Here is a 57671-nt window from a genome sequence, read left to right as displayed (position 1 = left end):
CACGTGCCTCCCTTCGATAGAGCCGTCCTGTACGTGCAAGCCTTGCACCGCGCCTTTGACCAGCTTCGCGGAAGTGACCGTGCCGTCCTTCAGATGAGCGGTATGAACCGCTTCATCAACCAAGTGAATCGCTTCGATCTGTTTCGAAGCGACGTTGACGCCGCGAATAAGACCGGATGTCAAATGCTCGTTCAAGACGGCCCTCGGCTTCAATTGTTCCGCGCCGATACTCCAAGGCGCCATTTTCTCCTCCGTCACGGAACCGTCAGCCAGCTTATCGGTGCCTATCTCGCCGTCCACCAGCTTGGCCGCCGTCACGGACAAATCGCGCAGCTTCTCAGTGGTAACCGCGCCGTCCGAAAGCTTGGAAGTGTTGACGGCGCCGTTTGCCAAATTGCCCGAGAGAATCGCGCCGCTTTTGATTTTATCCGAGGTAATCGATTGATTTTGCAGCAGCTCTCCGGTAATGGCCTCATCCGCCAAATGATACGTATGGATCGATTGTTCGGCGATTTTGATCGCATCGATCGTTTTATCGGCCAGTTTCTCGGACGTGATGCTGTTATCGAGCAGCTTGCTGCCTGTGATCGCCCGGTCCTGAATTTTATCGGTCGTTATCGAATTCGTCGCCAAATGCTCCTGCGTCACCGCACCCCAAGCCAGCTTTTGCTGGTTTACGCTGCGGTCCGCCAGCTTGGAGGTATCAACGGCGTAGTCCGCCAACGTATCCTTGCCCAGGCTGCCTCGTTTAATTTTGCTTCCGTCAATCGCATAGCGCGCAATTTTCTCCGAGGTGACGGCTTCATCAGCCAAATCGTCCGTGTATACAGAAGCTTCCGCCTCAAGAGTCACATTCGAGGTCGATGCCCTCAACGAGCTCTCATCCGACGAGGAAATATTCGGTTCTTCCTTTGTAAGATTCGCGGCGGGCGTCCAGCTCATCGCATCTCCGTCGTTCCGCTTCTCCCGATCCTCATTCAACCAGCGTAATTCGTCATATAACGAATCGACCCGCTTTTGAGGGGGCTTTATTACATTGCCGGAATTCCGGCGGTTCACCTTTTTCATCCGGGATCCTCCTACTATGCCTTGTTCCTGCAGTACATCGCTGATGATGGTTAAGCAATCACTGCTAACATATGCATGCCCCTATACGGTGGTCATTCGCCCTGTGAAAAATAGGCGGTCGCGTACCAGCGCGGCGGTACGCCGGGATTCTACGCAGCGCCAGGTTCAAGCGATTCGCCTCATCCAGTTGTAATTCCGCGCTGAAATCCGCATAATGAGGGGGAACGACGGAACGTCACTTGCGGCCGTTAGCCGTCCCGTTCGAAGTTAACCAAGCGAAAGGATGATGGAAGGTGATTTCGCTGCAAACCGCCATCGAACGATATGCCGGGTTGGCTGTGCAGGTGGGCATTAACGTGCAGCCGGGCCAGACGCTGGTCGTTCACGCGCCGCTGTACAACGCCGATTTTGTTCGATTGATCGCGAAGAAAGCTTATGAGGCAGGCGCCAAACACGTGCATGTGGAATGGGACGACGACGAGCTGAAACGAATGAAATATTTGCTGGCGCCGGATGAGGCGTTTCATGAATATCCGCAGTGGAAGGCAAACGGGTACCTGGAAATGGCGGAGGCGGACGCCGCATTCTTAACGGTGTACTCGCCGACGCCCGACTTATTGAAGGACGTCAAGCCCGAGCGGCTGTCCGCTGCCAGCAAGGCGTACGGCTCGGCCATGCGCGAATACCGCGCTCTGATGCAAGCCGGTAAGATCAGCTGGGCGATTGTGTCGGCGCCTTCGCCGGGATGGGCGCAGAAAGTGTTCCCGGGCTCCGGCGAGGAAGAGGCCATCCGCAAGCTGTGGGAATATCTCGTTCAGGCGGCGCGGGCCGACCGGGACGATCCGGTGCAAGCTTGGCACGACCATCTGCTGCAGTTGAAGGGGCATGCGGACCGCATGAACGCCAAGCGGTACGCGCGGTTGAAATACAAGGCTCCCGGAACCGAGTTGACGATCGATTTGCCCCCTGAGCACCAATGGGTGGCGGGAGGCATTCGCAATGCGAAAGGCACATTCTTCGTCCCTAACATTCCGACCGAAGAATTGTTCACCCTGCCGCACCGTGACCGCGTGAACGGCACCGTGGCGAGCACGAAGCCGCTGAACTGGAACGGCCAGTTGATCGACAAGTTCAGCATCACGTTCGAGAACGGCGTTGCCGTGGCCTGCACCGCGGAAACCGGGCTGGACACGCTGCAGCGTCTCATCGCGACGGATGCAGGCGCCGCACGGCTCGGCGAGGTGGCGCTCGTGCCGCAGCATTCGCCGATCGCAAGTATGAACGTGTTGTTCTACAACACGGGGCTCGACGAGAACGCTTCGTGCCACTTGGCGTTCGGCAACGCCTATCCGCTCTGCGTGCAGAACGGCACATCCATGAATCCCGAAGAGCTCGAGGGGCTCGGGGCAAACCTGAGCCTGCTGCATGTCGACTTCATGATCGGCTCGGACGAGCTCGACATCGACGGCATCACCGCAGACGGCGTGACCGAACCTGTTTTTCGCCGCGGCAATTGGGCGTAATATCCAAAAACCCTGACGACAGAAAGCTCCACCAGGGTCTTTGGCCAGATGTGCGGTAGGCTTGCTCAACCTTCCATCGATTCCTTATACCGGTAACAATCGGTCGTATGATCCATCACCATGCCGGTGGCCTGCATATACGCGTAACAGATCGTCGAGCCGACGAACGAAAAGCCGCGCTTCTTCAAATCTTTGCTCATCGCATCCGACTCCGGCGTGCTCGCCGGCACCTCGCGCAGCGACGCCCACCGGTTCCGTTTCGGCGCGCCGCCCACGAAGCGCCAGATGTACGCGTCGAAGCTGCCGAATTCCTGCTGTACCCGCAAGAACGCCTTAGCGTTCGTGACGGCGGAGCGGATTTTCAGCCGGTTCCGGATCAAGCCGGGATCGGCGAGCAGCTCCGACAGTTTCGCCTCGTCGTAATTTGCGACGACGGACGGCTCGAACCCGTCGAACGCTTCGACGTAACGGGCTCTTTTGCGCAGCACGGTGTACCAGCTTAAGCCCGCCTGCGCGCCTTCCAACACCAGCATCTCGAACAGCTTGCGATCGTCGTGAACGGGGACGCCCCATTCGTGGTCGTGATAGTTTATATATAACGGATCTTCATTCACCCATTCGCAGCGGTGTGTCATCTCTCCAACCTCCTGTATCCTCGCGGTTATTCCTACCTGTTATAGAACGTACGTTCCCGTATCATACCACAATTTCAGCCCGGAGCAAATATGCCTTTTGTTTCCGGTCCGCATACTTTTTCTTTGCCATGCGTATCAACTATGGAGAACCCAGTATACGATCCGGTAGGTGAAGATCATGATGAACGGCAAATATACCGTGTACGAGCAGCAAACCGCCAAAGCGCTGATCCGTTGGGAGAAGGAGCTGCTGAGGACGCCCGGCCTCTTCGAAAAAACGTCCAAAGCGGTGCAAACCCGGATTAACCAGGTGATTCCCGAGAAAGTGCATACGGCCATTACCGCCGCCGTCAAAGGCATCGTACGATCCGCCCTCTTCACGATGGACTATATCCCGAAGAACGAGCCGCTGGCCGCCGCTTCTCTTGCCGAACGGGATCACAAGGCGGCGGAACTGCTCGCTTTCTACAAAAAGCTGGCCGCGGCCGAGGGCGCCGGCACCGGAGCGGGCGGACTGCTGCTCGGTTTGGCCGATTTTCCGATCCTGATCGGCATTAAGATGAAGTTTCTGTTCGAGCTGGCCCACGTATACGGACATTCCACGCTCGACTACCGGGAGCGGTTGTACATCCTGCACATCTTTCAGCTCGCCTTCTCCAGCCAGGCGATCAAGCCGGCCCTGCTTCGCACGCTTGCCGAATGGCCCGAGACGTCGAAATCGCTGCCGCCGGCCGATTCCTTCGAATCGCACATCGACTGGAGGCAGCTGCAGCAAGAATACCGCGATACGATCGATTTCCGTAAAATGCTGCAGCTCGTCCCCGGCATCGGCGCCGTCGTCGGCGCCTGGGCCAATTACGGCCTGCTCGAGGAACTCGGCCAAACCGGCATGAACGTGTACCGGATGCGCTGGCTGGCTGCGCGGTCTTAGCCGGGACCGGACGCCCGGAGGAGCCGCCGCGGCGCGAATCGGAAGGCGGCGGCTCGCTTTCCCCGCCAAGCCTTCCAGCCGGGCGCTGCCTCGAGGGCAGGCAGGAAGGTTCGTTCGTGGCCGGACTGGCTGCAGCTTGACTTTTACATGCCATTGAATTATCTTAATATTAAGATTATTGCTTCCTTCAAATTGCAGAAAGGACGATACTTATGCCGAATGAACGCGATGAATCTTTACACTTATTTGTCGTCCTCTCCCGGGCTTGCGAATGGGTCACGGCGCACGCGCATCGGGACATCCGGCGGCATGGGCTGAATCCGACGGAATACGGCGTGCTTGAGCTGCTGTACCACAAGGGACCGCAGCCGCTGCAGCAGATCGGCGAGAAAATATTGATGACCAGCGGCAACATCACCTACGTCATCGATAAGCTGGAGCAGAAACAGCTTGTCGTCCGCAAGCCTTGTCCCGAAGACCGGCGGGTCAGTTTTGCCGAGATTACGGAACGAGGGGTTGCCTTCCTGAACGATGCCTTCCCTGCGCACCAGCAAGTCGTTGCGAATGCGGTGGCCGGACTCACATCGGAAGAGAAGCGGCAAGCGATCGCGCTGCTTAAGAAGCTGGGTATCAGCGCTAAAGAAAGTTTCAAGCTCCCCGCCGACTAACGCTCCGCGTGTCCGGCCGCACACTTATCTCAATATTAAGATATTAAGGAGACGATTGTTATGCAAATCATGGTATATCCCCCAAGCATGCAGGGTACCGGCGCTTTCGACGGAGGCAAAATCACCGAGCGGAAGCCGGTCGGATTTCCCGGCGAAGGCTCGGTCGTGAAAGGAGTCGGACCGCTTTTTTACTGGTCTTGGGCATTCTCCAAGCATGAAGGCTACATCGGGCTGCATCCGCATCAAGGGTTCGAGATCATGACGTACGTCATCCAGGGCAAAGCCGAGCATGGCGATACGCTCGGCACCCGCAGCGTCGTCGGCCCCGGCGGTGCGCAGGTGATGCAAACCGGCTCGGGCGTCTCGCACGAGGAACGGTTCATCGGCCCCGATATGGAGGGCTTCCAGATTTGGTTCGAGCCTGAGCTGCGCGCTGCCATGCAGCGGAAGCCGACGTACAAGCAGTTCGAGCATGAGGAGTTCCCGATCCGCCAAGCGAACGGCGCCGTGCTCAAAACGGTGATCGGCGAAGGCTCGCCCATCGAGCTCGTCGCCGACGTGCACGTCTGGGACATCGAGCTCGAGCCGGGCGCTTCCTATACGCATACCATCCCCGGCGGACGTACGCTGACGGCGCTGGCCATTCGCGGCCAAGGCGCGTGGACGCAAGCGAACGGCTCCGATACGGCGTTCAACCACCAAGACTTCATGACGATGCGAGCCGACCAACCAACCGAAGTGACATTGAAAGCGGGCGACAACGACAAGTTGCGCATGATCTGGATCGAGGTGCCGACCCAAGTGGCGTACCCGTTATATCCGAAACGTTGATAACCGCGTCCGGCTTGAGCAAAAGGGGCAGCCCTCAAGGTCAGGAATTGACCTTCTTGAGGGGCTGCCCCTTCGCCGCTTTCCGGAAGATCTGCTTGTTCAGCTCGACCCTCTGTACCCTATCAACGATTTAATCGATCGGCCACGCTTCCTTGTCGTAAGCCATTTCCCAGAACATGTACTCGTACCGGCTGCTGATCACGAAATGGCGCTTCATCCGTTCGCGATCGGCTTCGGACGCCTGCTCCGCGAGCTCGTCAAGCCGCGCAATCTGCTCCTCCACCAGCTCACGGAACCATTCACCGCCATAAGCTGCGATCCATTCGCGGTAAATCGGTTCGTCAGGCGTGCAGGACTGCAGCCGCTCACCGATTTCGTAGTACAGCCAATAACAAGGCAGGATGGCTGCCACGATGTCGCCGAGCGAGCCGGAATAAGCCGCGCGCAGCATATGCGAGGTGTAGGCGTAGGCCGTAGGCGCCGGCTCGAACGCCGCGTGTTCTTCCTCGGTGATGCCGAGCAGCTTGGCGAACTTCTCATGCAGGGAAAGCTCCGCGCCTGTGTGCCTTGGGCGTGAACCGCCATCCGGTTGACCGTGTACAGATCGCCGGCCTTTGCGGCACCAAGCGCCTGCACGCGGGCGAATTGCGACAAATAGTAAGCGTCGTTCAACACGTAATGGCGGAAGCAATCGAGAGGCAGCGTACCGTCGCCGATGCCGCGAACGAATGGATGTTCGAAGCTTGCGTTCCAGCTTGTATCGACCGCAGCCCGAAGTTGCTCTGAAAATTTCATAAAAAGACCAGCCTCCTCCAAATTTTCCGATGAAATCGACTTCGCAAGACATGCGGTTAACGCACGTCTGTCATGCTAAAGTGCGGCAGCTGCGTGGCAAACACGAGCGCGGCACACCAGATGCACGCCATGAGCGCAACCAGCGCCGCATCGTTCCCCGACCAGCCGATGCGGTAATAAAACGTGCGCGCTCCGCTGCCGGAGAAGCGCTTCGCTTCCATGGCGACGGCAATTCGCTGGGCGCGGCGGATACTTTGCGCCAGCAGCGGAATCGCATACCGCTTGACCGAATCGAGCACGCCGCGCAAGCCCCGCGGCATTCGCACGCCGCGCACCAGGAAGGCCGAACGCAGCGTGCGATATTCGGCTGCAGCAATCGGGATAAGCCGGATCGCGGCCATGAAGCTGTACGCATAGCGGGGCGGCAGCCGCAGCTGCTGCATCAAGGAATAAAACAGGAATACCGGATTCGTCGTCAACCCGAACAGCAGCCCGATCAGCGCCATGTCGATCGTTTTAAAGCCGATGTGCATGCCTCGGAAGAAGCTCTCTTCCGTAATATGCACGAGGCCATAGCGGAACCACGTCGTCTCGCCTTGACCGAAAAATACCATCGAGGTGGCGGACGAAACGAACATGATCCCGAACGGAAGCATAATCAGCATAAGCCTGCACACCGGCTGACCGGAAGCGAGAAACAGCAGCAGCACGTACATCCATGTGACATGAATCAGTACGTTAATGTTATGCGTTAACAGCACGATCACGAAAATCACGACGGACAGCAGCAGTTTAAAACTCGGATTCACCCGGTGCAGCCACGTTTCGCGGCCTGCCTTCATCAGTGGCATGGACGTTCAACTCCTCACCTTAACCGTTTGCGGCTCAGACCCAGTGCCGGACGCTCTGCCGGTCGCTTCGTACGCAGCCGGAAGCATGTCCGCAGCCAGCTTGCCGTCCCGCACTTCCCAGACGCGGGTGGCAAACGTGCGCACGATGCCCGGATCGTGCGTCACCATCACGATCGCGATGCCTTCCGCGCGCCACGCTTCCAGCTTCTCCAGGAGCGCGAACGTGCTGGCCGCATCCTGTCCGAACGTCGGTTCGTCCAGCAGCAGCAAGGCTTGCGCCTTAACCGTGGCGGCGGCTACCGAGAGCCGGCGCTTTTGGCCGAGCGACAGCTGGTAAGGATGCTGGTTCCGCTGCGGCAGCAGTCCGAACTCGTCCAGCAGCGCCTCCGTTCTCGCGGCAACGCCGATTTCCGGTTCGCCATCCCTCCGGAAATTAAAAGCGACTTCGTCGAACACGCTGTTCGCGATGAACTGCAGCTCCGGATTTTGAAAGACGAATGCGGCCGAATCGACGACGTCAGTCAGCCCCTTCACCGCCGACCCGTTCATCCAATAACCGCCCTCTGTCGGAATGAGCTGCATCAGGGCGGACAGCAGCGTGCTTTTGCCCGCCCCGTTCTTGCCGACGACGGTCACCCATTCGCCCGGATGCAGCTCGGCCAAGTCCACCTCAATCTTCTTCGCCTTGCCGTGGTATCCGGCAAATTGACGGAGCCGGATCAAGGGCTCGCCTGTTCCGCCCGGCTTGCATGCAGCGCAGCGTTCGGCGGAAAGCTTACGCTTGCAGCTGTAGTCGTCCCATATGCCGGGGTACCAGATGCCGAAGGTCTGCAGCTCTTGTCGATGCTCGCGGAAAATACGCGAAGGCTCCCCATCCGCCAGCATCCGGCCGTCCGTGTCAAACAATACGACCCGATCGACGAAATCGACGATATCGTCAATCTTGTGCTCGACGATCAGTACGGTTTTGTTCGCCGTCACCCGTTTGACGGTTTCCCATACTTCGCGCGTGCCCTCCGGATCGAGCAGCGACGAAGGCTCGTCGAGAAACCAGACGGCCGGATCGAGCGCCAGCAGCGAGGCGATCGCCAGCCGCTGCTTCATACCGCCAGACAGCGAGGCGATCGGAAAGTGCGGATCTTCAAGCTCTAGCCCGACCTCTTCCAAATAAAAGCGGATCAGCTCCGGCATCCTCTCCCGAGGCACCTGCAAGTTTTCCAGAACAAACGCCAGCTCCTCATCCACATAGGGCATACAAAACTGGGCGTCCGGGTCTTGGAACAAATATCCCCAAGATGTCGGCCGGCTGATCCCGTCGAACTTCATCGGCACCTCGATCACGTCCGGTATCAAGCCGCTTAACACCTGCAGCAGCGTCGATTTGCCGCAGCCGCTCGGTCCGAGCAGCAGCACCTTCTCGCCGGGCCGGACATGCAGCGACAAGTCATCGAACAGCAGCGACGCGCTGCCGGGAAATTTCAAACGAAGCTGCGATACCCATAGACCCGGAGTTGTCGTTCCTGTATCGAATGCGCTCATCATGGCTTATTTACGTTCCAGGGCGTTATAATCGCTTTTGTTGACCGGACGCACCAACTGGGTCACGCCCGTCTTCTCCAGCGCGCTCACAAGCGCATAAGCGAGAGGACCGCAAATGACGAAAGCGCCGACGAAGCGGAATACGATATACAGCGTCAAGTTCCAGGTTGTCAGTTCCAGCAAATAGCCTTTGAAATAATCGAACACCACGGCGCCGAAGCCCGAAGCCATACCCGCCAGGCCGGCCGCTGCCCAAGAGAAGTTCCGGTACAGGAACGCAGCGAAAATCAGCTCTGCGCACAACCCTTGTGCAATGCCGTACGTCAAAGCTTCGACCCCGTACTGCGAACCGGCCAATAGCTCACCGGATGCAGCCGCAATTTCAGCGAGCAGCGCCACGCCGGGTTTCCGAATAATAAGGAACGCAACCGTGGCAGCGATAAACCACATTCCGTACGTGAGCTGTTCCAACTGCAAGCCTGGTACTTTAAGTACGTTGTATACGTCGCCCCACAAGCGATAAATAATAGCAAACACGACCGCAATCACGATAGTGACCAAAATATCGGTCAATTTCAAACCTTTTGACATGGACGATCCCTCTCTTCTTATAAATAATTGTCCTTACAAGACGTCCCAAGGCTCGCCTGTCTCCCCTGTGCGGATTACGCCAAAAAAGCCGCCCCCGATCGATTCGGAAGCGGCCTTGTGAGCACTATTGAACCAGCGTGCTTACGCTCTCCACTTCCCTACGCTGGTATCATCCAGATCAGGTTCAGAGGGTCTAGGATCTATTGATCCAATCTCAGCCGATGCGGCTCCCCTAGTGACATAAACATATTAACACGATTGAAATAAATGTCAATGGCTTTCCTTGCTTATCTTTTTAAAAAAATCTTTGCAGAAACGGCCTAGTCAATCGTTTTGAATTCTGTTAATATTACTTTGATTTGTCATATTCCATAATTTGGTCGATACGTTCTAAGGGGGTTTCTCGGTAGCTGGCAAAAGCGGTGGACAGAAGTCGATAAGAAAAGGCGTCAGATCATATTGGAAGCGCTATCTTTTTTATTAACGGAAAGGAAGCGAGACCATGGAAAACATAATTCATCGTGAATTCGAAGCGGTTGAACCGGTGTTCGTCACCATCGAGATGGTGTCGCATTGTGGATATTGCACGCAGGTGCATGGCGATCCGTATTGCCGGACGCCAGTACATTGCACCAAATTTTCCGGTTCCTGCAGCCCGATTCATGTTAATTTGGCGACCTGCATGACTTGCGGTGAATACAAGAAAAGCACCTAGGCGTGAAAATCGACCGGACCGCGCAAGTAGAAGGCCCTTTCGGGGGCCTTCGTGCTTTTTTTACGGCTGTTTGCAGGTTGCTTTGTCTACGGTTCTGTGTCAAGATATCGATAGATTCAAACTACGTTAACGAAGGAAACAGGTGACGCATAAACCCCATGAAGATAACGTTTTTTCGGCTCTTAACGGAACTTTCATCGCGCAAGACCGTATCCCGCCTCACAGGAGCCTTCGCCAAATCGCGTGCCAGCCGCAAGTTCATTGCGCAGTTCGCCAAGACGTACGGCATCCGCGTTGAAGATGCGGAGAAAGCGCTGCACGAATATGCGTCGTTAAACGACTTCTTCACGCGACGGTTGAAACCCGGCTTGCGTCCGGTTCACACCGCCGATAACAGCGTTGTCAGTCCGGTAGACGCTTTGATCACCGGGATGGGCGACATACGCGAAGGAACGATGCTGAGCGTCAAGGGGCAGGATTACACCGTCGAAGAGCTGCTGGCGCATAGCCCGCGGCGCATCAATTATACGAACGGCTATTTCTACGTGCTTTACTTAAGCCCGACCGACTATCATCGCATTCATGCGCCGATCTCGGGAACGATTATCGAGAAGGAGCACATCCCCGGCAAAGTGTACCCCGTCAACGATTTCGGGTTAAAGCATATGCGCCGCGTACTCAGCCGTAACGAGCGGCTTATTACGTACATGCAGCACGGTACCGGCGAAGTCGCCGTCGTCAAGGTCGGCGCGTTGAACGTCAGCTCCATCCAATACGTATCGCCGCTGCCGGAGAAATTGTCCGCCGGTGACGAGCTCGCGTATTTCGAGTTCGGCTCTACAGTCGTGCTGCTCATGGAAAGCGGCACGTACGAAGCCCGATCCGATCTCACAGTCGGCAGCAAAGTCAAAATGGGCGAGGCTCTCGGCACCTTAAAACCGGCCCAGTCCTCGCGTTAGAATGAGTCGGTACGTGCTTGCCAGCCTGCACGTACCGACTTTTATGTTCCCTCCGGGAAAGGAGCGCTTCACATGTCTTTACAAACCCGAACGGCCGCCGACGGTCCGGCTTTGCGTCAACCGCCGAAAGCCGACGTCAAGCCGACTGTCTTTCGCATTTTGCTTGCCATCAGTCTGGTTCATCTGTTTAACGACACGATTCAATCCGTCATTCCCGCCATCCTGCCGATATTGAAAGAAACGATGCAATTGAATTATACGCAATCCGGTATCATCGTCTTTGCGCTGAACATGACCGCTTCCGTCATGCAGCCCGTGGTCGGTCTGTATTCGGACCGCAAGCCGCGCCCTTATATGCTGCCGATCGGCATGGGATTTACGTTCCTCGGCGTGCTCGGTCTGGCGATCGCGCCGAACTACACGCTCGTGCTGTTGTCCGTGCTGCTGATCGGCGTCGGCTCGGCCATTTTCCATCCGGAAGGCTCGCGCGTCGCCTACATGGCCGGAGGCTCCCGGCGCGGACTCGCCCAGTCGATCTTCCAAGTGGGCGGCAACTCCGGCCAATCGCTGGCTTCCGTGATGACCGCCCTCGTGTTCGCCCCGCTGGGCCAGATTGGCGCTATCTGGTTTACGGCGGTCGCAGGCATCGGCATCGCCGTGCAGCTGTTCATTTCACGCTGGTATAGCGGTTATGTAGCCGCAAATCCGCCGGCCGCCCGGAGGAACGGCGTCCGTGTGATGGATCGAAAGCGGAAGAAGCACATTCAATTTGCTGTCGTTATGCTGATCTTCCTCGTCTTTGCCCGTTCGTGGTACCATGCCGGGGTTACGATTTACTACCCGTTTTATTTAATGGAAAAGTTTTCTATCAGCTTGGAGCAAGCCCAGCTGTATATCTTTTTGTTCGCCGCCGCGGGGGCGGTCGGGACGTTCATGGGCGGTCCGCTGTCAGATAAATTCGGCCGGCGCAACGTCATCTTTTTCTCCATGTTCGGCGCCGCTCCGCTTGCACTAATTCTGCCTTACGCCGACGCCTTCTGGGCTTACGTGATTTTACTGATCAACGGCTTCATTATCTTATCCAGCTTCTCCGTCTCGGTCGTCTATGCCCAAGAACTGATTCCCGGCAAAATCGGCACGGTCTCCGGCCTGATCACAGGCCTGGCCTTCGGCCTTGGTGCGCTTGGCGCCGTTGCGCTGGGCGGTTTGATCGATAAGTATCACCTGCAAAGCGTCATGAGCTGGGTCAGCTTTTTGCCGATCATCGGGCTGCTTACGTTCTTCCTTCCGGGAGACCGGAAGCTTCAGGAATGGGCGAAGGAGGAAGCTTAAACGATCAAGCGGTCCATCCTTTGGCATGCGGATGTATGGTCCGGGCCAACAGGCCCGCTCTCTTTGCCTAGCAGGGCGGTGTGTGTCAGCGACGCTTTGAGCGGCTATCCCTTTCACTCAGGAACATGCGCGACGGGCCTACGCAATTGGTCTTTCCTTGTGTAAACCGCGTCGCAGCTTCCAAAAACAGGCGTAAACGGGTATGCTAGAGAAAAACCCGGAGCAACATCCGCCAAGGAGGCTTACAATGAAAACGGAGACCGAATGGGCCGAGTTATGCGGCTTGCTGCCGTCCTGGCTGGAAGCCAGCCGGCAGCAAGCCGCATACGGAAAGCCTGCCAGCTACATCCCCGAGCTTGCACACGCCCCGGCCGATGCGCTAGGCGTAACGATTATGGCCCCCGACGGGCAGAAAATCTCTGCAGGCGAGTGCGGGCATGCATTTACGCTGCAGAGCATTTCCAAAGTATTTACGCTGCTGCTCGCTCTGATGGATCAAGGCGAAGAAGGCGTGTTCCGCAAAGTCGGCATGGAGCCGACCGGGGACGACTTCAATTCCATGCTGAAGCTGGAGCTCGTGGAACCCGGTATCCCCTTCAACCCGTTGATTAATGCGGGGGCGATCGTCATTTCCTCGTTGATTCGCGGCAGGACGCCGGAGGAGAAGACGGAACGGATCCTGACGTTCTTTCGTACGATAGCCGGCGATGCGTCGCTGACGTACAATCAAGCGGTGTACGCTTCCGAATCGGCGACCGCGCACCGGAACCGCTCCCTCGCTTATTTTCTGAAGGACAACCGCGTACTGGAGGAAGATGTTGAGGAGGTGCTGGACGTCTACTTCAAGCACTGCTCCATTGAGGTCAACTGCCATCATATTGCCCGGATGGCGCTGGTGCTCGCCTTGAACGGCAAAGAGCCCGATACGGGGTGCGAGCTCATTCCGCGGCGCTACGTGCAGATCGCCAAGTCATTCATGATTACGTGCGGGATGTACAACGCGTCCGGAGAGTTCGCCATCCGTGTCGGGCTGCCGGCCAAGAGCGGCGTCGCCGGCGGCATCCTCGCGCTGGTGCCGGGCAAATACGGCATCGGTGTCGTAGGCCCGGCGCTGAACGATAAGGGCAACAGCGTCGCCGGGGTTCATTTGCTGCAGACGATGTCCGAAGCGTGCGATTGGAGCATTTTTTAGCAGACCGCCGTCAACACGCCCGGGAAAAACCACCGTGACGCTCCCGCGTCAAAGTGGTATAATATTGGCTAATGTACGGAAGAAAGATTTAGGAAGGAATGAAATTCATGAATTCTCTTGCCCAGAAACTGAACGAGACGATCGCTCAGGAAAATGCGCACGTCTACGAAATGCTATCCGAGCTCGGCCGGCAAATTTACTTCCCGAAAGAAGGGATCTTGAGCCAATCCGCCGAGGCGAAGGCCAAAGCAAAGAAATTCAATGCAACCATCGGAACAGCGCTGGAGAACGGTCAGCCGATGCACCTCAAGGTGATCCAAGACACGCTGTCCGCCTATCAACCGAAGGACATTTACGAATATGCCCCTCCGGCCGGGAAGCCGGAGCTGCGTGCCGCCTGGCGCGCAAAGATGATCGAGGAGAATCCGTCCCTGCAAGGCAAAGGACTCGGCAATCCGATCGTCACCAATGCGCTTACGCACGGACTCAGCATCGTCGCCGACCTGTTCGCCGGTCCCGGCGACGCCGTCATCATTCCGGATAAGAACTGGGAAAACTACGAGCTGACCTTCGGCATCCGCCGCGGCGCCGAGCTTGTGTACTATCCGCTCTATAATGCGGACCGCCGCTTCAATGCGCAAGGACTGCGCGAAGCGCTGCTGGCGCAAAAAGATAAAGGAAAAGCGATCGTCGTGCTGAACTTCCCGAACAACCCGACGGGATATACGCCTGGCGCCGAAGAAGGCCAAGCGATTGTAGCCGCGATCCGCGAAGCCGCCGAAGCCGGCATCAATGTCGTAGCCGTCACGGACGACGCGTATTTCGGATTGTTCTTCGAAGATTCCCTGCAGGAATCGCTTGCCGGGCAACTTGCCGGCCTGCATCCTCGCGTGCTGTCCGTCAAAATCGACGGCGCAACGAAGGAAGAGTATGTGTGGGGCTTCCGCGTAGGCTTCATCACCTACGCCGGTCAGAGCGATGCCATGCTGGCCGCATTGGAGCAAAAAACGATGGGCATTATCCGCGCCACTATTTCCAGCGGGCCGCACCCGTCGCAGACGTTCGTGCTGCATGCGCTGCAATCGCCCGAGTTCAAGGCGCAAAAGCAAGAGAAGTTCGACATCATGAAGGGCCGCGCCAACCGGGTCAAAGCGCTGCTCGACAGCGGCAAGTACGGCGATGTCTGGGAATACTACCCGTTCAACTCCGGGTATTTCATGTGCCTGAAGCTGAAAACGGTCGAAGCCGAAGCGCTGCGCACGCATTTGCTTGATAAATATGCCATCGGCACGATTGCCCTCGGCGAAACCGACCTGCGCGTCGCGTTCTCCTGCATCGAAGAAGCGAACCTCGACGAGTTGTTCGATTCGATTTATCAAGGTGTGCTCGACATCCAGGCCGTCACCGCCAAATAAACGTAAAAGCCAAGCTGCGACCGGCTCCGGTCCAAGCTTGGCTTTTTTTTGTTGGGAGCGTGCGGATGTCTGGTAGTTGCCCACATCCGCAGTGCAGCCGGGAGCAGCCGGGAGATATGCGAAGGCCGCCCATACTCCGCTCTGACGCCCCTTCGCGCAGCACGCTCATCCGCCTGTCCTCACGCCTTCTACGGCATTCGTCTACAGCCGCGTGCCGCGCCTTCTCCGTGCGAGCCCGTTGCGGTCGCGCGCGCCCGGCAAGGATCGGCCCGCCGGACGCCAACGATCGTCCTCATCCATAAACTCCTCGTAGTCCTCCAAAAACGTGTCGGTCACCGTCTCTTGTTTTTCCTGCAATAGTCCTCACCCTCCGTCAAATCAACAAATTAAACAAGTACGGATCCTTATTGATCTCGCTGTACTGGAGACCGCGTTCGTTCATCCGTTCCAGCAGCGGACCGTAATCGTCCTTATGCTTCAATTCTATGCCGACGAGCGCCGGGCCGTTCTCCTTGCTCGTCTTCTTCGTATATTCGAAACGCGTAATATCGTCTGTCGGGCCGAGCACGAACTCGAGAAACTCCCGTAAAGCGCCCGCACGCTGCGGAAAATTAACCATGAAATAATGCTTCAGTCCTTCGTAAATAAGCGACCGTTCCTTAATTTCCTGCATCCGGTCGATGTCGTTGTTGCCGCCGCTGATGACGCAGACGACGTTGCGCCCCGCGATCTGTTCGCGGTACAAGTCCAAAGCGGCCACCGGCAGCGCGCCAGCCGGCTCCGCCACGATCGCATTCTCGTTGTACAGCTCGAGAATCGTCGTGCACACCTTGCCTTCCGGCACGACGACAATGTCGTCGACCACCTCGCGCACGATCGTGTAATTCAACTCGCCGACGCGCTTCACCGCCGTGCCGTCGACGAACTTGTCGATCTCGCCGAGCGTAACGATGCCCCCCGCATCGAGCGATTGCTTCATCGACGGCGCGCCGGTCGCTTCCACCCCGATGACGCGCGTACCTGGGCTGATGCTCTTGACGTACGTGCCGATGCCCGCCATCAAGCCGCCGCCGCCGATGCCGCCGAAGACGAAATCGGCCGGCTCGCGCATGTCCGCCATCAGCTCCATACCGACGGTACCCTGCCCCGCCACTACCTTCGCATCGTCGAACGGATGGATGAACGCCGCCCCTTCCCGTTCCCCGTATGCGAGCGCCTCGCGCAGCGAATCGTCGAAGGTGTCTCCGATCAGCAGCACCTCCACGAACTTGCCGCCGAACAGCTTCACCTGTGAAATCTTCTGGCGCGGGGTCGTCGTCGGCATGAAGATTTTGCCCGGAATCTCGAGCGCTCTGCACGAGTATGCGACCCCTTGGGCATGGTTGCCCGCGCTGGCGCAGACGACGCCTTTGGCGAGCTGCTCGTCCGACAAGCTGCGTATGAGATTATAAGCGCCGCGAATTTTGAACGAACGCACCACCTGCAAATCTTCCCGTTTCAGGAACACATTGCAGCCGTATCTTTCCGACAGGATATAATTCTTTTGCAGTGGCGTATGATGCACCACATCCTTCAGCACATGGCTGGCCACAAGGATATCTTCCAGCTTGATCCGATTTTCGCCCATGGTTTTCATTCCCCACCCGTTATACTTAATTTCTACTATTATACACGGCCCGGACCAAAAGAAAATAATAAAAACGAAAACAGCCCTCCCCCAAGCCCGCAGACTTAGGAGGAGGACCGTTCTTTCGTTGTAAGGCTAACCTTTTTCTACTCTCTAACAATCTTTATCTATTATCGAATAATGACGGTGTGTACGAGTTGTTGTTTGCCGCGCAGCTCAACCGAACGACCGCTTGTCAGCAAGCTGACGTCACCGGAGATATACACGTCAGGCGATACGCCGTATACGGCTGTTTGAACGCTGCCGTTGACATTTTGATTAATGGAAATCGTCGCGATCGACCCTTGGGAGTTCAGGGTGTATCCGTTCAGCGTACCCGTCACCGAAAAATCAACCGTTTGCTGCGGATTGCCTTCGGCTAATTTCAAGACTTCCACGTAAATCGCTTTGCCGCCGTACGTACGGATCAGCACCTGGTCGTTCGCACGCAGTTCGCTCCAAGCGACGCGCGCGCCGTTACGGAATACGAATGCGTTCGCATCAAGCTCAACACTTACCGTTTCGTTATTGGAAGCTTTCACCTGCAGGATGTTGTTCGCAACAGGAGCGACAACCGAGCCTTTGACGGATGTATGATCCGGCAGCTGGCTGCCCGTACGGTCAAGCAAGGCCGCAAGCTCTGCACGCGTTACCGGTTGGTTCGGACGGAACGTATTGTCTTCGTAACCGTCGATCAAGTTTTTCTCAAGCGCAACGGCGATGTAACCGACCGATCCCGCTGGAATTTTGTTCGAATCTTTAAACGGAAGCTTAGCATTCATCTTGGCCTTCGCTTCGTCCTGCAGCTTGAGCGCCTTCACAAGCAGCGTCGTCGCCCACAGACGGTCCGCTTCTTTCTCCGGCTGCACCATGGTGTCGGTTTCCGTGAACAGGTCGTTCTGCAGCGCCACAGACACGTAGCCGACGGCCCAAGGATATTTCTCCTGTACCTTCTTCGCATCGCTGAAGTTCAAGTTCGCCTGCTTCGCTTCCGGCGATTCCGCTTGGTCGCGGAGACCCATCAACCGGACGGCGGCGGTAATCGCCTCGATGCGGCTGATCGTTTTGCGAGGCTGGAATGTGCCGTCTTCATAGCCTTCGAATACTTTCTTGGATGCCAGGCTCGCTATGTATCTGGCCGCCCACTCCACGTCTTTTCCTCTTAGATCGTCAAAGGTAAGTTTGATTTCAAGGTTAGCGCTCTTCGGCGTATACTTCGTCTGGATCGAGCTGCGTTCGTTGCGGTCGTTATCTTTGCGGTCTTTGTCACGGTCTTTGTCGTTACCGTGTGCAAATGCAGCCGTCGAACTTCCCAGCACCATGGCCAGCGTCAATCCCGAAACAAGCGTTTTTTTGAATGTGTTGTTCATCATCAGATCTCCTTTAACCGGGTAGAATGAATAAAAGGCTGTAAGACCTCAGAACCTTCGCGAAGTGTTCCTGGATTCACCCATAGCTTTCGCCGCTTGGAAAATGTTTGTGGGGGTGCCACTTACTGATCCGTCGCAAAAATGATAGACTTATCTCTATACCCCCCAAAGGAGCGATATGAAAACCGATGAAACGCAAAGGAACTACGCTGTCCGTCGTCCTGGCGACGGCGGCTCTCCTCATGGTCGCAGCCATTTATTTATTTACGAATACGTCTTCTCCTTCCCGGACGGAAACGCAGTCGCAGACACAGCCGACAAGCGATTCGAACAAGAACGCCGTCGTACATACGGAAAGCGCACAATCCCTGCAGACGAAAGATACGGCGCTCCCTGCGGACAAGGTTGACGTGCTCATCGTCGGCAGCGAGCTGGAGGGGCTGTACTTGGCCCGCGCTGCGGCGGACGAAGGGCTGAAAGTGAAAGTGATCGACCCGCGCGAGGCGTTCGGCGGCCAGGTGCTGCAGGGAGAGATGTTGTTTCTCGACGAAACGCGCGACGACAAGCACCGGCTGCTCGTGCAAGGACGGGCGAAAGAGCTGTTTGACGGCTTCCGGCAGGGCAAGATCCGTAAGCTGAAGGAATTCGAGCAATACTTCGAACAGCTGAGCAAAGACATTCCCGTCGAGCAGGGCGTCGTCATCGAAGGCATTGAGCTGCAGCCCGGCGAGTTTGGCCCGCAGGCGGTGAAGGCGGTCGTCTACAAATCGAAGGACGGCCAGAAGAAACGGATCGAGGCGTCCTACTGGGTAGACAACACCGACTTCGCGGCCTTGGTCGGCAAGCTGCAGGTGCCCCGGCTGCCGGGACTGGAAGCCTTTTACGGCCAGAACAACGTCGAGTATATGAGCGCCGGCCTGATGATGAAGTTCAAGAACGTCGACTGGGCGAAATTCCAGAAGCAGTTTAATGAATTAACGAAGGAAGAGCGTAATGCGAAGTACGGCTGGGGCTCGGTCGACGGCAGCTTCGCCATCAGCCTCTCGGGCATGACGAGCCGGTACAAGCCGACGAACGATCGCGTATTCTTGCGGGGATTGAACGCGGTTAACCAGCGGGACGGCGAAGTGTTGATCAACGCCTTCCTCATCTACACCGTCGATCCGTCGAACGACGCTTCCATCCGGGAGGCGATGGAGCTTGGCAAGAAAGAGATGCCGCTCATTCTCGAGCATTTCCGCAAAAATATCGTCGGCTGGGAACACGCGGAGCTGAACGGCTTCCCGAACTACCTATATATTAGAGAGTACAACCATTATGAAACGGATTACGTATTGAAGCCGTCGGACATGCTCGGCGCGAAGATGTTCTGGGACAACGTCAGCATCGCCGGATACCCGCTCGATCTGCAGGGCACCAGCGCCAATAAGTGGGGAATCGAGATGGGACGCCCGGATAAATACGGGATGCCGCTGCGCAGCTTTTTGTTGAAAGGGTTCGACAACGTCATTATGGCCGGTAAAAATGTCGGCGCTTCCGCTATCGCTTACGGCAGCGCGCGCATTCAGCCGAATACGAGCCTGGCTGCCGAATCGATCGGCGTCATCCTCGGGCAAATCCAGGGCCGTCAGAAGCTGCGCGCGGTGACAGAAGCCGATATGCCGGCGCTCCATGCCTACTTGGAAAGCAAGTACAAGATCAAGCTGACCGGCGTGACCGGCAACAACAAGCTGACCGGCTGGACGGCCGACGAGCTCGCTAAGCTCGATACCGGCGAAATCGTGTACCCCTCCTATATAAAAACAAGAAAAAAATAGCGCCGTCCGAGACGGCCTCAGCGAATCGCTCCCGAATGACTTCCGGATGAAGTCGGCCGGGAGCTTTTTTTTTCAATTGACACCCTCGAACAAAACAACTACAATAATTTAGTTAAAAGATTGAACTATTTATCCTTAAAATATTTATTGAAAGAAACGGGGTACCCTTTTTGGATCAATTACATGCATCCTCTCCAATTGAAAAATGGACTCGTTTAGTCATGCGCAAGTGGCACGCCGACATGTCCGTTCTGCTGAAACAAGGATTGCCTATCCAGCAATATTACATGCTCGAGGTGCTTCGCGACGGCCGTCAGATGAAGAGCTCCGCCATTGCCGAGTCCCTTCACGTTACGCTTCCGGCCATTACCAACCTGACACAGAAGCTCGTGTCCGGCGGTTATGTCGAACGGATATTGACGGAAGCGGACCGCCGCGTCGTATACGTACGCATTACGGAGAAAGGACTCGAAGCGCTGAAAGAGCTCGATGACGCAGCAGCCGGACTCGTCGAACGCTTCTGGTCGAGACTTGAGCCGGCGGAAGTGGACGAATTAACCCGGCTGCTCCGTAAAGCGATGCAGCCTAAAGAATAGGCCCGCCCCAACAGCCCCCATTAATTTCACCTCGAAGAAGGAGAATGAAAATGTCAACGACCGAACCGGCAACGAAGGAAACAACGAATGAGAGTCAAGGCGCGGCGGGGAATATCGCGTTTTGGCCGGTGATGATCGGCATCTTTTTCGGATCGTTCCTGGCCTTGCTCGGGATGAGTACGATCAATGTCGCCATTCCCGTCCTAATGAATGAATTTCAAACCGATCTCGGCATGGTGCAATGGACGCTAACCGGGTTCATGCTGTCGACCGGGATCATCTCGCCGATCACGGGATACTTAGGGGACCGCTTCAGCACCAAGTACTTATATGTGACCGCCCTGATCGGATTTACGTTAACGTCGGGCCTTTGCGCAACCGCCTGGAATATCGAATCATTGATCGCTTTCCGGGTTATGCAGGGCGTGTTCAGCGGCATGGTCATGCCGGCGACGATGACCATTATTTATCAAGTCATCCCGCGCAGCAAACAGGCCTACGCCATCAGCATGTGGAGCTTGGCCGCGATGCTGGCCCCGGCGCTCGGGCCGACGCTCGCCGGCTGGCTGATTCAATCGTTCGACTGGCGCTGGTTGTTCTACATCAACCTGCCGTTCGGCGTCCTCGCTGTCGTCGTCGCTGTCAAAATGATACCTTATTACCGGCTTAATACGCCGAAATCGTTCGATTTGTACGGATTTATTACGGTGATCATCTCCAGCGCCTCGCTGCTCGTTGCCTTCAGCGAAGCGCATCGCTTCGGCTGGGCATCGTGGAAGACGCTCACGCTCATCACGGTCGGGCTGGTCAGCCTGTTCCTGTTCATCCGGCGCGAGCGCAGCACGCCGCAGCCGCTGCTGAATTTGAGCGTATTTAAGTATCCGCGTTACACGTTTACCTTGATCATCAGCTGTATCATGACCATCAGCCTATACTCCGGCACGTATTTGACGCCGGTGTTCCTGCAGAACATTCAGCACGTGTCGGCGTTCGATACCGGCCTTATCCTGCTGCCGTCTTCGCTTGCGATGGCGATTTTCATGCCGATTACGGGCAAGCTGTACACGAAAATCGGCCCGATGTGGCTGATCATCTCCGGTATCGTGCTGATGTCCGTCGGCACGGCCGCAATGGCGCAATTAAGCGTCGACATTCCGCACAGCTATATCGTGTTCTGGATGACCGTACGGAACATAGGAATCGCGCTGGCCATGATGCCTTCATCCAATGCGGGGATGGAAGTTATTCCGAGAGAATTGTCCGGACACGCTTCGTCGGCGAATAACTGGACTCGCCAAGGACTCGGTTCCTTCTCGATCGGTTTATTTACAACGATGCTCGCCTCCCGGGTAACCGTGCACGGGGAGGAGCTTGCCGCTTCCGGTGCGGTCCAAGACAAGGCGCTGCTCGGCGCACAGGCGTTCACGAACAGCGTGAACGATGTATACTGGCTGGCCACATTCATCGTGCTCGTCGGCATACCGTTCGCTTTCGTGCTCCGCAATCGCAAGAAGCCGGATAACGACGTGAACAAAACGGCGAAGGAAGCCGCCCGGCCTGCAAGAGGCGTAAGCGGCTAGACGCCTCTGCGCCGCGAAACGAAAGCGGGATTTCATGAATGATTTTGCGCTTTCCGGGCGCATCAAAGAAAATAGCGGAACTGAGGTACCTTATTTGCTGGCAGACGGCTCACAAACTGCCGTTCACTGCAAAAAGCGCACTCAAGTTCCGCTATTTTTTCGGTTATAATTCCATTTACAGGTATTCATGCTTCGTGGGTAGTTTCGCTAAAACCGCAGTTTTAGCTGCAGCTTCATGTCCGAGCCGTCAAACGAGACGCTGCGGATGCCGATATGCCGGGGCATATACGAATCCAGCCGAATGTCGAGCGGATCGAGCTGGAACCAATCGAGGGGAAGCGACGCCTGCCGGATGTTGGTGCCGACATGCCGGATCGCCAAGACCGGCTCCTGCCAGGCAAGCTCGAAGCGAAGCTTCGCGCTTGCCGGCCAGCGCTCCTTGACGAGCAAGTTCACGTCGGCCACGAGCGTACCGTCGCGCAGCGTAAAGCGCGCCCCCGTTACGGTTGCATCGGGATGGACGCGGGGCCGCGCGGCCAGCGATTTTTTGATCAGCGAGTCGACCTCGCTTTCGCTCAAGCTCACTTCGAACTTTCGCTCCAGCAGCAGAGCCGCCAGCTTGTCGTCTAATCGCAGCGGCGCATAACTTAAATCGAGCGCTTCCGCCGGCTTGACGTACCATAGCGCGGCAGCTCCGGCCAAAGCACCGATGATGAGCACGGCGATCAACGCTTTCACAGCTTTCATCGCAGCCCCTCCCTCCTTGCTGCACGCACATTCCCCCGGCGCCGCGCTTATCCCGGCCTGCACGGGGTCGGAGGCGGCTCACCGGCCGCATTCGCAAGCCGTTATCGGGGCCGGAGACTCGAGCCGGTCTATGCCGGTTCTCCGCACCAGCCCTTCCGGAGCGCACCCGCTTCCCGCTACTTCCGCTTATGGCTGCGCTCCGCCTTCGGCATGTCGGTGCGTTCCGGCTTCGACTTCAGCCAGCGCGGCGCGCCTTTGTTCTTGCGTTCGCGTTCGCGCTCCCGCTCCGTCTGGCGCTTGTCCGGCACCGCCGGCGCGCCCTTCTTCACCGGCCCCTTCGCCTTCGGCGCTTGACGCTGGACCGGGGCGCTGGCGGTTTCGGCCCGCAGCGCTTCGCTGCGGCTGCTCATCTGCGACGCTGCGGCGCGCCCCTCGCCGGCTGCCCGCACGCTTCGCTTGTCTCCGGCGGCCGCGCGTCCCGCTCCCGCAAGCTTCCCGGCGCTTTCTCGCGGCATTGCCGGACGTCCGTCCTCCGGCTTCCTGCGCTCCGCCGGGTTCCTGCTGTCAGCACCGGGTTCCCCCGCGACGGCGCCCCGCCCCGGCTTCGGATCGAACACTTTGCCGTGCGACATGATTTTACGCTGCAGATCGATGCCCAGCGACTTGGCGAATTTGTCCATAATGAAATGTTCCCGCGGCGTAACGATCGAAACCGCCGTTCCTTTACGCCCCATCCGGCCGGTACGGCCGACACGGTGCACATAATGATCCGCATCCACCGGCGGATCGAGGTTGAAGACATGCGTTACCTGAGGCAGATCAAGTCCGCGCGCAGCGACATCGGTCGCCAGCAGCAGTTGAAACCGCCCGGCGCGGAACGCCTGCATCGCTCTGGCCCGTTCCTGCTTGAAGGAATCGCCGTACAGCCCTTCGACCGATAACCCGGCATACTTCAGCTTCGCTACCGCTTCACCGATATCGTCGGTCTCGTTAATGAATACGATGGCCTGCTTCGGATTATATAGCCTCACCAAGCGCCGCAGCGTGTCGATTTTGTCCCGCTCTTCGCTGACGAAATATAAATGCTCCAGCGTTTCCGATGTCCGTTGACTCGGATTGACCCGCACATAGACCGGGTCGCGCATCCAGCGCTCGATGACGGCCTGCAGCTGCGGCGGATACGTCGCCGAGAAGAACATCATCTGCCGGTCGCGCAGCATTCCTTTGAGCAGCGCTTCGACTTCACCCATCGAGCCGAGCTCAAACACCTGATCGACCTCGTCCACCACGACCATGCGGATGCCCGACAGCTTCAGCTTCCGCAGCTTCACCAGTTCCTGCACCCGTCCAGGCGTGCCGACAACGATCTGCGGCTTCAGCTTCAGCTTATCGATCTGTCGCTCGATCGACGCCCCGCCGATCAGCTGCTGCACGCGAATACCCGTATCCTTGGTCAGCTCTTCCAGCGTCTGCACGATCTGCATGCCAAGCTCCCGCGTCGGCACCAAGACCAGCGCCTGCACTTCACGCAGCGGCGCTTCGATGCGGTGCAGAACCGGCAGCGCATAGGCAAGCGTCTTGCCCGTACCCGTTTGCGATTGGGCCACGACATCTTTGCCTTGCAATGCCGGCGGAACCGCCTCCGCCTGAATCGGCGACGGATCGGTGATCCCAAGCTCCGCTAACCGCTTCACATACGGCGGATCGATCCGTAACGCCGAAAACCCCGTTAAACTCATGTCATCATCCCTTCAGTTGCATATCGTGATCCTAGTATACCAAATTGTTCCGCGAATTTCCCCTGCCCCGTCTTGACCGAGCGCTTGTTTTTATATACCTTAGTAAAAAGAATTCATTTTATAAAGAGAGGGTTCAACCCGCTATGCGTACAAAGATCGAGATCGTATCTGTAAACGTTGGCCGTCCCGCCCCCCTTGCTTACCAGAACAAGATCGTCCCCTCCGGCATCGGAAAAACGCCGGTGTCCGTACCTCTGCAACTCTCTCTACTCAATCTTGACGGAGATGAGCAGGCGGATCTGGTTCATCACGGCGGCCGGGATAAAGCGGTATGCGTTTATTGCGTCGAGCATTACCCGTACTGGGAGTCCTTGACAGGCTCGACCCTATCCTTCGGGGCGTTCGGAGAAAATGTGACGGCAGGCGGGCTTACGGAGCTTGAAGCTTATATCGGAGATACGTTTCAATGGGGAGACGCGATCGTACAAATCAGCCAGCCCCGCCAGCCTTGCTTTAAACTGGCAGCCAAGCACGGCTGGCCGGAACTTCCGAAGCAAGTCGAAAAAACCGGATATACCGGTTATTATTTCCGTGTACTGGAAGAAGGCCGGGTGTCCGCAGACAGCAGCCTGCAGCTGCTCGAGCGTGACCCGCAAGCCGTAACAATCGACTATGCCAATCGAATCATGTATCGGGACCAAACAAATGCCGCCGCTATGGAGCGTCTGCTCCAGCTCCCCGCGCTTTCGGCAAGCTGGCAGGCTACGTTCCGCAAACGCCTAGCGAAACTGAACTAACCCTATATTATTCGCTCATCTCCTGCCGCTTGCGGGTAATCCACGTAAACACGGCATCCAGGGCCCGTTCGTCCTCCTCCTTCGGAAAACGATGCCCGAGCCCTTCGTACAGCTCCATCGCATAGTCCTTGCCGGCCGCTTCGAGCGCCAACGCAAGCTTGCGTGCCTGCTCCACGCTCACCTGGTGATCCGCGGTGCCGTGCACGATCAGCACGGGAACGTCGATCCGGTCAATCCAATATACTGGCGACCGGGCTTCGTACGCGTCCGTTTGCTTCTTCGGATGTCCGACGACCCGCTTCAGCATCCGCCGCATGTCGACTCGCTCTTCATACGTATCGAGCAGGTCGCTGACCCCGCCCCATACGACAACCGGCCCCGCACCGGGGCATTCCTTCGCAGCGAGCATCGCCATCAGCGCCCCTCGCGAGAAGCCGATCAGCGGCACCGGACCGCTCTCGACCTCGGGCAGAGACTGTACCATGGCGAGGGCGTGGCATACGTCGAAGCGATCCTCACCGGCGAAGTCTTCACGGCCTTCGCCGCCCTCATTGCCGCGGTAGAAAGGCGCAAACACGGCATACCCCCGGCGGGCCATGGAGAAAATGCGGCGCTTTCGCACCATTCCTACCTTGCGAATGCCGCCGCGGCAGTAGATGACGGCAGGCATTGGCATCCGCCCTTCGGGTACTGCCAAATATCCTTTTACCTTCAGACCTTGACTGATATATGTCAGTACGTACAATAAAATCCCTTTTGCTGCGCTCCTGAGCGGTTGTCTCTCCACCAGTGTCCCGTCCTGCTCCGATTTTACGCAAGCTCTTGAGAACTCACCGATGCTGCTATCCGAACCTATCGTTTCCATTGCCATTCGAGTTCACGCTCCATTTTGACACATCCCGCTTCGGGAGTTACACTAAAACTTATTATGACCGGAAAGGTGGGCTTTCAATGAATGCACGTTTTACAACCGAATTCGACGCGCTGCTTGAGAAATTTGCCGAGCTTCTAACCGGGGACACTTCTCCCGAGATGGTAGAGAAAATAAAAGTATGGTCGATTTACAACCATATTCATAAGACGATGCCGGCGCTCGCCAGCCATTGGAACCAGAACCATCCGGAAAGTAAAGCGGACATCCGCGCGCTGTACGAAGAAGTCCGTAACCTGAACCAGAAGCTGAAAGAAGCCAACAAACAGACGGAGGGATGACCTCCGTTTATTTTTTGTTCAACAGCTTGTAGCCGATCCGGTCAAAAAGCCGTGGGAACAGCTGATACAGCTTGACCCCCGCCGCAGCTGTGAACGGCAAATTGACCTCCGGCGTCCGCCGTTCGATAGCCTGCAGCACTCGTTCAGCCACCTGCTCAGGCTTGAGCATAAACCATTTCACGTTCTTCACGTAGCTGCCCGACGGATCGGCGATATCGAAGAACGGCGTATCGATGGGTCCCGGATTCACAGCCGTCAATGACACGCCTGATCCGACCAGCTCCTGCCGCAAGCAGTTCGTTAGCCCCAGCACCGCATGCTTGGTAGCCGAATAACCGCTTGATTTGGCCGAACCGATCTTGCCGGCCATCGAAGCGATGTTGACGATATGGCCGCTTCCCCGCTTTAGCATAGAAGGCAGCACCGCTTTCGTGCATCGGACCGTCCCCATATAGTTAACGTCCATCATATTTTCGAACTCGCGAAGCGGCGCATTGACGAAAGAGTCGAACACCCCGTAACCCGCATTGTTGATCAGGATATCGATCCTTCCGTATTCGCGCAGAATACGCCCCATTACGTCCTCCACCTGTTCGGCGGACGTCACATCCAGCGCATAGGTCCCGTGAGGACCGCGAATACGGGCTGCAGCTTCGGCCAGCTTCGTTTCCGATCGGGCAGCCAGCACCGGCACCGCCCCACGCTCGGCAAACATGTGGGCCATCAAGGCCCCAATACCGCTGGACGCTCCCGTAATGATAACGATTTTATCTTGAAAAGACATGCTTCTATCCCCCTAGTCATAGGTTAAACCGACAAAAAAGCGAAAGCGCCGCTGTCCGGGTCGGATCAGAGTATCGCCTTCGCTTAAGCTTATACATATTGCGGGTGAGATAGCAACAAAATCTTCTTTGTCTTTTACGTGATCAAAACCTGAATATCCAGCTCACCAATTCCTTCCATAATCAACGGAATCGTCAACGCCTTCTTGGCGTCGAACCCTGCGGAAGAGGCGGAATGCAGAAGCTTCGGCGGTGTAATGTCTACGCGGACGCCCTGGTTAAACAACATCGTGCTTGCATTGCCGCTGATCATATTGCCCAGCTCGGAGATTGCGCTCTTGCTCATGTCATCCAATTCCGTGATCAAGAAACCGCCCATCATCGCCGAAACGACTTTGAGAGCGACGCTCTCATGCAGCCCGAATACGATGTCACCTTGCATTTGTCCCGTCATGCCGATTTGGATCCATATGTAATTCTCAACAAACTTTACGTCCTTGATGCCAAGCTGCCCGGTGGACGGTCGAATATTGGCGACCTGTTCAATAACGATTCTAGCTGATTCCAGAAACGGATTAATTAGCTCTGCTTTCATTCGAAGACCGGTCTCCTTTTCGACAAATCCTTTGTACTCGTAGGACTTATTATTACTTCATTATACCTAATATCAAGCTCGGCGTATAGGCATATTCCTGTGATATACTTCACAAGAATAACGAATTTCCTAAACTTCTCCTATAAAGCCATCGGCAAACATGGATCCTTCGTCCCCAAAACGCGATTTTTCGCCAACAATCGCCCCTCACCCCGCAGCAGTTCCATCCCGGCTACAACGACATCGATAAACCCGCTGATGCTGAAGTAACAGCCCTGAAGCTCATATGCCATCCAACGCGGGTTGCACATCGTTCCTGCTTGCCGTACCCTTATATATCCCAGCCGAAACTGTCATACACAACGCCTTCCCTGATCCTGGAAATCGCCTGACGAACGTGCGGAATCGTAGCGTCAGGAAGTATCTCAAGCGGAAACCATGCCATCTCCGAGCATTTCTCCGGCTCGTTGTTGAACGGTTCTCCTTCCCATGCGTTGACGCGTAGAAAAAAATCGACCCACTCCCCCGAGTCCGACATCCGGTGCATCACAAGCACAACCTCCAAATTGTCCGGATGAAGCCGAATACCGATTTCCTCCTCCGCTTCCCGGATCGCTGCCTGTTTCACTTCTTCACCGCCATCCAGTTTCCCCGCCACCAGACTGAACTTTCCGTCCTCATAGCCCGTATTGGTTCGCCGCAGCATCAGGAGCTTCCCTTCGCGTACAAACAGCAAATAAACGGCGCCGTATATATGAAACCATGGTTTATCCATTCATCCCACCTGCTTTGCTCATCATATTCCTGAAACACAGCTGCCATCGCTTTAGATCCCGTCCAGGTTCCAAGACAACAAGCCGCCCGTTTTCCCCATCGTGTTGGCTGCTCCTATCGCAAACATCGTCGCGCCATACGACGCCTACTGGAGTAACACTTCTCACCCTGGCCTCATCCTTCTTCCATTGTATGCATTCAACAAAATCCGCACACAGGAAGTTGAATTGGATAATAATAATAACATTAGTAGATCTGTTTACCGTTCATTGATTCCTGAACCTCTGCCTGGTTTACGTCCCGTTCTTTTGTCTCGTTACCCCATTTCACGGTCCGTATCCTCTTGCCTCGTTTGTCCCTCATTCATTAGTCGCACGGCCCCCTTCTTCACCCTGAGTTCTCCATCCTGACTTCTTCATACTCAACCTTCATACTCAACCTTCATACTCAATTCTTAGTCCAGACTTCCTCTCCCTTTCCCCCACCTGCTGGCCCTCTATCGTTGTTTTCCCCCACTTCTTCAACCTCCTGCTCCTCCATCTCGCTTGCCCCTGCATTTTTCAATCCCCTACTACTCCATCTCGCTCGACCCTGATTTTCTCAACCTCCTACTTCTCCACCTCGCTTGCCCCTGCATATGTTCTCAACCTCCTACTTCTCCACCTTGCTTGCCCCTGCATGTTCTCAACCCCCTACTTCTCCACCTTGCTTGCCCCTGCATGTTCTCAACCTCCAGCTCCTCCACCATGTCATTACCCCAACTAGTCTTCGGTTACTATCCCCTTTACTCAGGCAAACTATAGGACGACGTACTTAAAGAAGCTAGCCTAGAAGAGGCTACATGTTAATTAAAATAGAACTTGAAATAAGAACAAATGTTTGATATTATTAACAACAAGAACATTTGTTCCCTATTTTGTAAATAAGGAGCCTTGTTTATGGACCTTACCATGATGACGCCGCCTTTCAATTTTCCGACGGAAACAGCTTGCTTCGAAACTTTATTTCAGGCAAAATGGCCTAATGGCTTCATTTGTTCACGCTGCGGGCATCGTCACGCTTACCAGATTCATACTCGCAGACTTCCTCTATATGAATGTCACGCCTGTCGCTACCAAAACTCTCTTATTGCCGGTACTGTCATGGAAGGCAGCCGAACCGATATGCGCAAATGGCTGCACGCCATATTTCTCATTTCTCGTACGGATTCCGGTATTAACGCAAAGCATCTCAGTAAAATCATCCGCGTTACCTACAAAACCGCTTGGCTTATGCTCCAAAAACTTCGTCATGCCATGAATCAAGCGATCGATAGCGATCTTCTCTCAGGAATTGTACGAGTGAATATCGCTCATTACGGACGCCCCCATTGTCCGATCATAGTGCCCCACCCTCAAAGACAACCTCTGTTTATCGCTGCAACCATGAAAGAAAGTGGAGAGCCTTGCCGCTTCAAGATAAAGCATCTTTCCAAAGAATACTTAAACGATGGACTGGTTCGTCGCACCGGCACGCAACTATTCACTGAGCAGCATGTGGATCAGACGGCTAATGTCGATATAGAATATATAACTGCGCGTTTTAGTCCTCGCCGATTTCATCGTTTACTCGCCGTGGCTGCAGATGCAGGCCGCTGGATTAACCTTACCTTCCATGGAATCGGGCCTAAGCACCTCCAAACTTATATGGACGAATACTGCTACCGCCTTAATCTTACACTGCGTGATACACCAATTTTCCACAATATGCTACGCCTTTCCGCCACTACCGCTGCTGTACCTTATTCTGTAATTATTCAAAAATTGGCCTGTTCTTACTACTAAGTATCGGCAGTTGTCATCATTCATCACAGTTGTTTTTGACGTGCTGTTTTGTCATGCCCTGCACCTGCTTCCCATTTCAAGCAGTACTCGTCATATCTGCTTCTACTGCGGCTTATTTCGGATTTACGTACTTCTTCTTTCCTTACTTTGGTTTTATTTCTTCTGTTCTTTGATTCAAGTCTGCTCTCATAAGCTTGCTTGCTTCTGACTTACTTACTTCAATTTTACTTACTTCTGTTTGATTACTTCTGTTTGCTCATTCTTGTTTGCTCATTCTTGTTTGCTCATTCTTGTTTGCTTACTCTTTACTTCCTACTCCTGTTTACTTAATTTCTGTTACTTACTACTTCAACTTTGTATTCTTCAGTTCTTTCACGCAGCTCCGCTTTCTTCAATCTGCTTTCTTCAATCTGCTTTCTTCAGTCTGTTTTTTCTTCGGTCTTACTCTCTTCAGACCGTTTTCTTCAGCCTGTTTCCAGTCTGTTTTCTTCAGATTGCTTTCTTCGGTCTTACTCTCTTCAGTCCGTTTTCTTTAGGCTTGCTTACTTTAGTTGCGCGGTTGAATTGAATAAGGCTTCTTCAATTTTCCTGAGACAACGGGATAACATTCAAAAGGGTCGCTGAGTTATGACCCTGACCCTGACCCTGACCCTGACTCTGGCTCTGGCTCTGGCTCTGGCTCTGACTTTGGCCCTGAACCCAACTCCATATTGGCGGCTCAATCCAGTTCTCCATGCCCCCTTCCCATCCCAATATATGGAAATAAAAAACAAAAAAACCGTTCCCTTCATCTTACAGGAACGGTATATTGGTTTTAAATAACGAAGTCAAGAGCGTCCTCGTAAGCATAGTACGTGTGAGTGCCGGCGAGAGCCGGGGCATAGACGTGGAGGGAAACGGTTCTAAGGGGACCGTTATTTTTCATTTGATGAATTTGCCCTCGTGGTGCATGAAAATATTCATCAGCCGTAAGAGCCGTCTGCTTCTTAAGCTGCGGGAAGCCGTAAGCATCAAGCCCGTAAATACAATTGGACAGGGTCCCCTCCAGGACAAGCGCACAGCCGATCGACCTGCCGTGGTCGTGTATCCAAGTTTGCGCGCCCGGCGGCAGATGGACTAGTACAATTTCCGCGGCATTGCTGCGGAAGAGACAAGTTCGGCCGTAAGGAAGTCCTTTCGGCTCCGTCACATCATCTTTGAACACTTCGGCTGTCAGTCCCTGCTCTGCGATCCATTGCTGCAAAATGCGCGGGGACGGTTTCCTTATGGAATCGAGCGTTTGCTCGAGTGTTTCGATCCCTTTCATGCTCATTTCTCCTCCGTGATTCAATTTTATTTATGAATTTGATCAATTTTCCTTATACTTATGTATGCTGTCGCGCCCATTGGGGTGATGACTTATTAAGAATGTTTTAAGAATTCAGCTCTGCCTTTGTTAAGATTTTGCAGCTATACTGTATTCAGCAACAAGACGCCTACAAGATATGTCATCATGTGAAGGAGGTCGGCCGGTTATGACGCAGCCCACGATTCTATTGGTGGATGACGAAAAAGAAATCATCGACCTGCTCGAAATATATTTAAAGAACGAAGGTTTCCATCTGCTTCGCGCAGGCAGCGGGACTGAGGCTCTCCAATTGCTCGAAAAAGAAGATGTCGATCTGATCGTGCTCGACATCATGATGCCGAAGATGGACGGAATCCAAACGTGCATGAAAATCCGCGAGCAAAGAAACATGCCGATCATCATGCTTTCCGCCAAAAGCCAGGACATGGACAAAATTTTGGGACTCAGCACAGGAGCCGATGATTATGTCACGAAACCGTTCAACCCGCTGGAGCTAATCGCCCGCATCAAGTCGCAGCTTCGCCGTTATACGCGGCTGAATGTCTCGCTTCCGAATAAGGAGTTTGAACTGGAAATCGACGATCTCACGATTAATACATCGACGCACGAGGTCAGGCTGGACGGTCGGGAAATTAAATTGACCCCTCGGGAGTTTGCGATTTTGGAGCTGCTTGCCCGTCATCGCGGAAAAGTGTGGAGCATCGAAAAAATTTACGAGGCTGTTTGGAGAGAAGCGTATTTGAATTCGGATAACACGGTAATGGTCCATATCCGCAAAATACGAGAGAAAATCGAGGATAATCCTCGGAAACCAAGGTTCATCAAAACGGTTTGGGGAGTTGGATATAAAGTTGAGTAAGTCATTGAAAGTTAAAAAACCTCGGAAGCCTATGCTTGAGCGCTTTCCCTTCACATGGTTTCCGTTTACGCTGCTGCGGGCATTTATCTACTTCATTATCGATATGTACCATCTGGCTCGCAATCATGTGGAACGAAGCGTTCGTCTTCAACTGGTCTTGACATTTTCCGCTTGCTTTGGGGCCGCTCTTCTGTTCTACGGAATAAGCTCGGCCTTATTCGGACAGATCAATAAAGGAACGGTCATCGATTATACGATGGGCATCGAACGCATTGATAACGAAGCCCGGAACCTGGTTCGAATTCTGGAACCGCCTTCTTATGAAGACGAAATAGAAGCTGAAGAACCGGTTGCTCCCTCGGAAGTGGCCGTTGAAAGGATACCGGAGCCGGGAATCGTTCAACACCATGCGACCGAACCGGGCAGCCCCGGTCATCCGCCCGATACGCAAATGGAAGACGATCCGAACAAGCGGCGGCAGGACGATTACGAAAACCGGCTGCGCTCGTTCACTTCCACCGTCAAACGACTGGCAGCTAATGAGAAGTTTAAAATTGTAGTTACCGATCTTTACGGGAAAGTCGTTTTCCGCAGTGAAAACGCCCCTGAGATGTATGTGGACGTACACAGCGTCATTCGCAATGCGATGGATACCCGAAACGATTTCCGGGATTCGCGTACGGAATTTTCCAGCTTCTATCCGGTTACGTATAACAATCAAAAATCTTACTTGGTCGTGACAGGCATCCCGCAGCCGCATATTAGCTATGTGAAAGGTCAAAGTCCGATTTCGATGCTTAGCGCGTTGGGCGTCTTTATCTTCCTGTTCTACTTTATGACGCAGCGCAAAATGCGTTATTTGGAAGAACTTGCCGGAGGCTTGCGGATCATCTCTACCGGAAATTTAGACCACAGGGTGGTCGAGCGTTCACGCGACGAGCTCGGCTCCTTAGCCCGGGATATGAATCAAATGGTCAGCGAGCTGCAGCTCAAGATGGAGGAAGAGCGCCGGGCCGAACGATTGAAGAACGAGCTTGTCACGAATGTATCCCACGACCTTCGTACGCCTTTAACGCTCATTATGGGGTATTTGCGGCTGCTGCATGACAAGAACTATGAATCGCCGGAGCAAGCGGCAGGTTACGTCTCGATCGCCTACAGCAAAGCGGAAAAGCTGAAGGGGCTGATCGACGATCTGTTCGAGTACACGAAGCTCTCGAATCAAGACGTGCCTCTCCATAAGCGCGGAGTCGTGCTTAATGAAGTGCTGGAACAACTGCTGGAAGAGTATGTGACGCTTAGCGAAGAAGAAAAGTTGACGCTAATCCGAAGCATCCCGCAAGACAAGCTCATCGTTCAAGTCGATGTGGATAAAATCATCCGTGTCTTCGATAATTTATTGAGCAACGCGATCAAATACAGCCCGAAACCGGGCGTCATTTCGGTGGGGCTCGCCCAAGACAAACAACATGCCGTCGTTCGCATCAGCAATAAGGCGGATGCTTTGACACGGGAGGAGCTGGAGCTGTTGTTCGACCGGTTCTATCGCATCGATCCCGCCCGCGGCTCAACCACAGGCGGCTCCGGACTCGGCCTTGCGATCGCCAAAAGCATCGTCGAATCGCATAACGGCCAAATTTGGGCCGAGTCGGACGACGGAGACATACATTTTTATGTTAAACTGAAGCTGGTATCCTAAGGATACCGGCTTTTTACATCATGGAGAGGATGATCGCCATCATGCCCGGGTTTTTACTCGATTTGGACGGAACGTTATATCACGGCAACCGGCCGATTCCTTACGCCGCCGAATTTGTAAATTATTTGAGGGAGCGACGCTATCCGTTTTTATTTCTAACGAATAATTCTTCACGTACGCCGGATGAGGTGGCGGCGCATTTGGAGAAGACCGGAATCTCGGCGAATCCCTCGGAGGTGCTGACCTCTTCGCAGGCGGCGGCTTTATATCTGCGCAGATTGCCGCTGGCTAACAACCGGGTGCTGTGCATCGGGGAGCAGGGCTTGAGACTTGCGCTGACAGATGCCGGTTACGAGCTGGCCGAGCCCCACGATGAGGCGGGCACCGTATCGGCTGTCGTCCAAGGCATTGACCGTGCCTTCGATTACAACAAATTAAGGGCGGCGACCTCTCAGCTGCGCCGCGGCGCCATTTCGGTGTTGACCAATCCCGACCATCTGCTGCCCTGGAACGGCGAGCTAACACCGGGCGCAGGCTCCATTGCCGCATCGATCGAGCGGGCTTCCGGCATCGCCCCCGTCGTGATCGGCAAGCCGTCAAGCATCGTCATGCAAATTGCGGTGGACAAGCTGCGGCTTCCCGCTTCGGATATTTGGACAGTCGGCGATAACTTGGCGACGGACATCAGCGGCGGCGCAGCCATCGGCAGCCGGACGGCGCTCGTTCTGACCGGGCTTGTGACGGCGGTAACGGCCGCGGATGATATGAGCCGCAGCGGTGTAACGCCGGACGTCATATGCAATCATTTAATGGAACTGGCCGAGGCGATCGGGTAAACGATCGCCTCTTTTTTTGGTTTGACTTTTAGAAAAGTCGCTGTTATTATTTAAACTACTTAATTATTTTGTACTCAACTATTAAGTAATAAAAAATTAAATCAATGAATTAAAAGTGTCCATTTGAAGGAGGTGACATTGCGATGGAAACATCCCGCGAGGCTCAAATCGAACGGTTCCAGCGAGCGTTCTTTACCTTGTTCAAAAAGCTTGGTCCTGAACTTGGTTTACCTGACCATATTACGCTAACCGGACCGCAGACCATGATGCTTTACACGATCAGCCAAATGGGCCCCTGTCCCGCCGGCAAGCTCGCCGGCAAGATGGAGGTTACCCCCAGCGCGATTACTGTCATGATCGACCGGCTCGTCCAGAACGGATTCGTGGAACGGAAGCATGACGAACTGGACCGAAGAATTGTGCTGCTTCAAGCCACGGATAAAGGCAAGGAAGTACTGAAAGAGCTGAACAAGCTGCGAACCGCGGCTATCCACACCTACTTGTCTCATGTAGAGGCGGATGAATTGGAATTATTTTTGACCACATTCGAAAAAATTGTTAAAAAAATCGAAGAATAACGGGCGTTTTCATAATGAAATACTACCTAGAGGAGGAGCCAACTATGGAGGTAAAACTAAATGCGGAGGATACAACGACAAAACACCGCGGCCTGCTGATCTCAGGGCTTATTATCGCGATGCTGTTCGGCGCCTTGGAAGGGACGATCGTCGGCACAGCCATGCCGCGTATCGTCGGGGAGCTCGGCGGACTTAGCCTGATGACTTGGCTGACGACCGCTTATATGCTGACTTCTACGACGATCGTTCCGATCGCAGGGAAGCTCGCCGACTTGTTAGGACGGAAATCGGTGTACGTATCTGGCCTCATCATTTTTATGGTCGGTTCCGCGCTTTGCGGAATGTCGCAGACGATCGAGCAGCTGATCTTCTTCCGTGCGCTGCAAGGGCTGGGCGGCGGGATTATGATGCCGATGGCAATGATTATTATCGGGGACATTTTTACAGGTGAGCAACGGGCCAAATGGCAAGGGGTATTCGGCGCCATCTTCGGTCTTGCTTCCGTTATCGGGCCGCAGGTCGGCGGCTGGATCGTGGACTCGCTGAACTGGCATTGGGTGTTCTACATTAACTTGCCGGTCGGGATTATCGCGACGATTCTGATTTCACTAGGGTTAAAAGGTGTCAAAGCGGAAGGTCCTGTTCGGTTCGACGTTGCGGGTATGGCTACGATGATCATCGGGGTTGTTTCGCTGCTGCTTGCTTTGACGTTCGGAGGAACGGAGTTCGCATGGACATCCTGGCCTATTATCGGCATGTTCGTGCTATCGGCTATCTCTTTAACGGCCTTTGTATGGATTGAATCGAAAACAAGCGAGCCGATCCTGCCTGTACGTTTATTCAAAAATAGGACGTTCACGGTCGTCAACGGCATCGGTTTCTTTATGAGCATCGGGATGTTCGGCGCGATTATGTTCGTTCCGCTGTTCATGCAGGGCATCGTCGGCATTAGCGCTTCCGCTTCGGGAACCGTCATGACGCCTTTGATGGTTACGATGATCATCGCCAGCGTGATCGGCGGTCAAATCGTGTACAAAATCGGTCCGAAGCTGCAAATGAGCATCGGGATGATCATTATGGCCATCGGCTTTCTGCTGTTGACCACCATGAGCATCGATACGAGCAAGCTTGCCGCCAGCGGCATCATGATGGTGATCGGGCTCGGCATGGGACTGGTGATGCCGCTCTTGACGTTAATATTGCAAGAAAGCTTTCCGAAATCCGAGCTGGGCGTCGTGACGAGTTCCAGCCAGTTTTTCCGCCAGATCGGCGGTACGTTCGGGATGACCATTCTGGGCGTAGTAATGAACAATCGTTCGGATACGCTGCTGTCCGAAAACCTGGTGCCCGTGCTGAAACAGCTTCCTCAGCAGGGCGGCGCGATGGTCGAGAAAATTACGGCCTCCATTCATACGAATCCGCAGGCGTTGTACTCGGCGCTGTTAAGTCCGGAGACGCTGAGCCAATTTCCGCAAGAGCTTATTCATACGATTGTTCCGATCGTGAAATCAGCGCTTGTCGATTCGCTGCACGCCGTGTTTTGGTTCGGGCTGATGTTCGTGCTGCTGGGCGCTCTGCTGACGCCGATGCTCGGCAAAATCAAGCTGGTCAAACAGCCGCGCAAAAAACGCGGCAAGGCGGTTTCAAGCGATGTTGCAACCGAGTAACTGACAAAGGATATGAAAAACTCCCGCAATCACTGAATAAACAGTGCTTGCGGGAGTTTTATTTATGCGCGGGCGGCGGCTTTACCTGTTAATCCTCGATCGGCTTGCCGTATTCCTTGAGACGGTCGTTCAACGCGTCTTCGGCCAGACGCTCCAGCCAACGCAGCTCAATCTCCGCATGCTCCAAGCGCCCCTTCATCATATGCAGCACGGCGCGCGGCACTTGATCGATATGACTGTCGTACAGCTCTCGCAAGGAAGCGGCGAGCTTCCGCTGTTCCTCGAGCTTACCCTGCAGCAAGTCGTGGATCCGCTTCGGGTCGCCGTGCTTGGCAAAGGCCAACGCCGCATACATCGGATGATACACAGCTTTGTTCTCGGCGAACTGCTTGTCGAGCAGCTCTTGGAATAGCCGTCTCCCCGATTCCGTAATGCGGTACACGGTGCGGTCCGGCCGGCCCGCGCTATGCTTGATCGTCTCGATGGCCATCACATAGTCCGCCTTAGCCAGCGTGTCAATCGCGTAATACAGCGAGCCTTCCTGCATTTTGATATAATGCAGCATTCCGCGCTCTTTCATCTTTTGTCGCATTTGATAGGGATGGCTGTCGTTTTCCATCAGCAGCCCCAAGATGACGAGCTTCATGGACATCGATGGTCCACCCGCCTTACAGATGACCGTGCTGTACGGTCGATTCTTCGCCTTCGCCCGCTCCGCCCGGCTTCTGCTGGCCGCGCTGCCCAAGCTCCATCTTGGCTTTGCCCATCAATAAGACGAACATCAGTCCTAACGCTGCGACCAAGATCGAGACCTGGAACACGAACGCAATCGAATCGGCAAGCCCGATAATCAATTTGTCCATGATTTCCTTCGGCACCGCTTGCCGGAACTGTTCACTGAGCAGCACTTGCGGATCGACAGGCGTCTGTGCGGAAGCGTTGTCCGGCATGAGCTCGACGATCCGGTTCTTCAGCGCATACGACTGGATCGTACCAAGTACGGTCACGCCGACGGCCGAGCCGATCGAACGGAAGAACGACACCAGCGACGTAACGACGCCGCGGTATTGGAAGCTGACGCTTTGCACGGACGAAATCGAAATCACCGGGAACTGTGTTCCGATTCCGAGTCCGAGAACGATCATGTACATCGTCACCAGCCATCTCGGCGTATCGACCGCCACCGTGCCGAGCAGTACGGTGGCGACGAGCAGCAAACCGGCGGAGAACAGCATGATGCTGCGAAACGACGCGTTACCGAGAAAACGTCCGCTGAATGCGCTGCTGGCAACCACACCGAGCATCATCGGGGTTAACACGAGTCCTGCGCTTGTCGCCGAGCCTTGAAACACCCCTTGAACGAACAAAGGAATATACGTTGCAGCCGATATCATCAGCGCCCCGTAGAAAAAGCTAATCCCCATGCTCGCCGTAAACAATCGGGACCGGAACAGCGGAAACGGAATGATCGGCGCGGAAGCGGCACGTTCGATAAAATAGAATCCCACGAATAAAACCGCCGCCGCCACGAACAGGCCGATAATGACCGGCGAATTCCACGCGTAATCCTTGCCCCCGAGCTCGAGGCCGAGCATGAGAGCGATGATCGAAGCTGCGAAGACGAGCGTGCCGAGCCAGTCGACCTTGAGGTTCTTGTTTTTCGGCAATACCGGGTGATAGAACAGGGATATGAGGATCAATGAGACAACTCCGAGCGGCAGATTGATATAGAAGATCCACTGCCAATTGACATAATCGGTGAAATAGGCGCCCGCAAGCGGTCCCAGCACGCTGGAAATACCGAAGACAGCGCCGAACAGCCCCTGCGCCTTCCCGCGCTTCTCCGGAGGGAAAATATCGAAGACGATTGTGAACGTAAGCGGCATCAACGCACCGCCTCCGATCCCTTGAATCGCGCGGTAAATAATGAGCTGCAGCATCGATTCGGACGTGCCGCACAGCGCGGAACCGATCATAAAGACGATCAGCCCGAGCAGGAAAAACAGCTTGCGTCCGTACATATCGCCGAGCTTGCCGAATATCGGCATCGATACGACGTTGGCGATCAAGTACGCCGAGAATACCCAAACGAACTGATCCAATCCCCCAAGCTCGCCCAGGATGGTCGGCATGGCCGTAGATATGATTGTTTGGTCAAGCGCAGCCAGCAGCAGTGCCAGCATCAGGCCTGTCACTGTCCACGGAATGTTCGATTTTTTAGTTGCTTCCATCTCAACAGGTCACCTACTTCTTAAATATTTAACTCTAAAGCAATTATACTCAAATTTGAATATATGGCAACTTTCTTCATCGTTTGCCCTTCCCTCTCAAGTAGCATATAATGAAGTGTGACTCACACGTTCACACCTTGGAGAGGGGGTACAACGTGAACCTCAACCAATTGGAAACGTTAATTACGATTTCGAAAACGATGAGTTTCCGCAAGGCCGGTGAAATCTTAAACTTGACGCAGCCGGCCGTGTCCGCCCAAATCAAGAGTTTGGAGGACGAATTCAAAACGGTACTGATTGACCGGAACCAACCGGTCACGCTAACCGATAGCGGTCGCGTGTTTCTCGAGCATGCCATAATGATCCTGCAGACGGTTGAGGATCTGAAGCAGCGGCTCGAAGATTTGAACCAAACGCCGCAGGGCCATATTCATCTGGGCACGACAACTTCAATCGCGATGCAAATTTTGCCGCGGGTTCTCTCTTATTTTCAAGACCAATTTCCGCTGATCAAAACGACGATCCATTCCATGTCAACTTCGCAAATTATGCAAAGCGTCGAGAACGGAACGATCGATATCGGCATCACGTATTTGTTCGACAAGCATCCGTCCCTTGAAAGCTCGGTGCTTTATTATGACACCTTCGAGCTGACGGTAGCCCCGGATCACCCACTGGCCCGGTACGCCCATGTGCCGATCGAACGCATTCACGATTTGTCGCTCATCATGCTGTCCCCCGAAACGGCCGGCCGCCGATTCGTCGATCAAGTGTTCAAGGAACTGAACATCACGCCTCAGATCGTGATGGAGCTGTCCAGCAGCGAAGAAGTGAAACGGATGGTCGAGCTGAATCTCGGCGCGGCGATTATCTCGAAGCTATCGATTCAAAACGAGCTGCGGCTCGGTACGCTTAAAATGGTGAAAGTGAACGAACTGGAAATCAGTCATCCCGTCGGCGTCGTCTACAAGTCCGGGCGTTATTTAAGCTCGGCATTACATCAGTTTTTGCAGGACTTGAAAGGTATGCAGGAAACTCAATTCATCGGTTCGGAGTGAGACAAAAGATGAAATTCGATTTACATACCCACCACGAGCGCTGCGGCCATGCGACGGGCACGATACGCGATTACATCGAAGCGGGTATCGCCCACGGACTTCAGGTAATCGGCATCAGCGATCACTCTCCTTATTTCGCCAGCGACGAAGATCGGGCGCAGCCCGGCATTGCGATGGCCAAAAGCGAGTTCAAGCGTTACGTTGACGAAGTGTTGAAGCTGAAAGCGGAATATGCCGGGCGCATCGATGTGCTGCTCGGCGTGGAGTCGGACTTCTTCCCGGAGCACGCTGATGTGTACCGCGACGTTTATAAGCTGTACCCGTTCGATTACATCATTGGATCCGTCCATTTGTCGGGCGGGGTGAGCATCTTTAACAAGAAGCGCTGGAACGGCTTGTCCGATCGGCAAAAAGTCGAGCAAAAAGAGCTGTACTATGATCTGATCGAGCAATCGGCCCGCAGCGGGATGTTCCATATTCTCGGGCATATCGACGCGATGCGCGGGTTTTATCCGGCGTTCTCGGACATCAAGACGGAAGCGGTGGACCGGACGCTCAAGACGATCGGCGAATGCGGCATTGCGATCGAAATCAACACATCGGGCAAAACGAAGGCGTGCGGAGGCTGGTACCCGATCGACGCCATTCTCGAGCGGGCCCTGCACTATGGCGTGCAAGTCACCTTCGGCTCGGACGCGCACGTTCCGAGTCGCGTCGGGGACGACTGGAACGAAGTCGCCGCGCGGCTGAAGGAGATCGGCTACCGCGAATGGGTGTACTACAAGGAGCAGCGGCCGCAAGTCGTGCCCTTGTAAGAGAAGCTCCTGATCGGAGCCCTTCCGTGGAAGATACTTTCTGATATCTTAAGCAAACCTGCGCACAACTCAAATAGCGGGACTGTGACGAGCACAGTCCCGCTATTTTTCATGATGCCGCAATGCATACGCGAAATACCGCCCTCTGCTTCCCGCAAGGCGGCACGGCCGGCTTGAGCCGGGCTACCGGCGAGCCGAACCGCCGGGCCGGCGGCCAGGCGGCGCAGACGACCGCTTCACGGAGGGCTTGCTTGCCTGAGGGCGGCGAAGCGACGCCGTTTTCACCGATCCCCCGCCCAGCCCGCCGAAGCCGCCAAAGCCGCCGATCAGCTTGAACACCGGGCCGATTTGCTTCATGATGGTGATCACCTTCTGCACCTTGCCCATCGTGGAAATGATGCCGTCCAGCCCGCCTACGCGGTTAAAGAGCGACATGAAGCCGAAACCCGACTCGCCGCCCGCAGCGGCACCCAGACCGCCTGTCGCCGCTCCGCCGGCAAACGGATTAAACAACCCTTGAACTTCCGCCGTGTTAAGCTGCGGCTGCGGATTCGCGATCCGCGGCTTACGCACATTCCCTGGACGACCGCCCTTTCCCGTCGCTGCCGATGCGCTTGCCGCCTGCTTCCGGCGGCCTGAACCGGGGGCGGCCTTTGGCTTTTGGCTCCCTGAGCGGGGGGCAGCCTTTGGCTTCTGGCTCATACGATGTTCACCCTTCCTTCTCCTGATTTCTCGGACACTCCGATTCATCTATATACCCTAGCTTATGACCATTCCGTCGCACAGGTTTGTACCTTCACCCAATCCTATAAAATGGGTTATGATTAGATGAAGCCGTTGGATTAGATGGACTCATTCTGCGAGCGGGAGGCCTGACCGATGAGGTTGACGTTGGAAACGAAAATGATGGCGATCCTCTTCCTGGTGACAACCCTGACACTAGGCATTGTCGGATTCACCCATTACCAACTCTCCAAAAATAAGCTGTACCAGCAATTGGAGGAGCAAACGCTCGACACGCTGAGCAATGCCGCCGACAACTTGGACGCCTACCTGAAAGTGCGCACGGCCGAGGCCGAAATCATCAGCCGGACGACGGTGATCCGAAGCGGCACCCTGCCGGAGAAGCTCGCTTATTTGGCTAAAGAGCTGGAGCAAGGGCTGGAGCGCCATTACTTGTCCATCGGCATTGCCGATCTGCAGGGCAACCTGACGCTGTCGGACGGCGAACAGGGCAGCCTTGCCCACACAGCCGCTTTCGCAACCGCGCTGCAAGGAAAATCCGCTGTCTCCGACCCGTATATCGGGCAAATGACGAATACTTCCGTCATCTCTATTCTCGTTCCCGTCTTTAACGAGGAACGGCATGTGACCGGTGTGCTCAGCGTCGCGCTGGACGCCCGGAGCGTGTTCTCGTCGCAGCTGAATTTGGACGATCCGGCCAAACAGCGGCGCATCATCGTCGTCAACATGGAGTCGACCGTGCTCTACAATACGGACTCTTCCAAAAATTTCGTCTTGAATTACCGGCGCGATTTTCCCGCATTTACGGATCAGTACGATATCGTCTCGGAGCAAGACCGGGGCTCGATCCAGACGGTAATCAGCTTCGGCCCGTCCAAGTCTTTCTTTGTGAGAATGCCGCTGACGAACTGGATCGTCCTGCTCTCGGTCGGCTTATCCAACTTCGAAGCACCGCTTCGCTCGCTCTTGTATACAACGCTCCTGATTATCGCGGCGGCCGAGCTGTGTCTTTTCCTCATCATCCGTCTCACCGTCAACCGTTTCATTATCAGGCGGCTGAAGCCGATCCTGAAAGCGACCGAATCGGTAGCGGACGGCAACTTTTACACGAGCCCTCTGGATCATTCATCCAGCGACGAGCTCGGGCAATTGTCGCAGTCGGTCAACGGCATGATTCAAAATTTGCGCAGCTTGTTCGAGCCGTTCGAAGCGTTTATTCGTGAGAACAAATACGCCATGATCGTGACGGACGCCGCATATAAGATCACGTACTTTAACCGGCAAGCCGAACAATTGCTCGGGTACTCGGCCATCGACGTCATTCATAAGAAAACGCCGCACATTTGGCTGGACCCTCAACAGCTGGCAGAGCGGGCGGCCTTGTATGCGCAGGAGCTCCAGGAGCCTATTCCGGCGGACTGTACCGCCTTTTTCATAAAAGCAGCGCGCAAAATGACGATGGATACCGAGTGGTTATGGCTGCATCGGGTTGGAGCGCGCATTCCCGTTAACGTCAACGTCAGCACGATGATCGGTGCGAAAGGCAAGGTGAAAGGCTTCGTCCTCATTGCCCAAGATATTCGAGGATATAAGGAAACGCTCGAGTCGAGAAATCGGCTGCTTAACATTATGGAGAACGCCCACGATTTTATCGCTTCGTTCGATAAGCGCGGGGACATGTTCTACATCAATCAGGCGGGACTGCAATTACTCGGTATTGAGAAGCTGGATGAGGATACGTGCAATATCGGCAACTACTTGGTCGGCGAGATGGCGTTCCGCTTATCGAAAGGCGTGAGGAACGCCGAGGAACGCGGGTTCTGGGAGGAGGAGATCGAATTCCGGACCGCCCGCGGGGAGCGAATCGTGACCTCGCAAACGCTGGTCGCCCACACCTCGACCGACGGTCGGGAAACGTACTATTCGACGATCGTCCGCGACATCCGCGAGCAGAAGCGCATTCAGCGGGCCATACTCGAAGCCAAGGAAGAAGCGGACGAAGCGAACCGCTCCAAGAGCTTGTTCCTCGCGCGCATGAGCCATGAAATCCGCACCCCGCTGAACGGGATCATGGGGCTGTCGCATCTGATGCAGCGCTCGGAATTGTCGGACATTCAAGCCGATTACATGCACAAAATCGTCGCCTCCTCCCAGTCGCTGCTCGGCATCATCAACGACATTCTTGATTTTTCCAAAATCGAAGCGGACAAGCTCGACATCGAGCGCATCTCCTTCTCCCTGGGCGGCATCGTCAAGCGGTTAAACGGCACGCTTAGCGTGCTCATCGGCCATAAGCCGGTAGAGCTCGTAGCCGATATCGGGCACGAGGTGCCTGACGAGCTGGCAGGTGATCCGCTCCGGCTCGAGCAAGTGTTATTGAACCTGCTCAGCAATGCGGTGAAATTTACCTCGCAAGGCCAGATCGAATTCGGCATTAGCCTCCATCGCGCCAACGCCGCGTCCATCTGGCTCGACTTTAGCGTCAAGGATACGGGTGTCGGCATGAACGCAGCGCAGCTGGAGCACCTGTTCGAGCCGTTCGTCCAAGCGGACGGCTCGACGAGCCGCAAGTACGGCGGCACCGGTCTGGGCCTCGTCATCGCCAAAAGCCTGATCGAGCGCATGGGCGGCGAGCTTCGGGTCCGCAGCCTCGAAGGCCAGGGCAGCGAGTTCGGCTTCAGGCTGCCTTTCCCGGTCATCCCCGGGCAAGGGGCGGAAGCCGGGAAGTTCCCGTATCAGGCGCTGGTTGCGAAGGATCATCCGGCGACGTGCCGCTTATGGCAGGGGGCGCTCGCTTCAATCACCGGCGAAGCTTACGGCGTGCTTACATGGAAAGATGCGCTGCGCCGGATCGTCGAAGCCCCGCCGGATATCGCCTTTCTCGACATGGAATCGGCGGATATGTACGGGGAGGAAACGTGGTTCGAGCTGAAACGGGAGGCAGATCGCCAAGGTGTCCTGACGGTGGCGTGTACGACCCTGGCCGGTCGAGACGCCCTGCTTCTTGTCCCCGAACAACTGCGGCCCGATTGGATCATGGTCAAGCCGTTCAGTCGGTACGAGCTCGCCGACGTCCTGTCCGTCGTACGGGACAAGCGGCGGCAGACGGCACCCGAGGCCGCACAGCTCGAGCAAGTGTACGGCGAGACTCAAGCGGGGCACATTCTGCTGGTGGAGGACAACCGTATCAACCAGACGGTCGCCCGGGAAATTCTGGTCTCGCACGGGCTGCAGGTTACGGTAGCGGGCGACGGCTTTGAAGCGCTGCAGCGGTTGGAAGAGGCCCGCTTCGATCTCGTGCTGATGGATCTGCATATGCCAGGGCTCGACGGCATCGAAACGACGAAGCGCATTCGTACAGATGCCGCCTTCGTCCGCCTGCCGATCATCGCCTTGACGGCCGACGCTACGAAGGAACAGCGGGAAGCGTGCTTGAAGGCTGAGATGAATGAGGTGCTGACGAAGCCGGTTCAGCCCGAGAAGCTGATCCGCACCGTGGCGCAATGGCTGCCTTCGGCCCAACCGCTGACGGCGGCGTCCAAGGAAATCACGGACGCAGACTTATCCGATGCCGGCACGGGAGGATGGTCCTTCGAAGGGCCGCTCGACACGAAACGCGCACTCGCCTTTTTGGGAGGACGTGAACAGATGTATATCCAATTATTGGACGCTTTTTTGCTGGAATATGGCAGGATCGGGGACAAGCTATCGCTGACGGACCCTGCGGACCGCCACGATGCGCATCGGATCGTTCACTCGCTGCGCGGAGCCGCGGGCAATTTGGGGGCAAAGGACGTGTTCCTCACTGCGGGAGCACTTGAAGAAGCGCTACAAACAGGGATCGGCGCGCTGCCGGAATTGACCGTTCGTTTAAAAGATCAGCTCGAACAACTGACACAAGCAATTCGAGAGCTGCCTTTTCGACAAAAGGATACATAGACTAACGGCCTTCACCCCTATATAATTTATACGAATATGCCAAAAGTGTTTGGTAAGTGTTAGCGTCTCTAACATTTGATCGTTTAAAGGCGGGTGGCCGATAGCGTGTACAAGGTACTTATCATAGAAGATGATAATATTATTGGAGAAATGCTCAGACTGTATTTGACCGAGGAGCGCTTCATCGTATTTCGCGCAGAAACCGGCAAGGACGGCATGATGGCGCTCGGCACCTTTAAACCGGATATCCTTCTTCTGGATTTAATGCTGCCGGACGCGGAAGGAGTCGGCCTATGCGCCACGTTCCGGGATTTGACGACGGCGCCGATTATCGTCGTCTCCATGAAGACGAACGTGACCGACCGCATACAGGCCCTTACGGCCGGCGCCGACGATTATCTCTGCAAGCCCTTCAGCATGCAGGAGCTGAAAGCCCGTATCGATGCGGTTTTGCGCCGCTCCCTGGTCGCGCCGGCATTGCCTGAAGCCGTCGAAACGGATCGCGATCCGGGCGACGAGATTCAACTGGATGCCGACCGGCGAATGCTCATCGTGCGCGGGAACTACGTAGAGATTACCTACTCCGAATACGAAATTATGAAGCTGTTCTGCCACAATCCCGGCAAAGTATTTTCCCGGGAAGAATTAATCAACGCCGCCCGCGGCTACGATTCGTTCGTGAACGACCGGGCGATCGACGTGCATGTGACCAATTTGCGCAGAAAAATCGAGTACCGTCCGAAGGAGCCCGTTCATATTAAAACTGTCTGGGGCGTCGGATATAAGTTTATTCCATAGCCATAGCCCGCTCCCCCGCGGTAACAAGCCGACTTCCGTTTAAGCGGAATGTCGGCTTATTGTCGATAAATTAACAGGCGCTTAACGATTATTCCCAAACTTTCCAAATACATTCACCTTATACTGGAAAAAGTTAAGGTTTACTGGGAGGATAGGATCACCGTGATCGGAGATATCGCTAGGCATGTATGGCACAGTGTGCTTGATGTAGGGTTATTTCTTGTTTGGACAAACCGGTGGAATCAGGCTGCGGCGCGAAGCGCGGCCATACGCCGCTTGATGGCCGCAGGCTTGCTCTGGGGACTTGCCGACCTCTTGTCCTTCGTTATTGCTTTCCCCGGGCAGCAAGCCGGTATCCGGGAATGGAGTCTTTACCTGCTGCTCTCCTTGTCGCTTCATGCCGCCGCCTTATTAGTTGGCGCTTATGCACTCGACTTTCCGTTAACGCGCAGCCGACGGCCCTACTGGAGGCCCTGCCTGACCAAGCACCGCTGTATGATGGAGCAGTTGAACCGGCTCGTGAATAAAGAAATTCCTTTTACCGTCGTTCTTTTCCAGATTCACAACCTGCAGGATATGAAGAAACGGTATGGTCCTGACGTTTGCCAAAGCTTACTCGATACGATGTCGGCCCGTATTCAGGGAAGGCTTCAGGCCGATTGGCGCATGAGCTTATCCGAAGACAATCTGTTTTGGATTTGCGTGGAGGGCGGAACGCGTGAGGAGCTTATCGAATGGAAATTTATAACCAAGTGCGAGCTGGTCAAGCCTTGGATGGTCCGATCCAAACACTTCTACGCCGAGGTTGCGTCCTCTCTCGTCACCTATCGGGGCGACGAGGAAGGGTTGGCAGCGCTGGTGGAACGTGCGCTAGGCTCGTTACGCCTTCCCCACCCGGAGCATTTGGGCGTGACTGTTCAGCCTGACCCGGAAGCGGCTCGGCGCGCCGAATTGACCGAGCACCTGCGCGACGCCTTGAAGCTGGGACAATTCAGCGTACATTACCAGCCGCAATTCGATATTCGCAGCGGCCGGGTGCGCGGCTTCGAAGCGCTGCTGCGCTGGCGCCATCCGGAGCACGGCTTCATCTCGCCCGCCGAATTTATTCCGCTGACCGAGGCGTCCGGCCTGATCGTACCGCTCGGCATGTGGGTGCTGCGCCAAGCGTGTGAGACGGGCACTTCCTTGCTCGGCGTGTTCCCGGATGCCGTCATGTCCGTGAACGTGTCCGCCGTCCAGATTAACGACCCGGACTTTCCCGAATGCGTGAAGGAGATCGCCCGTTCCGCCGGGCTGCCGCCCCACCGTCTCGAGCTGGAAGTGACCGAAACGGCGCTGATAGCTTCGCTTGAATATGCGCAGCGGCAGCTAATGCGATTAAGCCAGGCCGGCATTATACTCGCGCTTGATGATTTCGGGGTCGGTTACTCCTCGTTGAACTACTTGAAAAAGCTGCCCTTCCATGTGGTGAAAATCGACAAGAGCTTCACGAACGATCTCACCACCCCGAAGGAAGCGAAAGTGACCGAAGCGATCATTCAGCTTGTCAAACATCTCGACTACCGTGTCGTGGCCGAAGGAGTGGAAACCTTCGATCAGTTGAACCGGCTGAAAGAGATGGACTGCGACGTCGCTCAAGGCTTCCTGCTGAGCAGGCCGCTTGCGCCGGAGCAGCTGCCGGCATTTATCGCTAAACACCTCGTCCACCCGTAACCGGCCTCCGGGGTTGTGTTCCCCTTTCCAGCCTAAGAGGTCCGGGCCTTCATGTCAGCGGCTTTTCGCCTTCGTGAGACTTGCTTCAGCGCCTCGCTTCCCAAAAACAAAAAGACCCTTACGACGCGCGTAAGGGTCTACAAGTATGAGCTGCGCTTAATGCGCCACCGCGTTATACGTCATGATCCAGATCGAGCCCGCCACGATGGTCAGCAGGATGATCAAACCGAGAATGAGCGCCATGATGTTCCAACGGGCATTCTCTCCTTCCTTCAGATGCATAAAGAACAGCAGCTGAACGGCGAATTGCAGCACCGCCATGACGAGAATCAATAAGATCGTGCCGGTCTGGCTCATCATTTTGTTCATCACGACCACGAGCGGGATGACCGTCAGCACAATCGAAAGCAGAAATCCAATGACGTAGGACTTCAGGGAACCGTGCGAGCCGTTGTGTGAGCCGTGTTGCTCGTGTCCGTGTCCGTGCGAAGAAGCCGCGTTTATACGCTCCATCCTACATCACCCCCATCAAATAAACGACCGTGAACACGAAAATCCAGACGACGTCGAGAAAATGCCAGTACAGGCTGATTACTTCGACCTTGCGTTTGGTGACCGGCGTAATGCCTCTGCGGCGAAGCTGAAGCATGAGGCCGACCATCCAGACGAGCCCGAGCGAGACGTGCATACCGTGCGTCCCGACCAGGGCGTAGAAGCTCGACAGGAACGCGCTGGTGCTGATTGTCGCTCCTTCGTGCACCATATGCACGAATTCCGACACCTCCAGCGTAATGAAGGCAGCGCCCAGCAGCGCGGTTACCCCCAGCCAGCCGATCAGCTGGTTTTTCTTGCCTTGATGCATCGCGAGCACGGCGAGACCGCTCGTGAAGCTGCTCGTAAGCAGGATGAACGTCTCGGCGATGATACCGGGCATGAGGAACAGTTCTTCCGGCGTCGGTCCGCCGTTCGTATTGGCACGAAGAACGACATACGTAGCAAACAAGGTGCCGAATAAGATACAGTCGGTAATGAGGAAAAGCCAAAACCCAAACGTTTTGAGCGACTCTTGGTCGTGATGGCCGTCGTCGTGCGCATGATCGTGCGAGTCATGCCCATGTCCGTTGTGAACTGCCGTGTGCGCCATTAGACTTTCGCCTCCCTTAACGTTCTTTCAGTCCGTTCGATTTCGTCGACCGGGATATAATAATCAGTATCGTAGGTGAACGAGCGTACCAGCATGCAAATGGCGACGCCGACCAGCGCTGGAATCGTCAGCCACATCCAATCCCAGACGAAGCCGAATCCGGCAAAAAACCAGAACGCCGACATGATGAACGGAATGCCGGAGTTTTTCGGCATGTGGATCGGTTCGTACTTCGGCTTAACCGTATCCGAAGGGTTGTTTCCGTTCGCACGCTGCTGCTTCGTTTCCCACCAATCGTCAAGCTTGCCCGCCTGAGGCACGACTGCGAAGTTATACACCGGCGCCGGAGAAGGAATCGACCATTCGAGCGTCCGGCCGTCCCACGGGTCTCCAGTCGTATCGCGTCTGTTCTGCTTGATGCTGTAGGCGATCTGCCATACTTGGAAGATGAAGCCGATCCCCATCAGGAACCCGCCGATCGTCGACACCATATTGAGCGGGCCCCAGCCCATGTCGAAGTCGTACGTGTACATCCGACGCGTCATGCCCATCAGACCGAGAATGTACTGCGGCATGAAGCAGACGTAGAAGCCGATGTTCCACAGCCAGAACGCCCATTTGCCGAGATGCTCGTTCAGCTGGAAGCCGAACATCTTCGGCCACCAGTAGTACAGGCCGGCAAAGTAACCGAACGCCACGCCCCCGATCAGCACTTGATGGAAGTGAGCGATCAGGAAATAGCTGTTGTGGAACTGGAAGTCGGCCGGTGCGACCGACAGCAGCACCCCGGTCATCCCCCCGACTACGAAGCATGGGATAAAGGCGATCGTCCATAGCATCGGCGTCGGGAAGGAGAGCCTTCCCCTATACATCGTAAACAGCCAGTTGAATATTTTGACACCGGTCGGTATCGCGATCGCCATCGTCGTTAAGGCGAAGAATGCATTAACGTCAGCGCCCGAACCCATCGTGAAGAAGTGATGCGCCCAGGTAAAGAACGACATCACGCTAATGCTGAACATGGCAAAAACCATGGATTTGTAGCCGAACAGCTTCTTCTTGGAGAACGTCGCCACAATCTCGGAGAAAATCCCGAATGCGGGCAAAACGACGATGTACACTTCCGGGTGACCCCACATCCAAATGAGGTTGATATACATCATCGGGTTACCGCCGCCGTCAAGCGTGAAGAAATGCGCTCCGACGAAACGGTCCAGGAATAACAACGCGAGCGTAACCGTCAAAATCGGGAAGGCGAAAATGATGATGACGCAGCTGGAAAAAACAGACCAGGTGAACATCGGCATTTTCATCAATTTCATGCCTGGCGCGCGCATCTTCAGGATCGTTACGATAAAGTTGATCCCCGTCGCCAAGCTACCGATACCGGAAATTTGAATGCCCCAAATATAAAAGTTTTGCCCGACGCCCGGACTAAACTGCAGACCGGACAGCGGCGGATACGCGAGCCAGCCCGCATCCGGCGAGCCGCCGATAATGAAGGAGACGTTGAACAGCATCGCGCCCCAGAAAAACATCCAGAAGCTCAGCGAGTTCAAGAACGGATAGGCGACATCGCGCGCCCCGATTTGCAGCGGAACGACGATGTTGAACAGCCCGAACATGAGCGGCATGGCCATGAACAAAATCATAATAACGCCGTGCGTCGTGAAAATTTGGTTATAGTGCTCCGCATGCAGAAACTCGGCGTTCGGCACCGCGAGCTGCAGCCGCATCAACAGGGCGTCCACTCCGCCGCGGAACAGCATAAGAATGGCACAAATAATATACATGATGCCGATCCGTTTATGATCGACGCTCGTCAGCCATTCGCGCCACAGCCAGCCCCACTTTTTGAAGTACGTGAGCACGAACACGATAGCGACCATCGTAAGTCCGATACTGACCTGAGCGCCGAGGATGAGCGGATCGCCGGTTACGAAAAACTCGGAAGCAAATTGCTTGATCTTATCCAGCATGAGCGAACCTTCCTCTCGTCTAAATTAATGCCCCGCATGTTCGTGTGTCGTAGACGACTGCGGATTCGGCTTTGTTTCTATGACCGGCTGCGCCTTGGGAGCCTCGTTCTGTGCCGGTGCCCCGTGACCTCCGTGCGCTCCATGACCTTGGCCGTTAACCGCGTATTTCGTTACGATTTGCCCGAATAAGCCTTCCGGGAACGAAGCATAATATTGCGGGTTGGATTTGCCTGGCTTGGCCAGCTCTTCATAGCCTTCCATCGATAACACCGGAGACGTGCGTTTCACGCTGCCGACCCACATCTTGAATTCTTCTTCCGACGTCGCTTTCACATCAAAGGTCATATCGGCAAAATGCTCGCCGCTGAAATTAGCGCCCGATCCGTAGTAAGTTCCCGGATGGTCCGCTTGCAGAAACAACGTCATCGCCATGCCTGACATCGTATACATCTGCCCCCCCAGCTGAGGAATCCAGAACGAGTTCATTGGCGCATCCGAGGTTAGCTCGAATTTAATCGGCACATCCTCGGGAATTTGCAAATAGTTCACCGTTGCAATGCCTTGCTCCGGATACATGAACAACCATTTCCAGTCCAGCGATGTCGCTTGGATCGTAATCGGCTTCTTCTCCGATGCGATCGGCTTCGAAGGTTCGAGCTCATACGTATACCGAACCGTTACGACGCCGAGCACGATGATAACCAGAATGGGAATGCCCCACCATACCGCCTCCATAACCGTACTATGCGCCCAGTCTGGCCGATAGGTCGCTTTCGTCCCCGGCTTATCGCGGTACCTCCATACGATATAAGCGGTCAGAGCCAGCACCGGCACCAGAATGATCGCGCACAATATCGTTGAAAACCAAATCAAATCTTTCTGACTTTCACCAATCGGCCCTTTTGGGTCCATCACGATGATTTGTTCCGCGCACCCCGACAATAGCAGGACCATGCCTACGATTAAGAACGGGAATGCGAGCCGAACAGCCCTTTTCGGTTTTGCCATGACGATCCTCCTATCCTCGTTCAACCCACGATGAAAACTTTGTGATTTACTTCACTTATCTATAACTATAACTTAACAGATTTCCGCAGTTATTGAATCAGGGTTAACAAATACGTCAAGCAATCGCCTTGATCCTGTAAAATAAATGTCACCGGTTCGACATTGACGGTAACCTGTCTTTATGAGAATGGATACACGCAAAAAGGCCAATCCAGTCTGCTCGACAAGATTGGCCTTGCTTCTGTTTTAGCAAAATATCGTTGGTTTTATTCCGTTCTTGAGGCTGCGCGCGAATGCACCAAGTGGATCGCTGTGCGGATGACGTAAATATGAACGCTGCCGACCATAAAGCCGATGCCGACCATCAGGGAAGGATTCCGATCGCTGAAATGATGCAAGTTAAGCAAACTGAGTACAAAGCCGATACCGAGTAGGACCCAAGCCGCCACCGTCATCATCGTGACTAGACGACCCACATCCCGCCCACTGTGATTTACCTCGTTAGCCGATGCCGTTCTCGTCGTCATGCTAATCACTCCAATCTGAGATGAAAGTGTTTTCTTTTCCTTAGTATACCACATTTTTCGCAATTTGTTCAAAATTTTTTCACGCTTTGGACAAAGAAAGGACAAGGAAAGGACAAATTTGCAGACGCATCCGTATAATTCATTTGCATTTTTGGAAAAATAGTTGGGGTAAAAAGAGAAGCAAGGTTCAGTTTACACCTATGCTTGGAAAAGGGAGCAAAAATCATGACAGACAGCATGTTGTATCACGCCAGAAATCACCGCAGCTTCATGGAGACCTCCAAACTGTTATTTATGCAGCTTCGTCCGAAGCAATGGACGAAGAACATGCTCGTCTTTGCAGCTTTTACTTTTTCCATCGACAAAATGCATCCCGGCGCTGTTATCCATAGTCTTACCGCGTTTATCTTGTTTTCATTCGTATCCGGCTGCGTTTACATTTTGAACGATTATATGGATCGGGAAGCCGATCGCCAGCATCCTGACAAACGCCATCGTCCCATGGCCTCCGGCCGATTGAATCCGCAGCTCGCCGTTGCCTTCGGCTTCGTGCTGTTCGTCTGCTCCATGGCCGCGGCTGTACGGGAACATCCGCTGTTCGCCCTGCTGCTCTTCATTTATTTTGCTCTCAACGTTGCCTACTCGCTTGCCTTGAAACAAGTCGTGATCATCGACATTATGATTATTGCAGCAGGGTTCGTACTGCGCGCACTGGGCGGGGGTATCGTGATTCAGGTTCATTTTACGCCGTGGTTTTTGCTATGCGTATTTCTGCTCTCGCTTCTGCTTGCGATCGGGAAGCGCCGGCACGAGTTCATGCTGCTGCAAAATGACAAAGGAACTCACCGCAAGGTGCTTGATAAATATTCCGAAACGCTTCTGGATCAGATGACGGGGATCGTAACGACAGCGACCATCATCTCTTACAGCATGTTTACGTTTTTATCGGGACGTACCATTCATTTAATGTGGACGATTCCTTTTGTTATTTACGGTGTGTTCCGGTACCTTTATCTCATCCATGTCCTCGGCAAGGGCGGCAAGCCTGAAGAATTGCTGCTTCAGGACACAGGAATTGTGGCGACGGTCATGACTTACGGTATTTCAGTTGTGTTTATTCTCAAGGCATTCGGTTGATTAATGAAAAGGAGCTCCGTATGCAAGCGTACATGTACTTGCTCTTATCCGTTCCGCTTGGAGCTGTAGGACAGGTTTTAATGAAATGGGGCGCTATGCTGACGCCCGCAGAAGTAACCGGATCGGTATGGCACCGGAACATTCAGATGTTTACCAATGCCCCCATCCTGTCCGGGCTTGGATTGTATGCTGTATCGGTGGCGTTCTGGATTTGCGGTTTGCGGAGCATCCCCCTATCCAAGGCGTACCCTATGGTGGCTGGCGGCTATATCATCGTGTTTGTGCTGGCGGCCGTTATTTTTCATGAACCGGTCACGCTGCCCAAAATGGGCGGTCTAGCCTTGATCGTGCTGGGGGTGCTTGTGCTTGCGATATCATAGACGGGAGCCCTCCATGCACCGGGGGGAATGGAGCCTTGATACAGCTCTGCTGCTCATCTCCGTTCTAGGCATCGGTTACACGGCCATCCTGACGGCCCTTCTGTGTAATTTGCCTCCGCATGCAGCGGTATTGACGCCGATTGCGCTAGTTCTCTGGGTCATATTCGGAATAGCCATGCATAGATGGGGGATTTCATTCGCCCGGACTTCGTATGCGCTGGCCATTCTTGGGGTGATTCTATCTCTATTCATGAGCACTTCGATTCTCGATACGTCATATGACGGCCAAGTGTATCATATTCTTGCAATCAGTTCCATCAAGGAAGGCTGGAATCCACTGTACCATTCTGCGTTTCCGCTTTCGATCTGGATTGAGCATTATGCCAAGGCGCCGTGGCTGCTTGCGGCGTTTTTCTATGCTTATTGGCCATCGATTGAAGTCGGTAAGGCAACGAACGTGATTTGCTGGCTGGCCTCTTTTTTTGCAGCTTTTGGCGCATTGGCCCGCATTTTCAGGAACCGCTCTCTCTTCGTCTTAGGTTTATCGGGCGCCGTTATGGCGGCGAATCCTGTCGTTGTGGCGGAATTGTTTACGTATTATAACGATGGTCTGCTGGGCAGCCTGATGTTGGTTTACATCGCGGCTCTTGCCCATTATGCCAAGACATTCGAGCGAAAATCGCTGATCCTGGCGTCGGTAACGCTGCTGCTTCTGCTGAACATTAAATTTACGGCCATCGTTTATGCGGGATTGATCACTTTTATTTTTGTGGTCTACCTAACGTTTGCGAACAGGTTCAAATCGGTTATCGTCACCTTAACTTTAGGTCTTACCTTCATGGCCGGTGTCATCGGATTCGGCTATAACCCCTATGTCACCAACACGGTTCATAAGGGGCATCCGTTTTATCCGCTGGCCGGGTCCGGCAAAATCGATATTATATCAGCCAACCAGCCCGCCGATTTTGCAGGCAAAGGGACGCTTGAGAAAATGGTGCTTTCCTTAACCCGGAAAACCGGCAATCCGATTCAACCCTTGCAATCGGAACCCCGCGACTTGTTTGCGCTGGATCTGGATGAAATCAAAACCGAATTCCGGCACATGGATCAAGATACAAGAATCGGCGGTTTCGGCCCGTTCATGTTTTGGATCGCGCTGGGCTCCATTGCGCTCGGGTTCCTGCTTCTCGCGTATGATTGTCGTCTGGCGCTTGGGGCGGCTTTAGCGGTCGCCGCTCTGTCAGCGACTGTATTCATCAATCCGGAGAGCTGGTGGGCCCGCTATGTGCCGCAATTTTGGCTGATACCGGTCGTTATCGCTCTATGCGGATATGTTGCCCGGCATAAGGTGCCTAAATGGGCCGCCCTTTTACTGCTAACGTTGATCGGATGTAATGCGCTCGGTTCGAACTACCGGCTGGTGCACGTGCAAGTCAAGAACAGTCAGCAGTTGAAAGCCCAGCTGGATGCGCTGCCGGTCCGTCTCCAGATTCATCGCGAAGGCGAGGGCTTTGCTTCTGTTCCCCTTCGTTTGCGGGAACAAGGGATTGCGTTCACTTACGCGCAAAACGAACTTTCCTGCAAACATCCGGACCAAATAAAGTTCTCTATCGTCCGTTATTGCGACTAAAATTCCCATTCAGGCGGCTCGGTACCCCGACTGTACGGAGCGACACACCCTGATATAAGAAAAAAACATGCCTTTGATCATAACGATCAAAGGCATGTTATCTTAAAGGAAAGCGGAAGACGGGATTCGAACCCGCGACCCTCGCCTTGGCAAGGCGATGCTCTACCCCTGAGCCACTTCCGCATGAGATTGGAGGAGTAAAAAGTGAGCCATGTAGGACTCGAACCTACGACACCCTGATTAAAAGTCAGGTGCTCTACCAACTGAGCTAATGGCTCGTACTGCACTTTATCAAAAATGGCGGAGCCGACGGGATTCGAACCCGCGGTCTCCTGCGTGACAGGCAGGCATGTTAGGCCTCTACACCACGGCTCCACACGAAGTTATTCGCTCTCGAAGTTCATACCTCGAAAGAAAATTGGTTGCGGGGGCAGGATTTGAACCTGCGGCCTTCGGGTTATGAGCCCGACGAGCTACCGGGCTGCTCCACCCCGCGATAGCAAATGGTGAACGCTGACGGGATCGAACCGCCGACCCTTACCCTGTCAAGGTAATGCTCTCCCAGCTGAGCTAAGCGTTCATAGACTGACCCGTAGGGGATTCGAACCCCTGTTACCTCCGTGAAAGGGAGGTGTCTTAACCCCTTGACCAACGGGCCATAATTATGTATAGATTGTGGAAAGAATGGCTCCCCGAACAGGACTCGAACCTGTGACAACTCGATTAACAGTCGAGTGCTCTACCAACTGAGCTATCGGGGAATGTTATCGAATGGAGTCATGCATCCGCTTGGCGACGTTCTACTCTCCCAGGACCCTGCGGTCCAAGTACCATCGACGCTGGAAGGCTTAACGTTCGTGTTCGGGATGGGTACGCGTGGTTCCCTTCCGCCATCATCACCAAACGGATGTTGATGCTTCTGCCGCGAAACATCAGATCTTGCCATTCAAGGCGGCTTGCACCTTGAAAACTGGATACGAAACTCAGCATGCTGAATGCTTTGACTTCACTAAAGTGAAAGTCTTTTTGGATAAGTCC

52 protein-coding genes, 7 tRNA genes, 1 rRNA gene, 2 pseudogenes and 1 riboswitch (1 of these 63 running past the window's edge) are annotated in these 57671 nt (G+C 54.8%); of the genes and pseudogenes, 29 read left to right on the top strand and 33 right to left on the bottom strand.

Features of this window, described 5'->3' with window-relative positions:
* Positions 1–1068, bottom strand: partial view of a WIAG-tail domain gene (locus JMF85_RS10515; RefSeq protein WP_201318162.1) — the 5' end (the start) only. The gene continues 1692 nt to the left of window position 1, outside the view; 1068 of the gene's 2760 nt are visible here — the first part of the coding sequence; the start codon lies at positions 1066–1068; its stop codon lies beyond the left edge, outside the window.
* A 296-nt stretch (positions 1069–1364) separates the two neighbouring features.
* Between JMF85_RS10515 and JMF85_RS10510 the strand changes: the two genes are divergently transcribed.
* Positions 1365–2591 (top strand): aminopeptidase, encoded by a 1227-nt coding sequence (locus tag JMF85_RS10510; RefSeq protein WP_054796941.1) that lies wholly within the window; start codon positions 1365–1367, stop codon positions 2589–2591.
* Between the two features lie 65 nt (positions 2592–2656).
* Here the strand turns inward: JMF85_RS10510 and JMF85_RS10505 are convergent, their stop codons facing one another.
* Entirely contained in the window at positions 2657–3226 is a 570-nt protein-coding gene (locus JMF85_RS10505; protein ID WP_054796936.1) for a DNA-3-methyladenine glycosylase I, read from the bottom strand.
* Between the two features lie 181 nt (positions 3227–3407).
* Here JMF85_RS10505 and JMF85_RS10500 point away from each other — a divergent pair, with 181 nt between their 5' ends.
* The 3 genes from JMF85_RS10500 (at position 3408) to JMF85_RS10490 (ending at position 5656) form a co-directional block, all read left to right on the top strand.
* The gene (locus tag JMF85_RS10500; protein WP_201318175.1) at positions 3408–4157 is read left to right on the top strand and encodes an EcsC family protein; all 750 of its coding nucleotides are present in this window, start codon (positions 3408–3410) and stop codon (positions 4155–4157) included.
* 212 nt (positions 4158–4369) lie between these two features.
* Positions 4370–4825, top strand: a complete 456-nt coding sequence (locus JMF85_RS10495; protein ID WP_054796937.1) for a MarR family winged helix-turn-helix transcriptional regulator — start codon at positions 4370–4372, stop codon at positions 4823–4825.
* Positions 4826–4885: 60 nt separating this feature from the next.
* Positions 4886–5656: a pirin family protein gene (locus JMF85_RS10490; protein ID WP_127608835.1), complete on the top strand. Its 771-nt coding sequence runs from the start codon at positions 4886–4888 to the stop codon at positions 5654–5656.
* Between the two features lie 130 nt (positions 5657–5786).
* Here the strand turns inward: JMF85_RS10490 and tenA are convergent.
* The 5 genes and pseudogenes from tenA to JMF85_RS10470 form a co-directional block, all read right to left on the bottom strand.
* A pseudogene (gene tenA, locus JMF85_RS10485) lies at positions 5787–6451 on the bottom strand (thiaminase II).
* Positions 6452–6507: 56 nt separating this feature from the next.
* Complete coding sequence (locus tag JMF85_RS10480; RefSeq protein ID WP_054798335.1) at positions 6508–7302, bottom strand: energy-coupling factor transporter transmembrane component T family protein; 795 nt, start codon at positions 7300–7302, stop codon at positions 6508–6510.
* A 6-nt stretch (positions 7303–7308) separates the two neighbouring features.
* The gene (locus tag JMF85_RS28800; protein WP_483874221.1) at positions 7309–8187 is read right to left on the bottom strand and encodes an ABC transporter ATP-binding protein; all 879 of its coding nucleotides are present in this window, start codon (positions 8185–8187) and stop codon (positions 7309–7311) included.
* Positions 8188–8346: 159 nt separating this feature from the next.
* Positions 8347–8742: pseudogene (locus JMF85_RS28795) on the bottom strand (ABC transporter ATP-binding protein); the annotation flags it as partial.
* A gap of 105 nt (positions 8743–8847) precedes the next feature.
* Positions 8848–9432, bottom strand: coding sequence for an ECF transporter S component (locus JMF85_RS10470; protein WP_054798336.1), 585 nt, complete (start codon positions 9430–9432; stop codon positions 8848–8850).
* 138 nt (positions 9433–9570) lie between these two features.
* A riboswitch (TPP riboswitch) is annotated at positions 9571–9676 on the bottom strand.
* A 258-nt stretch (positions 9677–9934) separates the two neighbouring features.
* Here JMF85_RS10470 and JMF85_RS10465 point away from each other — a divergent pair.
* The 5 genes from JMF85_RS10465 (at position 9935) to JMF85_RS10445 (ending at position 15045) form a co-directional block, all read left to right on the top strand.
* Positions 9935–10147 carry a hypothetical protein gene (locus JMF85_RS10465; protein ID WP_054798337.1) on the top strand — a complete coding sequence of 71 codons (213 nt, stop codon included), beginning with the start codon at positions 9935–9937 and terminating at the stop codon, positions 10145–10147.
* 158 nt (positions 10148–10305) lie between these two features.
* On the top strand, positions 10306–11106 hold the full coding sequence (gene asd / locus JMF85_RS10460) for an archaetidylserine decarboxylase (protein WP_201318161.1): 801 nt from the start codon (positions 10306–10308) through the stop codon (positions 11104–11106).
* 72 nt (positions 11107–11178) lie between these two features.
* Positions 11179–12438 carry an MFS transporter gene (locus JMF85_RS10455; protein WP_127608840.1) on the top strand — a complete coding sequence of 420 codons (1260 nt, stop codon included), beginning with the start codon at positions 11179–11181 and terminating at the stop codon, positions 12436–12438.
* A 247-nt stretch (positions 12439–12685) separates the two neighbouring features.
* Entirely contained in the window at positions 12686–13630 is a 945-nt protein-coding gene (gene glsA, locus JMF85_RS10450) for a glutaminase A (RefSeq protein WP_201318160.1), read from the top strand.
* Positions 13631–13737: 107 nt separating this feature from the next.
* Positions 13738–15045 (top strand): aminotransferase class I/II-fold pyridoxal phosphate-dependent enzyme, encoded by a 1308-nt coding sequence (locus tag JMF85_RS10445; protein WP_141335107.1) that lies wholly within the window; start codon positions 13738–13740, stop codon positions 15043–15045.
* Positions 15046–15246: 201 nt separating this feature from the next.
* Here JMF85_RS10445 and JMF85_RS10440 read toward each other — a convergent pair whose 3' ends face one another.
* The 3 genes from JMF85_RS10440 to JMF85_RS10430 form a co-directional block, all read right to left on the bottom strand.
* A complete protein-coding gene (locus JMF85_RS10440) occupies positions 15247–15402 on the bottom strand; it encodes a hypothetical protein (RefSeq protein ID WP_201318159.1) in 156 nt (51 codons plus the stop codon).
* 16 nt (positions 15403–15418) lie between these two features.
* Complete coding sequence (gene ilvA / locus JMF85_RS10435; RefSeq protein WP_397375987.1) at positions 15419–16672, bottom strand: threonine ammonia-lyase IlvA; 1254 nt, start codon at positions 16670–16672, stop codon at positions 15419–15421.
* Positions 16673–16842: 170 nt separating this feature from the next.
* Positions 16843–18081: an S-layer homology domain-containing protein gene (locus tag JMF85_RS10430; RefSeq protein WP_127608844.1), complete on the bottom strand. Its 1239-nt coding sequence runs from the start codon at positions 18079–18081 to the stop codon at positions 16843–16845.
* A gap of 188 nt (positions 18082–18269) precedes the next feature.
* Between JMF85_RS10430 and JMF85_RS10425 the strand changes: the two genes are divergently transcribed.
* The 3 genes from JMF85_RS10425 (at position 18270) to JMF85_RS10415 (ending at position 22074) form a co-directional block, all read left to right on the top strand.
* A complete protein-coding gene (locus JMF85_RS10425) occupies positions 18270–19898 on the top strand; it encodes an FAD-dependent oxidoreductase (protein ID WP_127608845.1) in 1629 nt (542 codons plus the stop codon).
* A 170-nt stretch (positions 19899–20068) separates the two neighbouring features.
* Positions 20069–20494 carry a MarR family winged helix-turn-helix transcriptional regulator gene (locus JMF85_RS10420; protein ID WP_127608848.1) on the top strand — a complete coding sequence of 142 codons (426 nt, stop codon included), beginning with the start codon at positions 20069–20071 and terminating at the stop codon, positions 20492–20494.
* Positions 20495–20625: 131 nt separating this feature from the next.
* Entirely contained in the window at positions 20626–22074 is a 1449-nt protein-coding gene (locus tag JMF85_RS10415; RefSeq protein ID WP_054798344.1) for a DHA2 family efflux MFS transporter permease subunit, read from the top strand.
* Positions 22075–22281: 207 nt separating this feature from the next.
* On the opposite strand, the gene JMF85_RS10410 is transcribed toward JMF85_RS10415, so the two are convergent.
* Together JMF85_RS10410 and JMF85_RS10405 are read right to left on the bottom strand one after the other, a co-directional pair.
* On the bottom strand, positions 22282–22821 hold the full coding sequence (locus JMF85_RS10410; RefSeq protein ID WP_201318157.1) for a hypothetical protein: 540 nt from the start codon (positions 22819–22821) through the stop codon (positions 22282–22284).
* 176 nt (positions 22822–22997) lie between these two features.
* Complete coding sequence (locus JMF85_RS10405; RefSeq protein ID WP_201318156.1) at positions 22998–24560, bottom strand: DEAD/DEAH box helicase; 1563 nt, start codon at positions 24558–24560, stop codon at positions 22998–23000.
* A 143-nt stretch (positions 24561–24703) separates the two neighbouring features.
* Here JMF85_RS10405 and JMF85_RS10400 point away from each other — a divergent pair, with 143 nt between their 5' ends.
* A complete protein-coding gene (locus JMF85_RS10400) occupies positions 24704–25357 on the top strand; it encodes an MOSC domain-containing protein (RefSeq protein WP_201318155.1) in 654 nt (217 codons plus the stop codon).
* A 7-nt stretch (positions 25358–25364) separates the two neighbouring features.
* Here the strand turns inward: JMF85_RS10400 and JMF85_RS10395 are convergent, their stop codons facing one another.
* Complete coding sequence (locus tag JMF85_RS10395; protein WP_127608874.1) at positions 25365–26222, bottom strand: alpha/beta hydrolase family protein; 858 nt, start codon at positions 26220–26222, stop codon at positions 25365–25367.
* Between the two features lie 86 nt (positions 26223–26308).
* On the opposite strand from JMF85_RS10395, the gene JMF85_RS10390 reads away from it, so the two are divergent.
* A complete protein-coding gene (locus JMF85_RS10390; protein ID WP_054798626.1) occupies positions 26309–26569 on the top strand; it encodes a DUF2573 family protein in 261 nt (86 codons plus the stop codon).
* 7 nt (positions 26570–26576) lie between these two features.
* Here JMF85_RS10390 and JMF85_RS10385 read toward each other — a convergent pair whose 3' ends face one another.
* The 3 genes from JMF85_RS10385 to JMF85_RS10375 all read right to left on the bottom strand — a co-directional run bounded on the left by JMF85_RS10385 (position 26577) and on the right by JMF85_RS10375 (position 28721).
* Complete coding sequence (locus JMF85_RS10385; RefSeq protein WP_127608853.1) at positions 26577–27353, bottom strand: SDR family NAD(P)-dependent oxidoreductase; 777 nt, start codon at positions 27351–27353, stop codon at positions 26577–26579.
* 134 nt (positions 27354–27487) lie between these two features.
* Positions 27488–27946, bottom strand: a complete 459-nt coding sequence (locus tag JMF85_RS10380) for a chemotaxis protein CheX (RefSeq protein WP_054798625.1) — start codon at positions 27944–27946, stop codon at positions 27488–27490.
* A gap of 331 nt (positions 27947–28277) precedes the next feature.
* Entirely contained in the window at positions 28278–28721 is a 444-nt protein-coding gene (locus tag JMF85_RS10375) for an NUDIX hydrolase (RefSeq protein ID WP_127608854.1), read from the bottom strand.
* A 937-nt stretch (positions 28722–29658) separates the two neighbouring features.
* On the opposite strand from JMF85_RS10375, the gene JMF85_RS10370 reads away from it, so the two are divergent.
* Together JMF85_RS10370 and JMF85_RS10365 are read left to right on the top strand one after the other, a co-directional pair.
* A complete protein-coding gene (locus JMF85_RS10370; protein WP_201318154.1) occupies positions 29659–30543 on the top strand; it encodes a transposase in 885 nt (294 codons plus the stop codon).
* 627 nt (positions 30544–31170) lie between these two features.
* Entirely contained in the window at positions 31171–31365 is a 195-nt protein-coding gene (locus tag JMF85_RS10365; RefSeq protein ID WP_201318153.1) for a hypothetical protein, read from the top strand.
* On the opposite strand, the gene JMF85_RS10360 is transcribed toward JMF85_RS10365, so the two are convergent.
* Complete coding sequence (locus tag JMF85_RS10360; protein ID WP_054798465.1) at positions 31358–31849, bottom strand: cysteine dioxygenase; 492 nt, start codon at positions 31847–31849, stop codon at positions 31358–31360. The genes JMF85_RS10365 and JMF85_RS10360 overlap by 8 nt on opposite strands.
* Before the next feature lie 208 nt (positions 31850–32057).
* On the opposite strand from JMF85_RS10360, the gene JMF85_RS10355 reads away from it, so the two are divergent.
* The 5 genes from JMF85_RS10355 to JMF85_RS10335 all read left to right on the top strand — a co-directional run bounded on the left by JMF85_RS10355 (position 32058) and on the right by JMF85_RS10335 (position 37530).
* Positions 32058–32750: a response regulator transcription factor gene (locus JMF85_RS10355; RefSeq protein WP_127608857.1), complete on the top strand. Its 693-nt coding sequence runs from the start codon at positions 32058–32060 to the stop codon at positions 32748–32750.
* Between the two features lie 31 nt (positions 32751–32781).
* A complete protein-coding gene (locus JMF85_RS10350; protein ID WP_412760969.1) occupies positions 32782–34449 on the top strand; it encodes a sensor histidine kinase in 1668 nt (555 codons plus the stop codon).
* Positions 34450–34490: 41 nt separating this feature from the next.
* Positions 34491–35285 carry an HAD-IIA family hydrolase gene (locus JMF85_RS10345; RefSeq protein WP_127608859.1) on the top strand — a complete coding sequence of 265 codons (795 nt, stop codon included), beginning with the start codon at positions 34491–34493 and terminating at the stop codon, positions 35283–35285.
* A 143-nt stretch (positions 35286–35428) separates the two neighbouring features.
* Positions 35429–35863: a MarR family winged helix-turn-helix transcriptional regulator gene (locus JMF85_RS10340; RefSeq protein ID WP_127608860.1), complete on the top strand. Its 435-nt coding sequence runs from the start codon at positions 35429–35431 to the stop codon at positions 35861–35863.
* A gap of 44 nt (positions 35864–35907) precedes the next feature.
* The gene (locus JMF85_RS10335) at positions 35908–37530 is read left to right on the top strand and encodes an MDR family MFS transporter (RefSeq protein WP_174817599.1); all 1623 of its coding nucleotides are present in this window, start codon (positions 35908–35910) and stop codon (positions 37528–37530) included.
* 88 nt (positions 37531–37618) lie between these two features.
* Here JMF85_RS10335 and JMF85_RS10330 read toward each other — a convergent pair whose 3' ends face one another.
* Both JMF85_RS10330 and JMF85_RS10325 read right to left on the bottom strand, forming a co-directional pair.
* Positions 37619–38182, bottom strand: coding sequence for a PadR family transcriptional regulator (locus JMF85_RS10330; RefSeq protein WP_127608862.1), 564 nt, complete (start codon positions 38180–38182; stop codon positions 37619–37621).
* 16 nt (positions 38183–38198) lie between these two features.
* Positions 38199–39761, bottom strand: coding sequence for an MDR family MFS transporter (locus tag JMF85_RS10325; protein WP_201318152.1), 1563 nt, complete (start codon positions 39759–39761; stop codon positions 38199–38201).
* 155 nt (positions 39762–39916) lie between these two features.
* Here JMF85_RS10325 and JMF85_RS10320 point away from each other — a divergent pair, with 155 nt between their 5' ends.
* Positions 39917–40819 (top strand): LysR family transcriptional regulator, encoded by a 903-nt coding sequence (locus JMF85_RS10320; RefSeq protein WP_141335120.1) that lies wholly within the window; start codon positions 39917–39919, stop codon positions 40817–40819.
* An 8-nt stretch (positions 40820–40827) separates the two neighbouring features.
* A complete protein-coding gene (locus JMF85_RS10315) occupies positions 40828–41634 on the top strand; it encodes a histidinol-phosphatase (RefSeq protein ID WP_127608864.1) in 807 nt (268 codons plus the stop codon).
* 183 nt (positions 41635–41817) lie between these two features.
* Here the strand turns inward: JMF85_RS10315 and JMF85_RS10310 are convergent, their stop codons facing one another.
* Positions 41818–42336, bottom strand: a complete 519-nt coding sequence (locus JMF85_RS10310) for a hypothetical protein (RefSeq protein ID WP_127608865.1) — start codon at positions 42334–42336, stop codon at positions 41818–41820.
* A gap of 177 nt (positions 42337–42513) precedes the next feature.
* On the opposite strand from JMF85_RS10310, the gene JMF85_RS10305 reads away from it, so the two are divergent.
* The 3 genes from JMF85_RS10305 to JMF85_RS10295 all read left to right on the top strand — a co-directional run bounded on the left by JMF85_RS10305 (position 42514) and on the right by JMF85_RS10295 (position 48828).
* Positions 42514–46317 (top strand): response regulator, encoded by a 3804-nt coding sequence (locus JMF85_RS10305; RefSeq protein ID WP_155615586.1) that lies wholly within the window; start codon positions 42514–42516, stop codon positions 46315–46317.
* Positions 46318–46422: 105 nt separating this feature from the next.
* Positions 46423–47115, top strand: coding sequence for a response regulator transcription factor (locus JMF85_RS10300; RefSeq protein WP_127608867.1), 693 nt, complete (start codon positions 46423–46425; stop codon positions 47113–47115).
* Positions 47116–47277: 162 nt separating this feature from the next.
* Positions 47278–48828, top strand: coding sequence for a putative bifunctional diguanylate cyclase/phosphodiesterase (locus JMF85_RS10295; RefSeq protein WP_127608868.1), 1551 nt, complete (start codon positions 47278–47280; stop codon positions 48826–48828).
* 156 nt (positions 48829–48984) lie between these two features.
* Here the strand turns inward: JMF85_RS10295 and cyoD are convergent, their stop codons facing one another.
* The 5 genes from cyoD to JMF85_RS10270 all read right to left on the bottom strand — a co-directional run bounded on the left by cyoD (position 48985) and on the right by JMF85_RS10270 (position 53486).
* Complete coding sequence (gene cyoD / locus JMF85_RS10290; RefSeq protein WP_054798395.1) at positions 48985–49341, bottom strand: cytochrome o ubiquinol oxidase subunit IV; 357 nt, start codon at positions 49339–49341, stop codon at positions 48985–48987.
* Between the two features lies 1 nt (position 49342).
* Complete coding sequence (gene cyoC, locus JMF85_RS10285; RefSeq protein ID WP_054798396.1) at positions 49343–49972, bottom strand: cytochrome o ubiquinol oxidase subunit III; 630 nt, start codon at positions 49970–49972, stop codon at positions 49343–49345.
* The gene (locus tag JMF85_RS10280; protein WP_155615585.1) at positions 49972–51951 is read right to left on the bottom strand and encodes a cbb3-type cytochrome c oxidase subunit I; all 1980 of its coding nucleotides are present in this window, start codon (positions 51949–51951) and stop codon (positions 49972–49974) included. The genes cyoC and JMF85_RS10280 overlap by 1 nt, the downstream gene beginning before the upstream one ends.
* Positions 51952–51975: 24 nt before the next feature.
* Positions 51976–52959, bottom strand: a complete 984-nt coding sequence (gene cyoA, locus JMF85_RS10275; RefSeq protein ID WP_054800382.1) for a ubiquinol oxidase subunit II — start codon at positions 52957–52959, stop codon at positions 51976–51978.
* Between the two features lie 266 nt (positions 52960–53225).
* Complete coding sequence (locus JMF85_RS10270) at positions 53226–53486, bottom strand: hypothetical protein (protein ID WP_054798397.1); 261 nt, start codon at positions 53484–53486, stop codon at positions 53226–53228.
* Between the two features lie 225 nt (positions 53487–53711).
* Here JMF85_RS10270 and JMF85_RS10265 point away from each other — a divergent pair, with 225 nt between their 5' ends.
* Genes JMF85_RS10265 through JMF85_RS10255 form a run of 3 tightly spaced genes read left to right on the top strand, consistent with a single transcriptional unit; the run spans position 53712 to position 56633 of the window.
* Complete coding sequence (locus tag JMF85_RS10265; RefSeq protein WP_230876325.1) at positions 53712–54623, top strand: decaprenyl-phosphate phosphoribosyltransferase; 912 nt, start codon at positions 53712–53714, stop codon at positions 54621–54623.
* 20 nt (positions 54624–54643) lie between these two features.
* Positions 54644–55003, top strand: coding sequence for an SMR family transporter (locus JMF85_RS10260; RefSeq protein ID WP_201318151.1), 360 nt, complete (start codon positions 54644–54646; stop codon positions 55001–55003).
* The gene (locus tag JMF85_RS10255) at positions 54990–56633 is read left to right on the top strand and encodes a hypothetical protein (RefSeq protein WP_201318150.1); all 1644 of its coding nucleotides are present in this window, start codon (positions 54990–54992) and stop codon (positions 56631–56633) included. The genes JMF85_RS10260 and JMF85_RS10255 overlap by 14 nt, the downstream gene beginning before the upstream one ends.
* Before the next feature lie 111 nt (positions 56634–56744).
* Here the strand turns inward: JMF85_RS10255 and JMF85_RS10250 are convergent.
* The 8 genes from JMF85_RS10250 to rrf form a co-directional block, all read right to left on the bottom strand.
* Positions 56745–56816: transfer RNA gene (locus JMF85_RS10250), tRNA-Gly, on the bottom strand.
* 22 nt (positions 56817–56838) lie between these two features.
* A tRNA-Lys gene (locus tag JMF85_RS10245) sits at positions 56839–56911 on the bottom strand.
* 20 nt (positions 56912–56931) lie between these two features.
* Positions 56932–57008: transfer RNA gene (locus JMF85_RS10240), tRNA-Asp, on the bottom strand.
* A 44-nt stretch (positions 57009–57052) separates the two neighbouring features.
* Positions 57053–57129: transfer RNA gene (locus tag JMF85_RS10235), tRNA-Met, on the bottom strand.
* Between the two features lie 8 nt (positions 57130–57137).
* Positions 57138–57213: transfer RNA gene (locus JMF85_RS10230), tRNA-Val, on the bottom strand.
* Between the two features lie 6 nt (positions 57214–57219).
* A tRNA-Glu gene (locus JMF85_RS10225) sits at positions 57220–57291 on the bottom strand.
* Positions 57292–57318: 27 nt separating this feature from the next.
* Positions 57319–57394 (bottom strand) — tRNA-Asn (locus JMF85_RS10220).
* Positions 57395–57420: 26 nt separating this feature from the next.
* A 5S ribosomal RNA gene (rrf, locus tag JMF85_RS10215) occupies positions 57421–57537 on the bottom strand.
* Positions 57538–57671 lie beyond the last annotated feature (134 nt).

This window comes from Paenibacillus sp. EPM92, assembly GCF_016586185.1.
In the GTDB taxonomy this organism is placed as follows: domain Bacteria; phylum Bacillota; class Bacilli; order Paenibacillales; family NBRC-103111; genus Paenibacillus_G; species Paenibacillus_G validus.
Note: the sequence above shows the minus strand (reverse complement) of the source record. Positions and strands in the feature narration are given on the sequence as shown.

Coding starts and splice junctions, on each gene's coding strand:
- JMF85_RS10505 (WP_054796936.1), bottom strand. CDS start 3,226: ATGACACACCGCTGCGAATGGGTGAATGAAGATCCGTTATATATAAAC.
- JMF85_RS10500 (WP_201318175.1), top strand. CDS start 3,408: ATGAACGGCAAATATACCGTGTACGAGCAGCAAACCGCCAAAGCGCTG.
- JMF85_RS10495 (WP_054796937.1), top strand. CDS start 4,370: ATGCCGAATGAACGCGATGAATCTTTACACTTATTTGTCGTCCTCTCC.
- JMF85_RS10490 (WP_127608835.1), top strand. CDS start 4,886: ATGCAAATCATGGTATATCCCCCAAGCATGCAGGGTACCGGCGCTTTC.
- JMF85_RS10480 (WP_054798335.1), bottom strand. CDS start 7,302: ATGCCACTGATGAAGGCAGGCCGCGAAACGTGGCTGCACCGGGTGAAT.
- JMF85_RS28800 (WP_483874221.1), bottom strand. CDS start 8,187: ATGCTGGCGGATGGGGAGCCTTCGCGTATTTTCCGCGAGCATCGACAA.
- JMF85_RS10470 (WP_054798336.1), bottom strand. CDS start 9,432: ATGTCAAAAGGTTTGAAATTGACCGATATTTTGGTCACTATCGTGATT.
- JMF85_RS10465 (WP_054798337.1), top strand. CDS start 9,935: ATGGAAAACATAATTCATCGTGAATTCGAAGCGGTTGAACCGGTGTTC.
- asd (WP_201318161.1), top strand. CDS start 10,306: ATGAAGATAACGTTTTTTCGGCTCTTAACGGAACTTTCATCGCGCAAG.
- JMF85_RS10455 (WP_127608840.1), top strand. CDS start 11,179: ATGTCTTTACAAACCCGAACGGCCGCCGACGGTCCGGCTTTGCGTCAA.
- glsA (WP_201318160.1), top strand. CDS start 12,686: ATGAAAACGGAGACCGAATGGGCCGAGTTATGCGGCTTGCTGCCGTCC.
- JMF85_RS10445 (WP_141335107.1), top strand. CDS start 13,738: ATGAATTCTCTTGCCCAGAAACTGAACGAGACGATCGCTCAGGAAAAT.
- ilvA (WP_397375987.1), bottom strand. CDS start 16,672: ATGGGCGAAAATCGGATCAAGCTGGAAGATATCCTTGTGGCCAGCCAT.
- JMF85_RS10430 (WP_127608844.1), bottom strand. CDS start 18,081: ATGAACAACACATTCAAAAAAACGCTTGTTTCGGGATTGACGCTGGCC.
- JMF85_RS10425 (WP_127608845.1), top strand. CDS start 18,270: ATGAAACGCAAAGGAACTACGCTGTCCGTCGTCCTGGCGACGGCGGCT.
- JMF85_RS10415 (WP_054798344.1), top strand. CDS start 20,626: ATGATCGGCATCTTTTTCGGATCGTTCCTGGCCTTGCTCGGGATGAGT.
- JMF85_RS10410 (WP_201318157.1), bottom strand. CDS start 22,821: ATGAAAGCTGTGAAAGCGTTGATCGCCGTGCTCATCATCGGTGCTTTG.
- JMF85_RS10405 (WP_201318156.1), bottom strand. CDS start 24,560: ATGAGTTTAACGGGGTTTTCGGCGTTACGGATCGATCCGCCGTATGTG.
- JMF85_RS10400 (WP_201318155.1), top strand. CDS start 24,704: ATGCGTACAAAGATCGAGATCGTATCTGTAAACGTTGGCCGTCCCGCC.
- JMF85_RS10395 (WP_127608874.1), bottom strand. CDS start 26,222: ATGGAAACGATAGGTTCGGATAGCAGCATCGGTGAGTTCTCAAGAGCT.
- JMF85_RS10390 (WP_054798626.1), top strand. CDS start 26,309: ATGAATGCACGTTTTACAACCGAATTCGACGCGCTGCTTGAGAAATTT.
- JMF85_RS10385 (WP_127608853.1), bottom strand. CDS start 27,353: ATGTCTTTTCAAGATAAAATCGTTATCATTACGGGAGCGTCCAGCGGT.
- JMF85_RS10380 (WP_054798625.1), bottom strand. CDS start 27,946: ATGAAAGCAGAGCTAATTAATCCGTTTCTGGAATCAGCTAGAATCGTT.
- JMF85_RS10375 (WP_127608854.1), bottom strand. CDS start 28,721: ATGGATAAACCATGGTTTCATATATACGGCGCCGTTTATTTGCTGTTT.
- JMF85_RS10370 (WP_201318154.1), top strand. CDS start 29,659: ATGGACCTTACCATGATGACGCCGCCTTTCAATTTTCCGACGGAAACA.
- JMF85_RS10365 (WP_201318153.1), top strand. CDS start 31,171: ATGACCCTGACCCTGACCCTGACCCTGACTCTGGCTCTGGCTCTGGCT.
- JMF85_RS10360 (WP_054798465.1), bottom strand. CDS start 31,849: ATGAAAGGGATCGAAACACTCGAGCAAACGCTCGATTCCATAAGGAAA.
- JMF85_RS10355 (WP_127608857.1), top strand. CDS start 32,058: ATGACGCAGCCCACGATTCTATTGGTGGATGACGAAAAAGAAATCATC.
- JMF85_RS10350 (WP_412760969.1), top strand. CDS start 32,782: ATGCTTGAGCGCTTTCCCTTCACATGGTTTCCGTTTACGCTGCTGCGG.
- JMF85_RS10345 (WP_127608859.1), top strand. CDS start 34,491: ATGCCCGGGTTTTTACTCGATTTGGACGGAACGTTATATCACGGCAAC.
- JMF85_RS10340 (WP_127608860.1), top strand. CDS start 35,429: ATGGAAACATCCCGCGAGGCTCAAATCGAACGGTTCCAGCGAGCGTTC.
- JMF85_RS10335 (WP_174817599.1), top strand. CDS start 35,908: ATGGAGGTAAAACTAAATGCGGAGGATACAACGACAAAACACCGCGGC.
- JMF85_RS10330 (WP_127608862.1), bottom strand. CDS start 38,182: ATGTCCATGAAGCTCGTCATCTTGGGGCTGCTGATGGAAAACGACAGC.
- JMF85_RS10325 (WP_201318152.1), bottom strand. CDS start 39,761: ATGGAAGCAACTAAAAAATCGAACATTCCGTGGACAGTGACAGGCCTG.
- JMF85_RS10315 (WP_127608864.1), top strand. CDS start 40,828: ATGAAATTCGATTTACATACCCACCACGAGCGCTGCGGCCATGCGACG.
- JMF85_RS10310 (WP_127608865.1), bottom strand. CDS start 42,336: ATGAGCCAGAAGCCAAAGGCTGCCCCCCGCTCAGGGAGCCAAAAGCCA.
- JMF85_RS10305 (WP_155615586.1), top strand. CDS start 42,514: ATGAGGTTGACGTTGGAAACGAAAATGATGGCGATCCTCTTCCTGGTG.
- cyoD (WP_054798395.1), bottom strand. CDS start 49,341: ATGGAGCGTATAAACGCGGCTTCTTCGCACGGACACGGACACGAGCAA.
- cyoC (WP_054798396.1), bottom strand. CDS start 49,972: ATGGCGCACACGGCAGTTCACAACGGACATGGGCATGACTCGCACGAT.
- JMF85_RS10280 (WP_155615585.1), bottom strand. CDS start 51,951: ATGCTGGATAAGATCAAGCAATTTGCTTCCGAGTTTTTCGTAACCGGC.
- cyoA (WP_054800382.1), bottom strand. CDS start 52,959: ATGGCAAAACCGAAAAGGGCTGTTCGGCTCGCATTCCCGTTCTTAATC.
- JMF85_RS10270 (WP_054798397.1), bottom strand. CDS start 53,486: ATGACGACGAGAACGGCATCGGCTAACGAGGTAAATCACAGTGGGCGG.
- JMF85_RS10265 (WP_230876325.1), top strand. CDS start 53,712: ATGACAGACAGCATGTTGTATCACGCCAGAAATCACCGCAGCTTCATG.
- JMF85_RS10260 (WP_201318151.1), top strand. CDS start 54,644: ATGCAAGCGTACATGTACTTGCTCTTATCCGTTCCGCTTGGAGCTGTA.